Here is a 52316-nt window from a genome sequence, read left to right as displayed (position 1 = left end):
TGGCAAACCGGGCGAAGGTGGCAAACCGGGCGAAGGTGGCAAACCGGGCGAAGGTGGCAAACCGGGCGAAGGTGGCAAACCGGGCGAGGGTGGCAAACCGGGCGAGGGTGGCAAACCGGGCGAGGGTGGCAAACCGGGCGAAGGTGGCAAACCGGGCGAAGGTGGCAAACCGGGCGAAGGTGGCAAACCGGGCGAGGGTGGCAAACCGGGCGAAGGTGTTGCTGGGCAGCAAGCTTCGGAAGCTTTAAAGGAAGCTGCGCAAGCGCAGGCGGAGTCCATGCGGCAGGCGCGGGCGGCGGGGCTCACTCCGGGTGAGCGGCCGCCCAGCGAAGGCAAAAGTCAGGAGGGCGATGGCGAAGGTGCGCCAATTGTGGCGGAAGCCAAGCCATTGGGTGAGTTGCCCGATCTCAAGCGGATGAAAGCTGAGGATTGGGCGAAGCTGCCGCCGAAGGTGGCGCAGGAGCTTTTGGAAAACAGCCGCGAAAGTATGTCGCCCGAATTTCGAGAGCAGATCAGCCATTACTTCCGCATTATTGCCGAGCGCGCGCGCAGCAATAACGCCGCACCCAGAGCCCCACGCAAATGAGTTTGCCCGAATACTCTCATTTGCAACTTTCGCGACGGCAAGCCCTGCTTGGCTTGGCGGTGTTGCCGGGACTGTTGCCCGCCGCCGCCGGCAAAGCGAAGGATAAATTGGACATCGCGCTGGATCGCGGCGCGCGGTTCGTAGTGAATTCGCAGGAGGCTGACGGTTCGTTTACGGATCCAACGGCCCGCGAATCTGCCCGCAACGGCTACGCACTTACCGCGCTGGGCCTGATGGCGCTCGCTTCAATCGGGCATCAACCGGGTGATCCCAATCGAGAAGGTATCGCGATGAAGCGTGCGCTGGGCTTTATGCTGCGCAACGATCGCCGCCGTAATCGCAGTGGCGGGCCGTACGAATATTATGGCTCAGATGGCGGGCGAATGTACGGCCACGGAATTGCCACCTTGTGCCTTTCAGAAATGATGGGAATGGGAGTGGATCGTGATCAGGAACGGTTGCTGCGCAAGTACACTTCGAAGGCGGTGGATTTGATTTTGGTTTCGCAAAAAGCCAAGAAGGGGAACGCGGCTCATCGGGGTGGCTGGAGGTATGATCCTACTTCAAATGATTCGGATTTATCGGTGACGGTGTGGCAATTGATGGCCCTGCGATCGGCGAAGAATGCTGGAATTGATGTGCCCAAGGATGCGATTGATAGCGCGGTCCGTTATTTGAAACGCAGTTATTATTCTCCGCGCGATGCGCGCGGCCGACCGGTGAATTTAAACAGCGGCTGCGGTTATATGCCCAACCAGCCGCCGCGTTATTCCACCACGGCGGCGGGGCTGCTCAGCCTACAGGTGTGTGGCGAATACGAAGCGCCGGAGGTCCTTGGCTCGGTCAACTGGCTCAAGCGAAAGGCGGTGACCAAGCGAGAACAATGGTTTTATTACGGCACCTATTACTACTCGCAGGGCATGCAAAAGCGCAAGGGGGACACTGCCCGAAACGCGCGCGATATCACCGAGAAACTGCTGATGCCACTGCAAAGTGTGGACGGTTCGTGGTCGGGCAATAACGGGATGGAGAGTGGCGCGGGGCGGGTGTACTGCACCAGCTTGGCAATGTTGAGCCTTTCGGTGAAATATCATTTCCTTCCGATTTATCAGCACTAGTTTGTTTGCGGGCACAAAAAAACCGCCCGAAGTACGGGCGGTTGTGTGATTTGTGTAGTGGGCTAGTTGCCTTCGGTGCCTGTACCGGCACCTTCTCCGCCGCCGGCTCCATCAGGGCCTTCGCCCGGGGTGGGCGGTTTTTCATTAGCCATGGGATCATCCCCTTCATCGGCGTCACTGCCGCAACCCACCATGAAGGCGCACAGGGCGGCCATACAGGTGGTGTGTTTAATCAGTTGTTTTAGTTTCATAGAACGGCCGATTGATCTCATATTTTCCGGTTCGGTGCAACCATTCTATTCATCGCGTACTTTGGGATCGGGAAGAGTTGTGGGGGTCTTCCAATCTTTGTGCCAATGGAGAGTCCAGAGGTTACGCAGTTCTACGGCTTCAGTGTGCCCGTCATTAAAGGAAACGAGGCTGCGGCCATTGTGACGATCCACGCACACGCGTTGCATACCGCCGTTGCTACCTTTCCAAGACGAGGCGATGGAGTCGCTCTCGCGGGGCCAAGTGTCGACCCAAATGGAGTCTGCCAAGAGCGGGGCCATGTCGGGTTGGCCTTCGGAATCATCCTGATACAACCAGTTCCAATCGCGATGATTTTCCTGCCAAATGTCGGGGTGTTGCCAGGCGTTGTAGGCGTAGCTGCCTGAAACACGTTGGCCGTTGTTGATTTTTGGATTTTTGTTCCACGCGCACCAGCTCTTCACCGCGTTGCCCCACCAGTCGCGCTTGTTCATCAATGTGGCCGGGCTGTACAACACGTTGGCATCGTAACCGTTGTACTCGACTGCTTTGTGGTACCAGAAATTGTAGTTCCAGTCTTGACCGCGGTAGTTGGGGTTGCCGCCTTCAAAGTCGTTGTCGGACCATTGCTTGATGCCGAGGCGGACTTGTTTGATGTTGTTGGCGCTTTTCACTTGGTGAGCTTTGGCTTTGGCTTTGGCCAGCACGGGGAGGAGCATGGAGGCGAGGATGCCGATAATGGCAATCACTACCAAAAGCTCAATCAGCGTGAAACCGCTTTGAATTTTTGATGATTTGTTCATGGTATTGGGTTTTTTATTGGTTTTGGGTTATGACTTGGTAGTCAGTTGCGATTTTTCAAGCAGATTTCATGCCGTAAAAAAAATGCTCTTAATTTCCAATTTTTTGAATTTTCTCCGATTTATTCACAGTAATTGTCCGTTTTCAGGTGTGATTTTCACGCAACATGAAGTGTTTTCACGCAAAGTTTAGGTTCAAATTGGCTCAGGTATTGTTTGTCTATCATTCGCCCCCTATGCTGTCGCGCATATGGAAACTGCTGTAATTCCTGGCCTTTCGCGGCTGGATGAGGGGCGCAAGGCGGATGAACCGTGTACCATTGTGATTTTTGGCGCGAGTGGCGATCTCACGGTGCGTAAGCTGATCCCGGCGTTGTTTCACTTATACAAGGACGGGCAGATGCCCGAACCCTTCCGTGTGGTGGGCTTTGCGCGGCGGGATAAGACGGATGAAAGTTGGCGCGAGGAAATGAAGGCGGGCATCGAGCGCTTCTCGCGGTCGCCCAATGTTGATGCTAAGCAATGGGAAACTTTTGCGGCAAATTTGTTTTACCATCGCGGCGATCTCACCGACGCCAAGGCCTACGCGAGCTTGGGGACGCGCTTGGCGGATTTCGGCAACGAACAGCTCGCAAATAATTTGATTTTTTATCTGGCGATTTCACCGAGCTTGTTTGGCGATGTGGTGGACCGGCTGCACGATGCGAAGCTGCTGCATCGGTGGGAAGAGGGCGATCCGTTTTGGCAGCGCGTGGTGGTGGAGAAACCCTTCGGGCACGATCTGCAATCCGCGCGCGAACTCAACGCCCAACTGGTGAAGCACGCGCGCGAGCGGCAAATTCTCCGCATCGACCATTATCTCGGCAAGGAAACGGTGCAGAACATTATGATGTTCCGTTTCTCAAACGCCATCTTCGAGCAGCTTTGGCATCGCGAGGCCATCGAGCATGTGCAAATCACCGTGAGCGAAGACATCGGCGTGGGCAGCCGCGGCGGTTATTTTGAGGAATCGGGCACGATGCGCGATATGATGCAAAATCATCTCCTGCAAATCCTCTCGCTCGTGGCTATGGAGCCGCCCCCTTCGTTGGCCGCGGAAGATATCCGGAATGAAAAAGTAAAGGCGCTTAAATCCATTCGCCCTATGACGCCCGAGACGGTGGCGCAGCAAGTGGTACGTGGCCAGTATTTTGCCGGCACGGTGAATGGTGATAACCGCGCGGGCTATCGGCAGGAGGAGCGGGTGGATGCCGGGAGTAATGTGGAAACGTACGCCGCGCTCAAACTCTTCATCGACAACTGGCGCTGGAGCGGTGTGCCGTTTTATTTGCGTACGGGAAAAAATCTGCCGTTGCGCGCCAGCGAGGTGCGCGTGCAATTTCGCCCCACGCCGAGTGTGCTCTTCGCTGCAGAGGGCGATCTTAATTTGGATCGCAATGCACTGACTCTTCGCCTACAACCCGATGAAGGGATTTTTCTTCGCTTCAATGGCAAAGTGCCCGGCACCACCATCGCCACGCGCCCGGTGCGGATGCACTTTGGCTACGATGCGGAATTTGGAGCGTACACCCCCGAGGCGTACGAGCGCCTGTTGCTTGAGGCGATGGCGGGCGATGCCACATTGTTTATCCGACGCGATGAAGTGGAAACCGCGTGGCAATTTGTCGATACCATCCGCTCCGGTTGGGGGGGGGAGCCATTGAGCAACCGCGAATTTTATGCGGCCGGCACGTGGGGGCCCGAGGCGGCGGAAGACCTCCTCGCGCAGGACGGCCACGTGTGGCACAACCCCCAGCCTGCGAAATGAATCACACGCTTTGCCGCTTTCCCAATGCCGAGGCACTGGCCGCCGAGGCCGCCGTCCGTTGGCTCAGTGCGATGGATCTGCGCGATTCATTTACGGTGGCACTTTCCGGCGGACGCATCCCGAAATTATTGTACGCGGCAGTGGCGGCGGAAGCTTCGCCGGATGCGTTTGCGAACGCACATTTTTTTTGGGGCGATGAACGCTGTGTTTCGCCCACGGATGAGGAGAGCAATTTCAAACTCGCCGCCGTGCGTTTGTTGTTGGCAATGAAAGTGCCCGAAGCGCAGGTGCATCGCATCCTCACCGAACGCGGCGAAGCCTTTGCCGTGCAACAGGCCGAAGCAGAGATTTGCCGCATTGCGGATTTGGATGATGAGGGTCAACCGATTCTTGATTTGGTTTTTCTCGGTTTAGGCGAGGACGGCCACGTGGCTTCGCTTTTCCCCGGCGATTCGGAGGCGTTGGATTCTCCATCAGTTTATCGCGCCGTCACCGGCCCCAAACCGCCGCCGCGCCGCATCACGCTGGGCTTTCCCGCGCTGGCCGCCGCGCGCGAGGTATGGGTGCTGGCTTCAGGCGAAGGGAAAAAGAATGCCTTGCGTGCTTCACTCGCGCCGGATGGCAACACACCGCTTGCGCGGGTTTTGCAAAGCAGGACACACACGGAGATTTTCACCGACTTCAATTTGGCGTAGCCTTCGCGCATGGACGCCGACAAACTGGGAACTGATTCCACCGCCGCCACCGAAGTCATCCGCGAATCGCGCCTGCGCAGCGTGCTTAAAGGCCTTAGCTGGCGCATTTTGGCAACGCTGATCACCGCGCTCATTGCTTATTTTTGGTCGAAAGATGTTCGCTTGGCGATTATGATCGCGCTTGTCGAATTCCCCGCAAAATTCCTGATCTATTATTTGCACGAACGCGCGTGGGCCCAAATGCCGCTGGGAACGGTGCGTACGTGGGTGAGTGCGGAAAAAAGTTGATGCAAATCATCGCCCGCGGCGGCATCCTTTTTGGATGCGATGCCTGATTGCGCTGTGGCTGATGTCGTTGACGTTGTGGGCGGCGAAGCCGAACTTTTTAGTCATTGTCACTGACGATCAGCGGCCCGATACCATCGGCGCGCTGGGCAATCCGCGCATTGATACACCCCATCTTGATTGGTTGGTGAACAATGGGGCGACGTTTGAAAACTTCATTTGCTCCAATCCGCTTTGCGTGCCCAGTCGCGCGGAAATCCTCACCGGCTGCACCGGCTACCGCAATGGCGTGCGCGGTTTGGGGCGGGAGAAGATGAATCCCAAACTCACCCTCTGGCCGGCGGCGATGGCGGCGGGCGGGTATCACTCGTGGTACAGCGGCAAGTGGATGAATGACGGCCAGCCCACCACTCGCGGGTATCACGAAGCGCGCGGGCTCTTCAGTAGCGGCGGGGGCACTTGGAAAAAGGGTGAAGTGATTCGCGGGCGCAAAGGTCGGCCGATCACCGGTTATCGAAATTGGACGTTTAAAAATTCCAACGGTAAACCGGATTTGCAAAAGGGCATCGGGCTCACACCGTTGACGGACAAGTACATTGCCGATGGTGCACTGGAATTTTTGAAACGCAAAACCAAACAGCCGGAGCAGCCATTTTTTCTGCACGTGAATTTCACCGGACCGCACGATCCGTTGGTCGTTCCGCCCGGCTACGATAAAAAATATACTCGCGCAAAAATGAAACTGCCGGAGAATTTCAAACCCGAGCATCCCTTCGACCACGGCAACCTCAAGGGTCGCGATGAAGCGCTGTTGCCGTGGCCACGCACCAAGGCGGATGTGCTCGACGAGCTGGCGGTTTATTACGCGGTGGTGGATCACATTGACACACAGGTGGGCCGAATGCTCGCCCAACTTCGCGCCGATGGGCGGTTGGCGAATACGTTTATCATTTTCACCAGCGACCACGGCTTGGCACTCGGCAGTCACGGGTTGATGGGGAAACAGAATATGTACGATCACACCATCCGCGTGCCGTTCATGATCAGCGGCCCCGGCATTGCCAAAGGCCAGCGTGTGCCGGCGTTTGGTTTTTTGCGGGATATGTTTCCCACCGTGTGTGATCTGGCGGGCTTGCCCATCCCCAAAACCGTGGAGGCCCAGAGTCTTGCGCCATTATTGCGCGGCCAGCGGCAAAATGTGCATTCGGCGGGTTATGGTTATTTTCAGGATGTGCAGCGGATGATCTGGATGGAAAACTGGAAGTTGGTGTTTTATCTCCAGACCGGCCGACACCAGCTTTTCAACCTCACGGACGACCCGTATGAGTTGAATGATCTGTCCCGTTCGCCGGTGCGGCGCGCGCGTCTGCAGCACATGCGGCGTTCCCTCAATCAATGGTTTCACGATCAAGGGGACGAATTGTTTCTACGCGGATTTAAGGATTGAATTCGTGATAAAAATGTGGTTTTAATAACGGCAGATGGGCGAGGTCTTTCTCGCCCAACCTTTACCATGATTAATCGCATTCTGGTTTGTCTCGATAAATCCACCTACACCGACTCCGCCATCGACTATGCTTGCTGGCTTGCAAAGCATCACGATGCCAGTCTGGAAGGGTTGGTCGTGCTGGATGTGGAGGGCATTAATCGTTCCGTGGGCGCCGTGCCGCTGGGCGCCATGAAATTTGCCAAGACGAGCATCGCCGCCAAGGAAGCGGAGTATCACAAGTTGATGGAAGAATTGCTGGCCAACTTCAGCGCGCGTTGCGAAGCGGCGGGCGTACGGCACACGGAATTCGAAATGCAAGGTACGCCGGCCGCGGCGATTTTGGAGGAATCCAATTATTTTGACTGCGTGGTCATTGGCTTGCGCACGTTTTTCACCTACGGCAGCGGCGCGGGCGATGACGGCGAGTATGGCACCGATGACGATGAGCCGGGCGATTCACTGGAAACGATTATGGACCGCTCACTCGCGCCGGTCTTCGCCGTGCCTTTGGGCTGGAAGCCGGACGACGAATTCGACGCGCTGATCGCCCTCAACGGCAGCCTCCATTCGATGCGCGCGCTGCGGCAATTCGCGCGGCTTTACGGGCGTTCCAAAGTGCGCGTCACGCTGTTGCATTGTGCGGACAGCGGCAACGGCAGCATCGAGTTGCTCACTAAATCCGCCGGGTTCCTGCGCTCGCACGGCTTCGATCACGTGGAAGTGAAAACCGAATCGGGTGACATCCGCGAATTACTCAACTCGGATTTCAGCAAGTCCTTCGACCTCATCGCCCTCGGCGCCCACGGCAGCAGCGGCGTCGTGGAATTTTTCACCGGCAGTCTTTGCAAAGACCTCATCGAGCGCGGTGACAAGCCACTGCTCATCGCCAATGGTTAATCGGCGGACTTGGCCACGCGCGGTGGCTTTGGCTATGAATCGTCATTGCCGGTTGCCCCGCAAAGCGGATGGGCCGCACGCGTTGATGCCCCTTCAATCCATCAATGGCACGGGTATGGCTCGGGTATGGCTCGAATTTCAGGAAGAAAATCCAATTTGATTCTGTGGGTTTTGTGGACAACTTGTCATTGAAGAACAAAGTAGCAGTTACTATTCTCTTAAGAACGCGCTATAAAATGGAAACAAAATAAACGAAAGAGAAACGAAAATGCATCAAATACCTAGGTTCTGTGGAGTCATATTAGTAGTTGGTTTTTTCCTGCCATTTATATCGATGGGGCCAATTAGTTGTTCGGGGTTGGACCTTGTTAAAATGGGCAGTGGTTCAAATCCGGCTGAGGAATTGTTTGGCGATATGGGGGATATGGGCAGTGAAAATGAGGGGGGTTCCGGCGGGGCTGGAGGTGACACTCCACCCACATGGCAACTGCAAATTCTGGCTCTTATTCCATTGGCTGGATTAGTGGCTGCAATCGCCCATAAGAAACCCATTTATATTGCCTGTGGGGCTGTGCCAATATTGATATTCGCCTTTTATCTCGTTGGTGTGGGCGGCAAATTATTCAAAGGAATGGGGGTGGGCGCATACCTGAGTATTATAGCCGGAATAGCAATGCTCCGCACCGCCAGTCAGGCGGAGAGTAAGGTCATAGCCACAGAGGGTGTTGGAGCTGATGGTACATGATAGTCAGCATCCAGGAAGAGCTGAAATGAATTACACCCGGGCAGAAATGTCCGGGTTTTTTTATTAGATTATCACATCGGGTGTGGTGCACAGCTCGATGGTGTGGCCATCGGGGTCTTTCACGTAAATCTGAAACGCCCCATCCCGGCGCTGGGCCGCGTTCCCGTGGCGAAGCATCCCGGGCTGATGGCCGGGGTGTGCGATGTGGTGCCGCAATATCATCCACCAACCAAAACCATCCTCGCGATGGGGCACGTTGTTTTTTATCGGGGGCCAAAATTTGCGCGCGGCGATCAATTGGCGCGCTATCCCGTTTACACCGTGCGCCGCGCCGATGGCACCTGGACCAAGCGGCGCATCCTCGAATGGAATGATCCGCGCGGCGCGTTCATTTATTCGAACAACTGCGGCCAGCGCGTGGTGCTTCCCAACGGCGAAATTTTGCTGGCGTTCACCTTTGGCGACAAACCGACCCATCGATCGGTGGCGGGCGTGTTGTGCGCGTTCGATGGCGAAACGTTGCGCATCAAAAAAGTCGGCCCGCCGCTGAAGCTGGCGCACAAGCGCGGTTTGCTCGAGCCATCGGTCACGCAATTCGGCGGTAAATTTTACATTACCCTCCGTGCCGAGGACGATCACGGTTACCAAAGCGTCAGCCCTGATGGACTGAACTGGATGCCCAAGCAACGATGGGTTTGGGACAATGGCGACCCGATCCACATGTCCACCACGCAGCAACATTGGCTGACGCACTCCGATGGCTTGTTTTTGGTTTACACCCGCAAAGATAAATCCAACACCGGGATCATTCGTTGGCGCGCGCCGTTGTATGTGGCGCGAGTGGACGTCCGCACTCGGCGGCTCATTCGCTCCACTGAGCGCGTGGTGCTGCCGTTGGTGGGCGATGGCGTGAAGGATCCGGACAACGTGGCGTTGATGGGCAACTTCAACATCACCAACGCCGGCCCGAACGAATCTTGGGTAACCGTCGCCGAATCGATGCCGCGCAAAAATGCCCGCGGTGATTTGCTGCTGGCGCGCATCCGCTGGAGCCTCCCCAATCGGCTGGCAGAATAATTTTACCGCACGACGTTGATTTTTTTGCACGTGGGCCTGACACTCGCGCGGATGAAAACAATCCTTCTTGCCACCCTCCTGTTGATCGGCGTTGCCTGCCAATGCCCTTGGTGCAAACCGGCCGACGCGCTGTACATCGCCACACCGCTTACGGTCACCAATGCTTTCACTCCCGGCATCGAAGGGCCGGCGTGTGATCTGGCAGGGAATATTTTCGCCGTTAATTTCAAGGCACAACACACCATCGGCAAAACCACGCCGGACGGGAATTCAGAAATATTCGTCACCCTGCCGGGCGCGAGCATTGGCAACGGCATCCGGTTTGATCGTGCCGGTAAAATGTACGTGGCCGATTACACGGGCCACAACGTTCTGCGTATTGATCCGGCCACAAAAAAGATCGAAGTCTTCGCGCACGAGCCGCGGATGAATCAGCCCAACGACCTCGCCATCGCACCCGACGGCACACTCTTCGCCAGCGACCCCAATTGGGACAAGGGCACCGGCCAGCTTTGGCGCATCGGCACCGATGGGAAAGTCACCCGTCTCGCAGAAAAGATGGGCACCACCAACGGCATCGAGGTGAGCCCGGACGGTAAAAAACTGTACGTCAACGAAAGCAAACAGCGCAACGTGTGGGCATTCGATATTCAACCCGACGGCACCTTGGCGAACAAAATGTTGCTGAAAAAATTCCCCAATCACGGCTTCGATGGTATGCGCTGCGATATCGATGGTAATCTGTACATCACCCGCTATGGCAAAGGTACGGTGGTGGTGCTGTCGCCCGCCGGAGAAATCCTGCGAGAGATTGACGTGCTCGGCGCCAAGCCCAGCAACCTCTGCTTCGGCGGCCCCGATGGCCGCACGGTTTATGTCACCGAAGTGGAGCATCGGCGGTTGGTGAAATTTCGCGTGGAGAAGTCGGGGCTATCGTGGGCGCGCTGGATTGAACAATTCGAGCGAATCGAATCTTGTCATGATAGGTAGAGCGCGCTCCCCGAGCGCGCCAAGGCGGTTTCGTAGAAACTGCCCTAACTGATCTTTAGTTTGCAACCGATGCGGTGCACAGCTCGATGGTGTGGCCATCGGGGTCTTTCACGTAAATCTGAAACGCCCCGTCCGGGCGCGTGCGGCGTTCGCGATAGTCCACGCCCAGCGTTTGCAGGTGCGCTTCCCATTCGTCCATGTCGTCGATGAGCAGCGCGTAATGATTGCCGCGATTGCCGCTGTGTACGGGGTCGGTGCGATTGCCGATGAGGTGCAGTTCCTGGGTAATCCCCAGCCGATACCACGCGCCGGGGAATTGGAATGACGGCCGCGTCATCGGCTTCAATTCCAGCACGCGTTCATAAAATTCGCAGCTCGCCGCCACGTCTGCCACGTGCAGTGCCACGTGATTTAGTTCCCGATGTTTCATGCGCGGGAGGCTATGACATTCGCACCGTGCTGCCAATGCTTGTCTTTGCGCACGTTTGATTCGTATTTTTACAGCGACAACCGTCGGTCACGGGGGTAGCATTTTTTATGATCTCACGTGCCCCCGTTCTGATTTTTGTTTCACTTTCTCTATTTACTAAAACTTGGGCCGGCTGGCCGCAACTACAGGGTGATGCCCGGCGCTCGGGCAACGTGCCGGGGGAGGTTTTAAAAAATCAACTGGGACTGCTGGCGGCGGTGCCGTTGACCGACACGGTGCAGGCCGCGCCGGTGGTGGTGGAGGGGATGTTTTTTGTAATCGATGGCTCGGGGGTGGTGCATGGGATCGACATCGCCACGGCGGCGGTGCGGTGGCGTTTCAAAACCGAAGGCGGCGCGGGGAATTGCAACAATGTGGCGGCACCGGCGGTCATTGAGAACTATTTGCACGTGGGGACGACGGCAGGTTTTTACTATGTGCTTGAGCGGCGGACGGGAAAGGTCATTAACCGGTTGGATTTGGGGGAGCCGATTCTATCTGCGCCGGCGGTGGGTGATGGGCGGGTATATTGCGCGACGCTCGGGGCGCGGGTGTTCGCGCTGTCGCCGAAGGGCGTGGTGGCGTGGGAATGGGATTTCGTGCGCGAGGTCGTGGGCTTCAAGGGCAACCGTTGGCTCGGCGCGGATTGGGTGAAGTTTCGCGGCGATCGGGTGACGTGGGAGGATCACTTTGTTTGCTCGCGCGACATCGCGCTCATTGGCAAAACCGTCGTGATGCCCGCGGGCGGCCGCACGGTTTTTCTGGAGGACGCCGGTGCGAAGCCGAAGCTGCGGAAGGTGGCGGTGATTCCGAAATTTGCCGGCACGGAATTTCCGGCAACGCTGGGCCAAAGCGCCGACGCGCAAGGCAACGTGTACGTGCAATGGCACCGGCGCGACAACGCGGGTCGCGTCGAGAGCATGAGGCTGGAAGGCGATGAACTGAAAGTTGATTTCATTAAGGGCACGCAGACGGACATCCGCACGCCGGGAATGCTCAGTTTCTCCCCCGTGGCGGTGCGCGAAGAGGCCGTCTACCGCGTGCGGCCGGAGCAGGGAATGGGGCTTTGCCGGCATCGCGAAGGGAAAACAGAAGTGCTGAATGCGGCGGCGGCGATTTGTCCGCCGGTGCTGACGCGCGACCACGCGGTGTACGGCGGGCTCGATGGCAAGGTGCACATTGTGCCGTTGAAGGGCGGCAAGGCGCGGGCGTTGCCGACGGCGTTTGGCGCGCCGATTTCCGCGCCGTTGGCAGTGGCGGATGGGCGAATTTTTTGCGGGAGCGAGGATGGGCACCTATATATATACGGCGCAGGCGGCAAGGCGGCGTTGCCAAAGAAGGACTTGGGCGTGGCGAAAATTCGCAATCCGCTGGCGGGGCCGATGGCGGGCGATAAATTTAATTGGTACACCAACTACGGCGACTTCGCCGGCAGCAATTCCAATGACCAAGGGCTCAAGCCGCCGCTGCGGATGCGCTGGGCGCGTCGGCTGGAAGGCACGGTGAAGCATCTGCCGGTGTGCGGTGGCGGGCGGCTTTATACCCACACCGCGGAGGGGCAGGTCATCGCCGCCGAGCAGGACACCGGCCGCGTGCTGTGGCGCACGTATTTTCCCGACGGCTTTTTGTCGTTTACCTCGCCGCTGTACGTGAAGGGCAAATTGCTCATTCCGCAGGGCGGCATCAAGCAGTCGCACATTCTTTGCCTCGATGCCGCGACGGGCAAGCTGCTGTGGAAACAACCCTTCACCGGTTCGCCCGGCTGGAGCCGCCAGTTTCCGCCGGTGGTTCACGGCAACGTCGCCATCTATGCCTCCGGCTCGGGCGATTATGATTACCAGGGGTCGGAAAAATTTTTCACCTTCGGCGGCACGCCCAAGGAACACGGCGGCAAGGAAGTGATGAGCTGGATTTATTCCAACACCAATCCGTACTACCCCAAGAACCATCGCCCGCGCGTTTGGGCGTGGAACCTCGACACCGGCAAGCTGCTTTGGGAAAAGGATTTTTCAAAATACGGCAAGGGCGGCAACGACTGCGGCATCTGCATTCTCGACGGCAAACTTTTTTACTCCGTCTTCTTCGGCTACGCTACCAGCCAAAAAGCGCGGCGCGGATTGCCGGTTGAAAACAACGGCTTCACCGCCTGCCTCGAGCCCAAGACCGGCAAGGTCGTGTGGTCCACCACCGATTATTACGTCACCGCCAAGTGCACGCTCAGCGCGCGCGACGGCCGGATTTATATCGGCGGATTTAATCGCGCCAAGGAAGGCACCAACGACCGCTTCGTCTGGTGCCTCAACGCCAAGGACGGCAAGCTCGTGTGGAAATCCGACGCCGTCACCTCCGCGCTCAACGTCGTCACCGTTGGCGAGCGCTACATTTTCTCCAACGCCCTCCGCGGCAAGGGCAACGTGTACGATCACAAGACCGGCAAGGTCGTCGCCAGCATCGGCCACAACTATGCCTGCTGCCGCTTCACCCTGTCCGAGCCCTTCGTCCTCGGCGCCAACATGGACATGATTGACCTTTCCAACAACGGCAAGCTCGTCTCCACCGGCCCGGCCATCGACAGCCGCGAATGCCTCGGCGCCGTTGTCAGCAACGGCCGCATCTTCTACACCTCCCAAGCCAGCGGCTTCATCGTCTCGCAAACCTACGGCAAGGAGGCCGAAACAATTCCTGCCGTGTGGGAGCGGAAATGAGATCGGAGAAACAAGTGGAAAACAAAACTGTTAAAATTGAACTTGAGCACAACGAAGTACGGGTTATTTTTGACGTGGGTGAGTCTCCGGCACCGTTCCAAAAAATATTACGAACGGTGAAAAGGCCCGGGCGTCGTTAAGATATGAGTGATTTTGACGATGATAAGCGCCGCGCTTATTGGACGGAGCAGATGAATGCGGGTCATGAGTTGGTGGACGCGATCCTGCCCTTTGCCGTGGTGGAATGTGCCGAGGGCTTGGCGGATATTCGCGCCGCGGCGGTGGCGGGCGGGGTGGAGATGCTCTTTTCAGACAGCAAAATCGTCGATGACCTCGACCGCATTTTTTACATCCGCGAAGGGCTCGTCGATGACGTCATTGCCATTGGCCGCGACATGAACGAGCGTGGCTGGATTTTGAAAATCGAGGACGGCTTCCGCACGCGCGACATGCAAACGCGCCTCGGCCGCAAGCCAGAGGTGTTCGATACCATCGTGCAACAGTGCGCTTGGGAATACGGCGGCCCGCCCCCGGCCGAGATGGTTTTTCGTCGTGCCCATGTGCTGGTGGCTAACATCCCCAAAGTCGGCACGCATATGTCTGCTTCGGCCATCGATATTTCAGTGTTGAATCGCGCTGATCGCACCGAGGTTTGGCGTGGCGGGCCGTACATTGAGATGAGCGAACGCACCCCCATGCGCTCGCCATTTATCACCCCCGAGCAACTCGAAAACCGCCTCACCATCACCGCTATGATGGAGGCGCACCATTTCGTCCATTTCCCTTTCGAGTACTGGCACTTCAACCAAGGTGATGCCATGGCGCATATGCTTAGGGACCGGCCCGCGCCGGCTCGTTACGGACCGGTTGATTGGGATCCGCACACCAACGAAGTCACGCCCTACGCCGATGCGCTCGGCCCGCTCAATCCATTGTCCCAAATGGAAACTGAAATCACCGCCGCCCTTGAACGGGCCATAATTTCAACCTAAGCGATCGCCCGGACATCTTGTAACCGATGCGTTGGAGCCGACCCGCGCTCGCATGCTACTCACAAAATGAAGGTGCTTTGATAGCCGCATTTTCCAATTGCCCTGCGCGAGGCAAACATTAAAGTTGGCGCATGCCATCAATTATTATTCATCGCATCGGGGTCGCCCTATTTACCTTAAGCCTCGCACTGACCGTACAGGCTGATCCGCCCAAAGAGCCGTATTACAAGCCGATCAAAAAGAACGTCGAGGGGTGGACGATTGCGGTGGAGCCGCGGTTGTTGGCGGAGGACAACAAGGCGTTGGCTGACCAGTGTCTGGTGGCGCTGGCTAATCATTTGCAGCGGGTGAAATATATTTTGCCGGAAAAAAAATGGAAAGCGCTGCAGAAGCTACCGATCCGGTTGGAGCTGCACAATGAGCGACTGGGCTCGATGCAGTATCATCCGAGTGTGAGTTGGTTGCGCGCCAATCGGCATGACCCGGCCCTAGCCAAGCACGTGCACATTCCGCGGGCTCGCGCGTTGATTGATCGTGGTATGTGGGCCAAGCATCCCTATGTGATCCTGCACGAGCTGGCGCATGCGTATCATGATCAGGTGTTGAGTTTTGAAAACAAGGACATCATCGGCGCGTACGAGGCGGCCAAGAAGGAGGGGATCTATGAGAAGGTGCTGCTCTACACGGGACGCCGGCCGGTGAAGCATTACGGCCTGAACAATCACAAGGAGTATTTCGCCGAGAGCACGGAGGCGTATCTGGGGGTGAATGATTTTTATCCCTTCGTACGCGCAGAATTAAAGGAACACGACCCGCGCATGTTCAAAGTGATGGAACAGGTGTGGGGTCCGGTGCGTTAGGGTTAGGTTAAACACGCCTCATCCATAACGGCCTTCAATGTAGTCGGCCGTCTTTTCGTGCTGGGGATTGAGGAACAAATCCTCGGTTCGGGCCTGTTCCACGATGTCGCCCAGTAGCATGAAAATACAATCATCACTAATGCGGCGCGCCTGAGCCATGTTGTGGGTGACGATCACGATGGTGTATCGCCCGGCTAGCGTCCGCATCAGTTCCTCCACCGCAGTGGTGGCCTCGACGTCCAGGGCGGAGCACGGCTCGTCCATCAAAATCACATCGGGCTTGAGTGGCAGCAGCCGCGCGATGCACAGCTTTTGTTGCTGCTCGAGCTGCAGGTCCGTGGCCTTATCGTGCAGGCGATCCTTGAGATCCGCCCACAGCCGCACCTCGCGTAAGGCTTCTTCGACAGCTTGGTCCAGCACAGATTTGCTCAGTTCACTGCGCCGCTTGTGGATGCGCAGGCCGAACACGACGTTTTCATAAACGGAAATCGGCAGCGGATTGGGTCGCTGAAAGACCATGCCCACGGACTTGCGCAGCTCGATGAGCGATACGTCGTCGTCGTAAATATTTTTGCCGAGGATATCGATCATCCCTTCGGTGCGAACGTTGCCGTAGCGTTCGTTCACGCGATTGAGGCAGCGGAGGAACGTGGTTTTACCACAACCGCTCGGGCCGATCAGGCCGGTGATAACACCATCTCGGATGCGTGTGGAGACCCCATCGAGCGCTTGAAAATCGCCGTACCAGAGGCTCAGTTTCTCCGTCACAATGGCATGTTCGCGTTGAGCACTCATCATCGGATCATCCAAAAGCTCCACTCACAAAGGCATTGGTCTTGGGCTGCTTGGCATTGCCGGAGAACATCGGCTCCGTATCGCCGATCTCCACCACTTCGCCGTTGAGCATAAACATCGTCCGATCCGCCAACCGCCGCGCCTGTTGCACGAGGTTGGTCACGAGAATGATCGTCATTTCATTGCGCAGCTCCTTGAGCACGTCCTCAATCTTCATTGTGGTGACCGGGTCGATGGCGATTGAAAATTCATCGAGACATAAGACCTCCGGCTGATGACTTAACGCGCGCGCGATGGTCAGCCGCTGCTGTTGGCCTCCGGAGAGCTTGGTGCCCAGCGAGTCGAGTCGGTCCTTCACCTCATCCCACAAGGCCGCCTGCTCGAGACATTTCTGCACCAAGCCATCAAGCTCCTGCTTGTCCTTCATGCCAAAACTGCGCGGCGCAAAGGCGACGTTATCGTAAATGGAAAGCGGCAGCCCCACCGGCAACGGCGCCACCATGCCCACGCGGCGGCGATATCCGTATACGTCTTTGATGTGATACACATCCTGTCCATCCATCTCCACCAACCCGCCCATGCGTGAGCCGGTGGTGAATTCCAGGGTGCGGTTAATGATCTTCAGCAACGTGGTCTTGCCGGATTGCGCAGGCCCGATGATGCCGAAGATTTCATTCTTCCGCACATCAAATGAAATTCCATGAATCACCTCGTCGTCTCCGTACCAGGCACGCAGGCTATCCACATTCAACTTGGGCGTGTCGGCTACCATTTTCGATGTGTGCGCAGATAATATCGGAAGGCGATGGACACAGAGTTAAATAACAGCACGACCCCGAGTAAGACCACCGCCGTGCCGTAAGGGATGGCTTGCGCGTGTTCGATCGCTGCTTGGGTCATCGGCACCATTTCGCCGGTCTCCGGATTGGGCAATTTATCCGGCACTTTCCATCCCATGGACATGTAGTACAGGTGATATGAAAGCGCCATGAACTTCTCGCCCAATAAGTAATACACCGTTTCGCCCTGCCTAAAAGTAATGCTCGCTGCGGCGCCGGTAATCATGATGGGGGCCGTCTCTCCAGCCGCGCGGGATACCTCCAGGATCACCCCGGTTAAAATGCCGCTGATCGAATTGGGCAGCACCACGCCCCGAATGGTTTGCCAGCGGCTCACGCCCAAGTTCCACGAGGCCTCACGGAAGGACATGGGGACAGCCGAAAGCGCCTCCCGCGTACTGGTAATCACCACGGGCATCGTCATCACCGCGAGGGTCAGCGAGGCCGCGATCACCGATTCGCCCAAACCGGCGAACATGACAAAGGCCCCTAATCCAAACAAAGCGTGGACAATGCTCGGCACCCCAGCGAGGTTGATGACAGCGAGGTTGATCAGTCGCGTGAGCCAGTTGTCCTTCGCGTATTCATTAAGGTAAATGCCTGCCATCACGCCTACCGGCGCCGCCACCAGCAATGACAAGACGACCAGATAGATCGTTCCTAAAATGGCAGGCCAAATACCGCCCCCACTCATGAGGTCGCGCGGGATATCGGTAATGAAATTCAACGACAACACCGGCAGCGCCTTGTGTATCAAGAAACTGATCAGCAGAATCACGGGTAACGCCATCGAGAGCGTCACCATGAACAGCAAGACTTTCACCCACTTTTCGCGGGATTCCTTCTTTTCAGTGAAGGGCGTCTTGGTAAAGCGCTGGGAATCGTTCATTTCCGTTTAACCCCGTGAATCACCAAATGTGCGGTGAGATTGACAATAAACGTGATGGAAAAAAGCAGAACCCCTAGCAGGAACAACACCTGATAGTGATCCCCACCGTTGACGGTGTCGCCCATTTCCTTGGCAATGGTGGCCGTCATGGTTTTCACAGAAACCAAGACGTCAAGGAACGGCGCATCTGAGCTGAAGGGATTGTTATCCGCGTTCCCGGTGGCCATGAGGACGGCCATGGTTTCACCCACCACCCGGCCCATGCCCAGCAACACTGCGGCGAGCAGACCGTTTTTGGCGCCGGGCAGCAACACGCGGAAAACCATTTGCCATTTGGTCACCCCCAAGCCGATGGCCGCTTCGCGGTAGGAATCGGGGACAGCATTGAGCGCGTCCTCACTGATGGAGACGATAATCGGCATGCTCATCAAGGCCAGAATGATGGCGCCGTTTAACAGCGACACCCCCGCATCCGCCCCCAAATCTTTCATGTACACGGAGGTAATCTTGAGTCCGATAAATCCCCACACCACAGACGGAATGGCCGCCAGCAGTTCGATGACAACTTTCAGAATTTCCTTCAGCCGCGGCCCGCAGAATTCTGAAATGAACACGGCGCCGCCCAAGCTGAACGGCACCGTGATGATCATGGCCACAATCGCCACGCTAAACGTGCCCAGAATAATCCGTGCGGCCCCGTAGCTGGGCGGGGTGTGAGTCGGGTCCCACTTTTCAGAGGTCAACAGTTTACTCACACTGAAGCCATCGCTGAACAGCAGCCCTTTCCCTTCCCAGAAGACAAAGAAGAAGATGGCAAACACAAACACCACCGCGCTGATCCCGCTTACGCGGATCGTCCATTCGATCAGGCCTTCGGAGAAGGCTTTCCACTTGGAACGCTGCAGCTGCATCAGACGCGGCGGGGGATTAACACTACTTTTGCTTGTTTGGCACGTAGCCGGTGGCTGCCACAATCTTCTGCCCTTCGGGCCCCATGCACCAATCCAGGTACGCCTTCACGTGCGGCTTGGGTTCGCCCAGCGTGTACATGAACAACGGCCGTGCAATGGGGTAATTACCGCTTAACGCATTTTCATTGTTAGGAGCAAAGGCTTCGGCGCCCTCTTTTTGGGACACCAGCAGCATCTTCACCTCATCGGTGGCGTATCCCATGCCGCTGAAACCAATGGCGGCCTCTGTTTTGCCACACAGCTCAACTACCTCCTTGGAGCCATGCATCCCCAGCGCGCCGGACTTGAAGGATTTCCCCTCAGGGATCACCGTCTCTTTAAAGTACACATAGGTGCCGGAGTTTGAGGTTCGGCTCACGCGCACGATCTCGTCTTTATCCCCGGGCACTTCAATGCCTAACTGGCTCCATTTCGTGATGGTGCCATCTTCACCAAAAATTTGGCCGAGTTGTTCGATGGTGATTTCCTCCATCGGATTGTCCTTATGGACAAACACCGCCAAGCAATCGAGTCCCATGATATACTCCTTGGGCTTCACGCCGTGCTTTGCCTCGATTTCCTTTTCCTCGGTGGGCTTAATTGAGCGGCTGCAATTCGCCACATCCACCACGCCGTTAATCAGGCCGGCAATACCCGTGCCCGATCCGCCGCCGGAGACGGCCACTCGTACATCCGGATTTTTGGCCGAATACATCTCGCTCCATGCTTGCGCCAGCTGAAGCATTGTATCCGAGCCCTTGTTTTGGATGTTCGTCGATTCACCGCCTTCACCGCCGCCATCGCGTTTCCCACAGCCGAGTTGGCTCAGAAACGGGACTGCCAGTGCTACAATCAGACTTTTAGTGATGTTCTTTTTCATGTGTATTGTATTTTATTTGGATTGTTCACCGAGAATGGCCTGTGCCAAGTCACGGATTTGTTCGGATAAATATTCGTGTGTCTGCTCAAGTTCGCCGTCCTTGATGTTCCAATGGATGCCAACGGTGCGAGTCGGCGGTTGCGGAAATGCCTGCGCCCCCTTTTTACTGAGGGCCACGACGACTTGATAGTGTTCGAGGTTTGGAATGTGCTCGATGGACTTGGTGATGTTGCTGGAAATATCCAAGCCCTTGGCCTTGAGGAAATCCACCGTCCCCCCATCCAGGGATCCCGGCTCAATGCCTGCGCTGCTGAATACAAAATTCGCGTACTGACCATCGTTGCCGATGGCCTCGGCCATTTGGCTGTGGCTGCTATTGGTGTCGTCCACGAACAACACGCGAAAACTTTCCTGCCCGAGATGCTTCATGTTTTTCCCGGTGCACATGTACAGGATTTCCTCGCAGATATTCGTCGCCTGATTGGCCACGCGCTCATACCGGCGCGCCACGGTCTCCAGCGGCGCCAAGGCTTCCATCGGGATCTTGCCGCGCTCATGGAAATCCACCAGCCGCTCCATTAACAGATCGCGGTGATCCTTGGCCGGCTCGTTATCCTTCATGATCATCCAGGCCATGTCCGCGTCCTGCGCGAGAAATGCCTGCAGCGACCGTTGCATCATGGAGATCGCGGTGTCGCTCAGCTCAATGAACACGGAGTGGTCAAACTCGATCTTCAACGAATTGATCGTCAGGCATTCACGCGCAATACTCTCGGCGTAATCCCCAATGCGCTCCAGCTCTTGGTTGATCTTGATGACGGCATACACAAACCGAAGATGGCCCGCAGCTGGTTGTTGACGAATGAGAAACTCCAGACAAAGCCGGTCAATTTCCTTCTCCAGCTCATCCACCTCCTTGTCGCGCAAAATCACTGAGTACGCCATTCGGCCGTTTGCTTCAAAGAGCGCTTTGCGCCCGTCGCGCAACCCCGCCTCGGCCAGCTCCGCCATGCGTTCGACCTTGCTGCGAATCAGATCAATATCGCGTTGCAGACTTTCTTCAAGTTGAGTGGCATCATTCATCAGTCAGTTCCTTTCCGGTCGGCAGTTGCTGGGGCAGCGGCTGTTTATCCGATTTTCACCGTTCTCCAAGTGGCAATTACTCACAGTAAACCAGTTTCTCACAATTGGCTCGAAAGGGCGTGAACAAATCATGCCGCCTCCTCCGATTCCGCCGCGAGCGGCAGGTTCAGGATGAACCGAGCCCCTTGACCCATTTGACTTTCCAGCCGCACTTTGCCGCCATGCGAGTGCACAATGTGCTTCACGATAGCCAAACCGAGGCCGGTTCCCCCGGTCTCCCGGCTGCGGGCCTTGTCTACGCGGAAAAAGCGCTCAAACACCTGCTCAACCGACTCGGCCGGAATCCCTTCGCCATCATCGGCCACCGCCACCTCGGCCATGCCCTGGGTGCTGACACGCCCTTCGATGGTCACCGTGCCCCCCGTGCGCCCGTACTTGATCGCGTTGTCGACCAGGTTGAATACCGCCTGCTGTAGCCGATCGCCATCGGCGTCCAGATGTAGATCAGCCGGAATATCCGTTTTTAACTCAATCGACCGTTTCGCCGCCTTGGTTCGTAAATCATCCTCCACGCGCTCGGCCAGGGTGCGAAGGTTGGTCGGCTGCCGGTTCATCGCCAATCGGCCGGAATCCAGCTGCGCCAAGGTCAGTAAATCATCGATCAAATAGCCCAGCCGATCGGCGTGTTTGTCGATGGTTTGTAAAAATTCCCGGCTCTTCTTCGGATCATCCACCGCGCCGTCCATCAACGTTTCAGTAAAGCCTTTGATCAACGAGAGTGGGGTGCGCAGTTCATGACTCACATTGGCCACAAAATCGCGCCGAGTGTTTTCCAGCTCCTTAAGCCGCGTGACATTGTGAAACACAAGCAACGTGTGCTGTCCTGCGGCGCGCGGTAGGCAATGGGCGTTGATATGCACCAGCTTGGGATCGCCGCCATTGAGTTGCAGTTCGCCCTCGCGCAGTTCCCCCGCCTCGCGTACGGCCGCAACCAGTTCCTTTAATTCCGTTCGCACGGCCACCGGCACGGCCTCCTCCAACGCCTGTCCGTTAACGTCTTCCGCCAAACCCAACAACTGCCGCAGCGAGGCGTTGGTCAACTCGATCCGGTTTTCCGCATCCAACACCAGCACGCCCTCCACCATACTATCCAACAGCGCGTGTTGTTGCAGTAGCTGCCGTTCGGATTGCTCGCCTTGCTCGGCGCAACAACGCTGCAGTTCCGCTTCCGCCGCCGCCAACCGCCCGCGCAATTGCCATGCCCAGCCGAGAGCCGCCAGTATCAGGATGATCCAAAGGGCGTCCATGTTATCCGTCACGTTCACAGAAGCGATAGCCCACGCCGCGCACCGTCTCAAGGCAGCCGGCTGCCGCCCCCAGCTTTTCGCGTAGGCGACGCATGTGGGTGTCCACCGTGCGCGTGTCGATGTAGGTATCGTACCCCCACACGTCACGCAGCAACTGTTCGCGATCCTGCACCCGCCCGCGGCGGCTCGCCAACGTGGACAGCAGCTTAAACTCGGTGGCGGTCAAATCCACCGCCGCGCCATTCACCAACACCGCGTGCCGCGCGGTATCCACTGTGATCGGCCCCGCCACAATGTTCACCGGCACCTCAGACGCTGGGGGCGTCTGGCGGTTGAGTAAATTTTTGATGCGCAACATCAATTCGCGCGGGCTGAACGGTTTGGTGACGTAATCATCCGCGCCCAGCTCCAAACCCAACACACGGTCGATTTCCGCCGCCTTGGCGGTGAGCATAATGATGGGGATGTTCGCGGTAGCCGGATCGTTCTTCAGGATTTTGCAGCCGGCCATGCCGTCAATCTCTGGCAGCATCACGTCGAGCAGAATCAGGTCCGGCAATGCCTGGCGCGCCTTGGCAATGGCCTTCGCGCCGTCCTCCGCGGCAATCACTGAATACCCGGCGGCGCGCAGATTGAACTCCACCAGCTCCACCGCATCCGGCTCATCATCGACCACGAGGATCGTCTTCACGGGAGTCTTCATAGGGAGGTCGTATCACATGCGTGTGTCGGCAAGGTTACAATTACGTAACACCGCTGACCAGCCCGCACGCTTGGACAAGCTGCGAGGCCGGTAACCTCAAGAAAATAGTTTTTGTTCGCCGTGAAAGTCCGCTTGGATTAACGTGGCGGCGCGATTTGGATTTGCAACGTCGCCGAAACGCTAGAGATAAGTGTTTCCACAACTTTAAAGGACAACCCGATGGCGCAAACACCCAGTAAAGATTACAAGCGCAGAGAGCGCGAACTAAAGAAAGCGGACAAGCGCAGGGCTCGCGAAGAAGCGAAGGCCGAAAAACTGGCTGCCGAGAAGGCGGCTGCCGCGCTGGCGGCTGAGGAAGCGGCCAAGCAGGCCGCAGCCGAGTTGAAAGCTAAAATCGAGGCGGAGTTTGAGGCGGAGCTCCAAGCCGAAATCGAGGCAGAGAAAAAAAGCGCCTAACCTGAGCTTCCGCCCATTAATACGATGGAGAAACTCGTGTGAACGAGGGCGCAGGATTCTGGGCGGTTCGTCTCTCCAAGGTGGTTTGGGTTTATCAGATAGCCTCAGATTCCTCTTCACTGGTTTCCGTCAATAATTCGCCCGGCTTGCTTGATTCCCGCCGGTCTAATTTAGACATCGATCGATTGATAAAAGCTGAATCTCCCCCTATACTGCGATAAGTTTATGGGAACGTTACGGATTCTATCTGTGCTGCTTTTTATTGTGGCCTCTTTTGACCTGCAAGCGGCGGAGGCTGGGCGTATGGCAAAACAGTTCCTTGAAACCCATTGCATTCGCTGTCACGGGGAGGAAAAGCAAAAGGGTAAGTTGGCGCTCCACGAGGTTTCGTTTGATTTCACTCAGGCGAGCAATTCTGAATTGTGGTTGGACATTCTCGCTCAACTGACAGCCGGCGATATGCCGCCGCCGGATGAGGAGAAGCGTCCCGGTGATTCGGATCGAAACGCGATGATCGAGTGGATTGATCGCCAGTTGTTGACGGCGGGGTCTGGCGATGCGTATCGCAAAAAACTGCTCGCGCCCGAATATGGCAACTGGGTGAATCATGAAAAACTGTTTTCCGGTGAAATCAAAACGCCTTCGTTTTCGCCTGCCCGACTCTGGCGGTTTAACTCAGAAATTTTTTCGCATAAAGGGTTTGGCAATGCGAAGAGCCCCTTCAGTTACGTGACTTCGGAGCGTGGGGTTCGCGATTATGCGGCGATGTCGGTGGCGGATCAGAGCACGGTGCAAATGATGATGATCGTGGCGGATTCGTTTTTGGCCGCGCGGGAAAAACGCGGTGAGTTCAAAGCACTGACGAAGGGGAACAAAGCACTCAAGGAATCGGATCTCACGGAACTGGTTCGGCGAGAGCATATGCGGGTGATTGGGCGCTACCCGGCTCAGGCAGAACAAGAGAAGTACCTGACCTTTCTCAAACAGAATATCGAAACCGGCGGTCACTTGGATGGTTTTAAGACGACGGTCAAAGCGATGTTCCTGAGCCCGGAATCGATCTACCGAATGGAGTTTGGCTTGGGTAAGGTGGACACGCATGGGCGTCGGCATTTGTCGCCGAATGAACTGGCGCATGCGGTGGCCTACGCATTAACCGATCAAGGGCCTGACCGGAATCGGTACATCCAAGCGGCAATCCAGCAGGGGCAGCTTAAAACCCGGGAAGACGTGGCCAAGCTCGTGAGGCAATTGCTGGAGGAGCAACTGACGAGCGGGTCCTGGAATCGCAAAGACCTGCCGCGGGTGCAGCGGTTTTTTGATGAGTACTTCGGCTTCCACCGGGCGGGGGCGGTGTTCAAGGACAACGACCGGCGGCGCGCGGAGAAGATTGAGCAATGGAACACCGACATGCTGATCCATGACGCGCGCATGTTGATTGAGCATGTTTTGAAGAAAGATCAGGACGTCATTGCTGAGTTGCTGACGACGAACCAGTATTTCATCGCGCACCCGGGCGACAACGACTATGCCCGCGAACATTACGAGCAGCGTATCGCGGAGGTGTTGGATCCAGGTTATGTCGAGGCGCAGGTCGAGAAAAAGCGGGAACAGATCAAGCGCGACTTCAATTACGAAGGGATGCCTGAGAAGGCGAAGCGGGCTTTGGAAAATGCGCGCCGGGAGGCAGAGTTGATTGCATCGCTATACAAGGGGGCGCAGGACAAAGGGATGAATCGGCATCCGAATTTTCCGTGGTCACCCAGAGGGCGTGGGATTGCGGATTTACTATACATCGGGCCCTACAACTTGCCGAGCAACGGCCGGCACTCGGAACAACAGTGGGCGTGGCCCATTAAGCAGCCGTTGGAAATGCCCAAGGGACAACGGGCCGGGTTACTCACGCACCCGGCGTGGTTGGCGGCCCATTCGTTGAATGAAGACAATGATCCAATCCATCGGGGCATCTGGGTGTACAAGCGCCTGCTGGCCGGCGTGCTGGGGGATGTGCCGCCGGATGTTGATGCCGCCGTGCCGATTGATCCTCACAAAACACTCCGGGAACGCATGGAACCGTTGCGCGCTGCCCAGTGCTGGAAATGTCATCGCAAGATGAACCCGCTCGGGGAACCTTTTGAGATGTTTGATGATTGGGGCCGGTATCGTGAGGTGAGTTATTTTGATGAGGACGGGAAGATTTATATGCGGCGTGATGGCCAATTCGATCGGCTGCTTAAGGAAGGCAAGTTGACCACTCGCAAGATCAACCCCACCGGGGAGATTGCCTTCTCGGGCGATTCCAAAGTGGACGGCAACGTGAAGGATGCGGTCGAGATGATGCAGCGGTTGGGGCGTTCGGATCGTGCGCGGCAATCGTTTATCCGACATCTCTTCCGCTATTTCATGGGGCGCAACGAGATGTTAAGTGATTCACAAACCTTGATCGAAGCTGAGAAAGCTTATTTGGATCAGGGCGGCAGTTTTAAAGCGCTGGTTGTATCCCTGCTGAGTTCGGACTCCTTTTTATACAGACGATAACCACACACATTTTATGACCTACAAACGACGACAATTTCTCCGGGACCTATCACTGGGCGGCGGCTCATTGGCCATGGCGCCGTTCCTACATTCCCTGCGGGTTCACGCGGCCGGCCACGCGGCGGCCTTTCCCAAACGATTTGTCTTTGTGGTGAAATCTTCGGGCATCGATAAATTCAATCTCGTGCCGGACGGCTTAACCAATCATTTCGTGGATGAAAAATCCGGCCAGAAACTGGGCAACCGGTCGCGCCGGGATGGGGCACTGGTGGATGTGCCGCTGGCGAAACACAAGCTGCCGGCAAAACTGGCGACTCTGGAGAAATTCAAGGATCGCATGACGATCATCCAGAGTTTGTCCGGCGTGGGCTTCCGCGGGAACCACACCAAGGGGTTCGGCACTCTGTCGCTGCATGACTCCGAGAAAGTCGCCGTCGCGCCCACGCTCGATTGCCTGCTCGGCCAGCATCTCTCCACGGGACCTTATCCAATGTACGGGATGGCGATGAACGGGCAATTGCTGGAGTCCGCCGGATGGAAGCCGGAAGATTCCTATTGTTATCCAAACCTCTCCGCCTACGGCGCGGCCAAGCCGGTCGCCTATCAGGGGTCGCCACGCAAGGCGTTCCTCGAGCTGTTCAGTGCCGCGGTGGAAAGTCCGGAGCAACTGAAAAAGAAAATCGCGCTGAACGGCAACCTCATGGATTTCCTGGGCCAAGATGCCCGACGCGTGGAAAAGCAACTGTCGGGTGACGACAAGGAACGCTTCGCGCTTTACCTGGAATCGTTTGATGCGCTTCGGAAGATTGAGGAAAAGAAAGCCGCGCTGACCGATCAGGTCCGCAAGCACGCGCCGAAACTGAACGATCGTTATGATTCCACGGCACCTTCCGCACGGATCGAATCGCACTTTGAGATCGCGTCCGCCGCGTTGATTGCCGGGCTGACCAATGTGATTACCCTGCGCCCTGATACCCTCGGCGTGAAATACTCCGAGCTGAAGCTCACAAACAGCGTCCACGCCCTCGGGCATTTGCAGGAGAATAAAGCCTCCAACGGCTGGATCGGACATCAGGCGCGCATGGAGGTGGAGAAGCTGCATCTCAAGCAGATCGCCAAAATGGCTGAGAAGTTCGCCAGCATCCCCGAAGGAAACGGGACGATGCTCGACAACACAATGATCGTCTACATGTCCTGTTCTTCAGGCGACCATCATTGCGCCGGTCATGACTGGCCGTTTGTTCTTCTCGGCGGTCTGGATCAGAAGCTGAACATGGGACGTTATCTGGAATATCCGAAGTATGGAGCCGAAGGACATCGCACTGTCGGCAACCTGTACCTCGCCTTGATGCAGGCCGCCGGGATGAAGTCTCCCGAAACCTTTGGCCAACCGGACTCGAATTTGAAGCACCTCAATTTGAAGGGCCCCTTGGAAGAGTTCCTGGCGTAATATTCTTCCCTTAAAATCACCCAACGAATCGGGGAATGGACAGCGAGTCCTCCCTCTGGACCATTTTCAAAGTGACGGGGTCAACAGTCTCTTCTACCCTGTTCATGCCATGAGGCACCGTTCGCCGATTCTTTTTTTTAGCATCATTCTCTTGGGTTTGATTCCGAGTTCGTTTGTGCCAGCGGATGAAGCGAAACCGTCTGCGGTCGGCTTTGAGATTCGCCGACCTGCGGCCGCGCCGGGGCCACTCGATAATCCGCTTAAGGGGTATTGTCTCTACACCAATGCCGGTAAAATTCATCGCCCTTATTCCATGGTGTTCCAATACATTTCATGGAGGGAGCTGGAGCCGGTTGAAGGGAAATATACCTTTGAGGATTGGGAGAAAAGGGACTGGAACCACCCCAGAGCTAAGGATAAGCATCTTGTGCTTCGGGTGTATGTGGATTACCCCAGCAAACCCTCCGGATTGCCTAAGTGGTTGCGCGCTAAGGGCGTGAAGGAAAGCGCTTACCGGGAATACGGTGGCGGTAAGAGTCCGGATTATAACCATCCTCAAATGGTCGAGGCCATGGAGCGTTTCATAGCGGCTTTGGGCAAACGGTATAATACCCATCCGCGCGTCGCTTATATTCAGTTGGGTTTACTCGGCTTTTGGGGAGAGTGGCACACGTATCCCCGTTTGGAATTGTTTGCTTCCGAGGCGACCCAACATCGGATTCTAAAGGCGTATCAAAAGGCTTTTCCCGACAAGCAACTGATGGCTCGGTATGCCGATGGAGTACTGGCCAAATACAAAGGGATCGGGTTCCACGACGATATGTTTCCCGAGGATACGGATAATGGAGAGGATTGGTCATTTTTGGCGCGCATGCGTCGGGGCGGTCATGCTGACGGCTGGAAACAGAACGTGGTCGGCGGCGAAATGGTGCCGCACGCCGCGCAGAAATGGTTGGGGAATCAATGGGCTCATACTCAGGAGATGATTAGCCGTTCTCACTTTTCCTGGATTGGCCCTTATGGGCCGGCTTTGGACGAGAATGTTTCACTTAACTTACAGGCTCGCAGTGATCAGTTGGTCCGAAAGATGGGCTATCAATTTCGGTTCACTGAGGTCCGTCATTCAAAACGGTTGCTCTAGGAAAAGGTTGTGTTGTTTTGGTGCGAGGGGTTAATGAAGGCGTAGCTCCTTTCTACTATCCTTGGCCGGTGAAGCTGGCATGGTTGGATGCGAAAGGGGCTTTCGTATCCGAGATGAAACTACAGGACGACATTCGAACATGGTTGCCCGGTCAATTTCAATTTGGTGCGACTTTCAATGTTCCCGAGCAAGCCGGTGTCTACCAATTGGGTGTTGGAGTGATTGATCCTTGGAAAAAGAAACCTGCAATTCGGTTTGCTAATCAATTAACCTTAAAAAGTGGTTGGGCGATCCTGGGTCAAGTTGAGGTGGGCTCAAATTAGAATTAATCGATGACTCAAAAATTTCCATTCAAGGCGGCCTTGATAATCGGGGTGTGTGCTCACTTACTGGCCGGAGCGGCATTGCGTGAAGTGGTGGTCAGCCATACCGATGATCAGGGGATCCTGCAACTCTACCGCATGAAAGAGGATGGGACAGGCAGTCGGCAACTCACATTTTCCAAGACCGGATGTCGGATGCCGAGTTGTTCTTCAGATGGTAAAAAACTGGTTTATGTTGAACAAGTGGGCCATGCGATGGCGCTGCGCCTCGCCGATCCGAACGGAGGGAAGGTGAGGACCCTTGTGGGTGAGGGGATGAATATGTTGCCTTCTTGGTTGCCGGACTCTGAACACCTGATTTGGATGAAGGTAAAGCCCAAGCCCAAACAAGATCCCGCGCGCGATTCTCAGATTTATATTCTGAATGTCACGACGGGCGAGCATCGCAGACTCTTTACCAATCCGGAACAACTCAAGCACAGTAACGCCATGCCGGCGGCTTCGCCGAAAGGCAACCAGATCGCTTTCATTTCCAATCGAAGTGGTGAAATGAGAGTCTGGGTCAGCGATCTGAATGGGGATGGGGCCAAACTAATTTCCAAGCCGGAGCAGGAATACCACGAGACCATTAAGGCGCCAATCGAGCAAAAGGTTCCTGCTTGGTCGCCGGACGGCAAGTGGATCGCCCATTGGGAGGGAGTGGAGATGATTCATATGAGTAAGTTTACCGGCATCAATAATCCCAAGCGAGACCAGCAAATCGCTGCGACCTTTAATGTATGGGTTGTGAGCCACGATGGAAAACAGCGCCGGAAAGTTGGGCGAGGGGATGACCCTACATGGTCTCCAGATGGTTATGTGACGAGGGCTTACCCTGAGCCGAAACGTGGCGGCCCCTTGGTGATGGTTCAAACTGAATCGGGAGAAAAGGCATTACCCATCGTGCCCCCCAAAAGGAATTGGGGTCGATTTACTTGGGCGCCAAAATCTCCATAACGAATGGATTGGAATTAAGGAGAGATTGCGATGATGAAAATGTTGGTTCCCCTACGGTTGCTATCGCTCATCTTGATCTGTGGGATGGAGGTCTGCGTTCTCGCTCAAACGCCGACTCCAAACAGTCCGAAGCTGGATATCCGGCTGACTCAAAAGGATTACAAGACTGTGCCGGAAAATTTCGAGGCCGTGTGCCGTTCGGCGGCGATGGGGTTTGCACGGCATTTCCCGGAGCGAAAGTTCAAGCCGATCCGCATTGAAAAAGCCAACCACCAGTATCCGGTAAAGCTGGACCGACGCGGGCCAAAGGGTGAGACACTGGTGATGCTGAGTGTGGATGACGGCTTCGGTTGGGCGCAGATCGCCTATCAATTTTCGCATGAGTTCACACACATCGTGATCAATCACGATCGACCGCGGTCCGGAGCGAATCATTGGATCAATGAAGCATTCTGCGAGGCGATCTCCTGTTATTCGCTGAAAGTGATGGCCAAAGAATGGGAGACGCATCCGCCTTATGGTAACTGGAAGAGCTACGCCAAGCATCTCAACTCCTATGCGGATCGCGTCATCGCCAAGGGCAAGACGCCGGAGGAGGTGGAGAGCTTCGCAGTGTGGTTTGAGAAGAACGAAAAGGCGTTGCGGCTTGGGAAACGATATCCGAAGTATGACCTCTACAAATACGCGGGCCATCAGTTTTATCAGGTCATCCAAAAAAATCCGAAGCATCTGGTGGCGTTGTTGTATTTGAATGAAGGACTGAAAAGTCAGGGCCTCAACACCCGCGACTATTTGGCTCGCTGGAAATCCGTGCTGCCCAAAGAACATCAACCCTTCGCGGATCAAATCGCCGCCCAGCTTGGGTTGGTATTGCCCGACCTTTAACTTGCGTTTTTGGCGATGTGGCGGAAGGTTGATGGCCGTTATGAAACGCTTCGTTCTGTTCCTTGCCTTCTCATCCGTCCTCGGGGCGGCCCCTCAAGGTGTATGGGAAACGCATACGCCGCGCGCGGAGCTGGAGCCTTCGTGGGGTAGGGAAGGCGGGGCGTTGACCATCTTTCCCAACGGCCGATCGGGCGCGGTGGGGCAATGGCAGGCGCGGTTCGCCGTGAAGGGTGGGCAGCATTATCGGTTTAGTGCGCTCCGCAAAACCACCGACATCGTCAACGTGCAACGCCACATCGTCGAACGGTTGATCTGGCTGGATGCCAAGGGCAACAAGGTGTCGCGTGATGTCCCGACGTTTTCCTCGTATCGATCCGGCACAGCACCGCGGGCGGAGCCGGAATATCCTCGTTTGGGGGCGAAAAATTTTGGGGGCTGGACCGCCGTGCGCGATATCTATCGCGCGCCCACACAAGCCACGCAGGTGAAGGTGGAGCTGTGCCTGCGCTGGCTGAATGCCGGCAAAGTGGCGTGGCGTGATGTGAGCATGATTCCCGTGGCCGCGCCCAAGCCGCGCACGGTGCGCTTTGCCACGGTTCATTTCCAGCCGCGCGCCGGTAAAACGAATGCTGAAAAATGCCGGCTCTTCGCGCCGTTGATTGCCGATGCGGCCAAGCGCAAAGCGGATCTGGTGGTCTTGCCCGAGACGCTCACCTACTACCACAGCGGTCGCACCTTTGCCGAATGCGCGGAGTCTGTGCCGGGGCCGTCCACCGAATATTTCGGCAAGCTCGCCAAGCAGCATGACCTGTATCTCGTGGCCGGTTTGCTCGAGCGCGATGCCAATCTCATCTACAACGTTGCCGTGCTCATTGGTCCGGATGGCAAGGTGACCGGCAAATACCGCAAGGTTTGCCTGCCGCGCGGCGAGATTGAGGGCGGTATTTCGCCCGGCAACACGTATCCGGTTTTCCAAACGCGCTTTGGCAAGGTGGGCATGATGGTGTGCTACGACGGCTTCTTTCCGGAAGTCGCCCGCCGCCTCAGCCATAATGGCGCGGAGGTGATCGCCTGGCCGGTGTGGGGCTGTAATCCCATGCTTGGCGCGGCGCGCGCGTGCGAGAATCACGTGTACGTCATCAGCAGCACCTACACCGATGCGGGGAGTAACTGGATGATCTCCGCCGTGTACGGGCACGATGGTCGCCCGTTGGCGCAAGCCAAGGAATGGGGCACGATCGCCCTTGCTGAGGTGGATCTCAACCAACGCCTCCACTGGCATAGCCTCGGCGATTTCAAGGCCCAGCTCCCCTCCCATCGTCCGCCGGTTGAATGATTCCCTTGCAATCTCCCTGTATTCGGCTTCAACTGGGGGCTCATGAAAGCTTTGTCTCGAATGGTATTCATCAAACTCCTGGCTGTCTGTGGCTTGGCAATCGCAATGGATTTAATGGCGGCCCCGGCCGTAACGCATTCCTTTCTGGGAATGGGGAAAGCCAATCGCGTGGTGATTGTGGGGGAGGATGGCAAAGTGCAGTGGCGGTTCGATATGCCGGCGAGTGATGGCTGGGTGTTGCCGAATGGCAATGTGTTGCTGGCGATTTATCCCACGCGTGGATTTCCCAAAGGCGGCGTGGCGGAGGTAGATCGCAAGACGCGTAAGATTGTGTGGTCGTATCAGGGACAGCAAAAGGAAATCAGCACCGTGCAGCCGTTGGGCGAGGATCGGTATCTGGTGGCGGAACTCGGGCCTCAGCCGCGGGCGATTGTGATTAATCGGGCCGGCAAGATTCTGAAATCCACGCCATTGGCCTGTCAGAAAAAAAATGCGCACATGCAAACCCGGATGCTGCGTGCGTTGCCGAACGGAAATTACATCGCCCCGCATTTGCTGGATTTTGCCGTGAAAGAATATGATCCAGATTCCGGCAAGGTGTTGCGCAGTTTTCCGACTGATGATCGCGGGCGCGCCAAACGGGATTGGCCCTTCACCGCCATTCGGCTCGCCAATGGCAACACGCTGATCGGTTGCACCAACGGCAACCGGGTGATTGAGGTGGATGCGAAGGGGGCGATTGTGTGGAGTGTGGACAACGAGGATCTTGGTGAAAAACTGCTGGACGATGCCTGCGGCGTGCAGCGCTTGCCCAATGGCAACACGGTGATCACCAGCTACCATGCCAAGGGGCAGGCGGTGAAATTGGTGGAGGTGACGCGCGAGAAAAAAGTGGTGTGGCGTTATCAAGGTCAGCCGGCCGGTTTTCATCATTTCCAAATTCTCACCACCAACGGCAAGCCCGTGAAGGACAACACTTGGAAGTAAACCGCCGCCGGTTTCCGCGTGGCCGCACAGGGCGAGCGTGTTGATTTGTAGGTCGGGGCCACAGGATTGCCTTCACGCTTCTTTAATGGCAGATTGAGCTATGGCAAGTCGACGGCGGCGGCAAGCGTGGTCTTTGTGTCTGGTGATTTTGGCAGCGGTTTGGATGTGTCCATTTGCATTTTTGGGCCCCGGTGGAATGTTCGTTTCGCTTGGATTATTGGGCACGGCGGTTTTCATTATGTTGAAGTCGGATTGATTCTACTTTGCCTTCACAAGAGGCTGTCGCATTATTTGCGTGTCAAGCTACGTTTGGCCGGGCAGGATCGAAAACACACCTAAAGGAGAAAAGATTATGGCGAATAAAGACAAACGAAAAGAGACCAAGAAAACCCCCAAACTCACCAAGGCGGAAAAGAAGAAAAAGAAACTGGATAAAAAAGGGAAATAGCAAAAATGTTCCGGCAGTTGAAAATTGCTGCTGCGATCTTTGCCTTTTTGCTTATGGTAAAAGTCTCCGCAGCACAGAAGCCGAACATCCTTTTCATCATGGCCGACGATCTTGGCTGGATGGATCTTGCCTGCCAAGGCAACAAGCTGCTGGACACGCCGCACTTGGATCGGTTGGCGAAACAGGGGATGCGGTTTACCCGCGCGTATGCGGCGGCGCCGGTGTGTTCGCCCACGCGGTGCGCAGTATTGACCGGCCAAGCGCCTGCGCGCATTGGGCTCACGACGCATTTGCCGGGGATGTATTTCCCGAAGGACAACCGCCCGCAACCGGCCAAGCTCACCGGCAAGCTCGGCACCGAATACGTCACCATCGCTGAGCGACTGCGCGAGGCGGATTATGCCAATGCCTTCCTCGGCAAATGGCACATCGCCCCGGGCGTGGCGCGCGGTGGGCGCGTGGCCAAGGAGTTGTCGCCGACGGGGCAGGGATTTGATGTCAACATCGGCGGCACCTCGTACGGCGGCCCGCCCAGTTTCTTTTCGCCTTACCGCAACGCCGAGCTGTCCGACGGACCGAAGGGTGAGTATTTGCCGGACCGTTTGGTGGACGAATCGATCAAATTCATCCGCGCCAAAAAGGATCAACCGTGGATGACGCACCTATGGTTTTACACCGTGCACTGGCCGATGCAGGCGCCCGAGGCGTTGCTGAAAAAATACGCGGACCGCAAGGGCCCGGGCCTGAACGACACGCGGTACGGCGCGATGATTGAGGCGATGGACGCCGCCATCGGTCGGCTGCTTAAAGCGCTCGACGACTTGGGCGAGGCCAAGGAGACGTTGATTATTTTCACCAGCGACAACGGGGGGTTCGCCGGCGTGAGCGACTGTCGGCCATTGCGGGAATCGAAGGGGCACCTGTACGAAGGCGGCATTCGCGTGCCGATGATCGTGCGTTGGCCAGGCCAAGTGAGAGCGGGCACGACTTGTATTTGGCCTGTGGTGAGCATGGATTTCTTTCCGACTTTCCTCGAGGTCGCAGGTCTTAAGCCGGGCGGGAAGCCGCTTGACGGCGAAAGCATCGTCCCACTTTTGAAACAACAGGCCATCTTCACAGGCGGTGGCGGGCTGAAGCGAGACGAGATTTTTTTCCATTATCCGAACTACGCCTGGCATATGGGTAATCGCCTCGCCGGCGCGGTAGTGGCCAGCAACGGCTGGAAGCTCATCCGCAACTACGACGACAATTCGCTGGAACTCTACAACCTCGCCGCCGACCTTAGCGAAACGGAAAATCGCGCGAAAGAAAAACCGCAACTGGCAAAGTTGTTGAACGACAAGCTCACGCGTTGGCTCAAGGAAACCAGCGCGCCCATGCCCCGGCCATCATTGATCAAATAGTCGAACACTGGAAGAAGGTTGCGTGAAACCATCACCGAGGCCGGTCACCTTATGGAATACGAACCCCCCAACCAATAGAAGGTCAATTCACTTAGAAAAAGTTAAAAGAATAGAAGGAACTCCATGAAAAAGAATTTTATATTTTTCGCGATGGTTTCGGCTTTTGCAGCTGTAAGTGCTGAAGAACCATTCAATCTGCTGGTGATTCAAACCGATGAACACCATTTTAAGACGCTCGGTTGTTACGGCGGTAAAACCGTCAAGACCCCGAATATCGATTGGATTGCCAAGAACGGAGCCATCGCCACCAGTTTCTACGCCACCACACCCGTCTGCTCTCCTTCACGTGGTGCGCTAATGAGTGGCAAGTATCCGCAGCATACTCCGGTAACCAATAACAATATCAAGCTGGGTGATGACATCGTGACCTTTGCTGAGGTGCTGCGCCGCAGGGGTTACGCCACAGGTTACGCCGGCAAATGGCATTTGGATGGGATTGGCAAGCCGCAGTGGGGGCCCAAACGCAAATTCGGATGGGAAGATAACCGGTTCATGTTCAATCGCGGCCATTGGAAGATGTTTGTCGATGAGCCCAGTGGGCCGCGTGTGGGATCGACGAAAAATGGCCGGCCGGACTACGGCTTAAAAGGCGCAGATGAAAAGAGTTTCGCCACCGATTGGCTCACCGACAAGGTCATTAACTTTGTGAACGAGAAAAAGGGCAAATCCTTCTGTTACATGGTGAGCTATCCCGACCCGCACGGCCCCAACACCGTGCGCGCACCTTATGACAAAATGTATCAGAACGTGAAGGTGCCCATTCCGCGGTCGGTCAACAAAACTCGCGAACAAACGCCTGTGTGGGCGGCAAAGGCACCGAAGATCACCGCTGACACAATACGGCTGATGATGCCCAAGTATTACGGAATGGTTAAGTGTCTTGATGACAACATCGGCCGCATTCTCGATACATTGCGTAAGAATGGCCAGATCGAGCGTACGATCATTGTGTTTACCAGCGACCACGGTGATCTCTGTGGCGAGCATGGTCGTCTGAACAAGGGGGTGCCTTTTGAGGGCTCCGCGCGCATTCCTTTCCTCATCTATACACCCGGAAAAATCAAAGGCGGAACCGTGGTTGATGAATCCTTAAGTTGTGTGGATTTTCTGCCCACGGTGATGAGCCTGATGGAAGTGAACCACGGCCTCCAAGTAAACGGCCGCAACGCGGCGCATCTCTTCCGAGCCAAGGGAGGGGGCTGGCGGGACCTGACGTTTTTGCGTTCCACCAGCAATCCGCAGGCGCAATGGCTGTGCGCGGTATGTGATCGCTATAAACTCGTGTACGCCTCCTCCGGCAAACCGTGGCTCTTCGATTTGCAAAAGGACGCGGATGAATTGATCAACCGATTCACCGATCCCGCGTGCCAAGCCATCGTGCGCGAAATGACCGGGGGCCTCATCGAATATTGCAAAACCCAAAAAGATCCCTACGGCGAAGTGCCCCACATCAAAACCGCAATGGCGGCGGCGGTGAAGGAGTGAAAACAATCTTTGATTTCCCATTGACGCGCGGCGGTGGACGGTTGACCATCGCGCATGCCAAAACATTCCAATTCTTCAAAATCAAACCGTCGTAAATTCATCAAGACCACCGGCAAGCTAACGGCCGCCTCGGCGCTGGCCGGAGTAGCGTTGCCGCACGTTCACGCGGCGGTGGATGACACGGTGAAGGTAGCGCTCGTGGGCGCGGGCGGGCGCGGCACGGGCGCGGCGAACAATGCCCTGTCGGTTTCCGCCGGACACGGCCCCACAAAATTGGTGGCGGTGGCGGATATTTTTGAAAGCAATCTCAAGGGCAGCCTCAATGGCCTCAAGCGCAAGCACGGCAAGAAAGTAGATGTGCCGGTTGACCGTCAGCACATCGGATTTGATGGTTACAAGAAGGCGATCGATAATCTCGATAAAGGCGACGTGGCCATCTTTACCACGCCGCCGGCGTTTCGTTGGGTGTTTTACCAATACGCAGTGGAGAAGGGCATCAACGTGTTCATGGAAAAACCGGTGACGGCTGATGGTTATGGCACGAAGAAAATTCTGGAGATCAACAAAACCGCGAAGAAGAAAAATCTGAAAGTAGGTGTGGGCCTGATGTGCCGGCACAGTCGCGCGCGCGGCGCGATGGCGGATAAAATTCAGGAAGGCGCCATTGGCGATATCGTGCTGATGCGCAGCTATCGGATGCACGGGCCGGTGGCTTCATCGCGGACGATCCCGCAGAAGTTGCGCGCGGAGTACAATGATTTGGAGGAGATTCGTTGGCAGATAAAGCGCTTCCACAGTTTCATCTGGGCGAGTGGCGGTTGCTTCAATGATTTTTACATTCACAATATCGACGAATGCTGTTGGATGAAAGGCGCGGCAATGGGTGATCCGGAAAATGCCGGCGGCGATCCATTCGATGTCATCGGCACGCGCGACAAATGGGCGTGGCCGATCATGGCACAAGCCAGTGGCGGCAAGCACTACACGGAGAATAAACAGGGCCAGCCGTACGTGGATCAGAATCTCGACACGTATTCCGTGGAATACACTTACGCCGACGGCACGAAGCTGATGCATTACGGCCGCACAATCCAAGGCTGCCACAACGAATTCGCCAGTTACGTGCATGGTACGAAAGGCTTCGGAACCTTCTCGGCCAATGGCCATTGGCCGGCACCGAGTACGTTATATAGCGGGCTCACGCCGAACCCGAAAAATCAGATTTGGAAATTCCCCGCGCGGGAGACCAATCCGTATCAGGACGAATGGGAAGATTTGCTCGACGCCATTCGCAACAACAAACCGTATAACGAAGCCGAGCGCGGGGCATTGGCGAGTCAGGTTTGTAACATGGGCCGGATGGCCGCGCACACCGGTCAACGAACCACCTGGGATGACGCGCTCAACGCCCCGCCGCTGTCGCCGGATTTGGACAAGCTGGGCGGCTTCGACAGCAAAGCGCCGGTGACGGCCGACAAGGACGGGTTTTATCCCGTGCCGCAGCCGGGCATCACTAAAAAGAGCGAGTACTAAACCGCGAGCGTGGGCGAACCTGAATCAACCGCGCCAGCGCCGAAGCGCGAAAGTATGGTGCCTTTCGTGGCGGGTATGTTTTTCATCGCGTTGGGCGTGTATGTGCTGCTGTATTCCACCGATCAAAACATCCGCAGCAAAGATGGCGGATGGGAAGTGACTTACACCACCAACCAAACAGGCGCGCCAATGATGGTGGTGAATCTCCCCAGCGCGGGCATCACCAATCGCATGGTGATTTTCAATGGCGAAACAGTGCCGGCGGGTTTTGCGCCGTTTAGCACCAATTATGTGACGCCCACGCATCTGCCGGTGGACGTGCCCTTCGGGCGGTGGTTCCACGGCGATCTCACCTATTTGCCGGGCGTGGTGACCTTCAACCTGTTCGGCGTTGACACCAACGCCACCGGATTGCGCCACGAAGTGGAATTACAAAAACGCGGCCTGGTGGTAAATCGCAAGCGGCATTATTGGCAATCGACTGAGCCAGTGGAAGTGTCGCCTGAAGACAAACAAGATTGGCCGGTGCCGGAGTTGAAGTAGTTCTATTTCGGAAAGTTTTTGAAATCAAATTCCTTCACCGCTTCCGCGGCAAGCGTGCTGATTGTTCTGCGTAGAGGCACAACGCTTGCGCCTTTTTCGTTTGGGTGGACGCGGTTGCAGAGAAAAATGACAAAGGTCTTCGAATTCGGATCAATCCAAATGGAGGGGCCGGTGAAACCGGTGTGGCCAAATGAGCCGGAAGGAAATTGGGTGCCCTCCGTTTCGCCGCGTGGGCTGGAGTAGCCGGAGTTCATATCCCAACCGAGGGCGCGCAGGGGTGTTTGGGCGGTGGTCATCAGCTTCACGGTTTCAGGTTTGAAAATTGGCGCGCCGCCGTTGAGGAGGCAGCGGGCGTATTTGGCGAGGTCGGGCGCGGTGGTGAAGAGCCCGGCGTGGCCGGCGACGCCGGCGGTCTTGCGCGCGCGCGGATCGTGCACGATGCCGCGCAGGGCTTGGCCATCGGTGACGGTGGTGGGTGCCACGCGCAGGTGTTTTGCAGCGGGAGGGTTGTAGCCGGTGTCGGCCATTTTCAACGGGCCGAAAATTTCTTTTTCGCAAAACACATCAATGCGTTGGCGGGTGACGCGGCGGATGATTTCATCGAGCAATTGGAAATTGATGTCGCTGTATTTGAAGGTCGTGCCCGGCGGGGTGCGGAGTTTTTCGGCGACGCATTTAGCGATGCATTCGGTGTGGCCGTCCCAGCCGTTCACGGAAATATCCGGACGCAAGCCGCTGGTGTGGGTGAGCAGTTGGCGCACGGTGACGGTTTCGCGTCTATCGCCGGTGAATTCGGGGATGTATTTTTTGACGGGATCCTCGATGCTCAAGCGGCCGCGCTGGTGCAGCAGCAAAATGGCGGGTGTGGTGGCAACGACTTTGGTGAGCGAGGCGGCATCATAAATCGTATCGGGCCTCGCGAGGGCGCGTTCGGGCTGGAGCTGCGCGTGGCCGTAAGCTTCGGTAAAATGCACGCCATTGCGTTCGAGCCAAAGAACGCCGCCGGGAAGGCGTTTTTCGGCGCGTGCCTCGGTGATGGCCGCGCCGATGGCGTGAATTTTTTGGAGGTCGAAGGTGTCGGCAAGCTGTTTGGGCGGTGGGGGTGCATCGGGCCATCGCAGGCAGGACACGCCCAAAACCAGCGTTGCGACGATTATTTGAACACGCATCATCATCTGCCGTCAAAGTACCTATCCGCGCGGCGGGAGGCAAGGAGCTTGCCGTGGCAGGCGGGTTCTGGGATGATTTTTGCCAATACACTGTGAGCCTACGCGCCGTCATTTTCGTCCTGACTTGCCTGTTTTTCGGGCAGGCACAGGCGCAGCAGAAATATCTCGAACCGCCCGAGGCGGCGAAGGAACTGTTTGCCTCGCGCCCAATGCCGCGCGTCTCACTCAGCCCGGATCAGCGGCATTTGCTGGTGGCGGAGGAGTTTCGGTTTCGGCGCATTGAGGAAATGGCGCAGCGCGAAGTGGCGCTGGCGGGCGTACGGATTAATCCCTTCAACAACGGCCCGCCGCATCCGGATTATTTTTTTCAACTCACATTGAAGGAACTTTCCACGGGCAAGACAATTCCTGTTCAACTGCCCAATGCCGCTCGGCGAGTGAGTCTTCCGGTGTGGTCGCCGGATGGAAAAAAATTCGCCTTTTTGCAATACGGCCATACGACGGTTGCGCTTTGGGTGGGTGAGTTGGGGCACGCGCCGCGTGCTATCCCCGGGGTGAGGCTCAATGCCACTTTGGGCCGCTCATTCCAATGGATGCCAGACAGCCAAAATCTGCTGTGCCTCGCGGTGCCGGATGCACGCGGTCCTGCTCCCACACCGCCGCGCGCACCCGCCGGGCCGGTGGTGCAGGAAACCGGCCCACGCGAAACTCCGGTGCTGACTTATCCGGATTTGCTCCAAAATGAACACGACGAAAAGCTCTTTGATTATTATTTGACCTCGCAATTGGTGTTGGTGGATTCGCGCACCTCCCGTCTTAAATCCTTGGGGCGGCCTTCGATTTTCGCGCGGTACGATGTCTCGCCCGATGGCCGGTACGTTTTGGTGGAGCGTGTGCATCCGCCTTATTCGTATCAGGCGCCAATTCAGTTTTTCCCACGCAGCATTGAGGTGTGGGATCCACGTGGCGAGGTGAAGAAGGTGGATATCCGGCCCGCCACCGAAGATGTGAGCACCGGCGGCGTTCCCGTGCAGCCGCGCGGGCATCACTGGCGTCCCACCAGTTCGCCGGTATCCATTGTGTGGGTGGAGGCGCTTGATGGGGGTGATCCGAAACGCGAGGTGAAATTTCGTGACCGTGTAATGATGCTCGAAGCGCCATTCAATGGTCGGCCCAAAGTCGTGACGCGGCTGAGCCATCGGTTTTCAAAAATTTACTGGGGCGAAACCCGTAATGTCGCGTTGGTACGTGAGTACGAAAGCGGCCGCAATTGGCATCGCACCTGGCTGGTGGATCCGGATAACCCGGACATCCCCGACCGCCTCCTGTGGAACCACGCCGCCGCTGAGCGTTACGAGCATCCTGGCCATCCGCTCATACGGCAGTTACTCAATGGCAAGCGAGCGATGCGCGTGCATAACCGCTCGATTTTTCTTAATGGCAACGGCGCATCCCCCGAGGGGGACCGGCCGTTTCTTGACAAGCTGAATCTTAATACTTTCGACCGCACACCACTTTTTAAGTGCGCGGAGGATAGCTACGAGACGGTGGTGGCGTTGTTAAACGATGATGGCACGGAATTTGTGACACGTTTTGAGACGCCCGAAGAGCATCCGAATTATTTCCAGCGCGCGCTGGGGGAGCCCGGCCGCGCGCCGCTCACAGCCTTCAAGGATCCGGCTGAGTCACTGCGCGAAGTGAAAAAGCGGCTGCTCACATACACGCGTGAGGACGGCGTGAAACTTTCCTGTCTGCTGCATTTGCCGCCGGATTATGATTTGGAAGACCCCGAACGGCCGGTGTTGCCGACAATTCTGTGGGCGTACCCGCGAGAATACGCCGGTGGCGCGGTGGCGGGGCAAGTGGTCAACTCACCCCATCGGTTCACCAGCTTCGCCGGTGCCTCGCCGCGCTTCCTCGCGCTGGAAGGCTACGCGGTGCTTGACCAAGTAGCGATGCCGGTGGTGGGCGAGTTGGGTGTGGGCGCAGCGAATGACACTTTTGTGGAACAAATTGTCGCCAACGCCGAGGCTGCGATTGCCGCGGTGGTGGATATGGGCGTGTGCGATGAACGCCGTGTGGGCGTGGGCGGGCACAGTTACGGCGCGTTTATGGCGGTGATGTTGCTGGCCAATAGCGATCTCTTTCGCGCCGGCGTGGCGCGCAGTGGCGCATACAATCGCACGCTTACTCCGTTTGGATTTCAAAACGAACGCCGCACGTTGTGGCAGGCCCCGCAGGTTTATCTGGAAATGTCGCCGTTGCTTGCTGTTCCGAAAATCCGCGATCCGTTGCTGTTAATTCACGGTGAAAAAGACAACAACCCCGCTACCACACCGGAGCAAAGCAAACGGTTGTACCACGCCATCAAAGGCAATGGCGGCAAGGCACGCATCGTGATGCTGCCGCACGAATCACACACCTATCGCGCCCGGAAAAGCGTGGGCCACACGCTGGCCGAAATGGTTGCGTGGTACGACAAACACGTGAAGGGCGAAAGCTCCGAAGTGGGTGGGAAATAATTCTCGGTGGCATCAGCCCGCCATTCCCGACAGTTTTTTCAATAGCGGAGGGATGGCTTCGTAAGGGTTTTCGGCGGCCTCATATTCCAGCGCGATGTAGCCTTGGTACCTGGCTTGGTTAAGGAGTTCGATGAAGCGCGGGAGGTCGGCGGGTGTTTTTTTGCCGGCGACTTTTAATTCCACCTTGAGTTGCACGTTCACCGCGTAAGGCGCGGCGGTGGCAAAATCTTCATAGGGATTGGCGGTGCGGAAGTTGCCGCTGTCGAGGTTCACGCCAAACCACGGGTGATCCACGGCTTTCACAAAATCGATGAGGCTTTTGGCGTCGCCGATGCTGTCGTGGTTTTCGATGCCCAAAAAGATTCCGTGTTTGGCCGCGTAATCGCAACATTCGCGCAGGCATTCGATAGCCCATTGATCGGCCTGGGCGCGGGTGATGCCTTTGGTTTCGCGTCCGGCGAACACACGAATGTGTGGCGCACCGAGCACGGCGGCGTGGTCAATCCACTGTTTTACGTAAGCAAGTTGCGCGGTGCGCGCGTCGCCTTTGGGCAGGGAAAAATTATTGCCGACGGCGGTGCCGCTGATTTCCAAGCCGCGCAGAAACGCGCGCCGTCGCAGTGCCACGAGATCATCGCGCGTGACGGGTTTTTTGAAAAAGTAGCTGGTCAACTCCGTGCCATCACAACCGTGGTCTGCACAGAAATCGATGAAGCGCGGCATATCCATCGCGTTCTTTTCCACTTTGCGCGTGCCGGTTTTTTGGTCGCGGAAAAAGGTGCGGAAGGAATACGCGGCAAGACTCAGTCGGAGATTGGCCGCGCCGTGGCGCTTGAACGGATCCGCCGCGAAGGCGGTGCCGGCGAGGGCGGTGGTGGCTAGAAAACTGCGGCGCGAGAAATCCATCGGATTATTCGCAGCCACAATTGCCGAATCCGTCGCTGCAGAAATCGAAATCTTCGGACTGCGGCACGTGGCCAACTTCGAAGGTTTTGGCGATTACTTGATGGATGCGATCCTGCACTTGTTGCACTTCTTCCTGCGCTTCGAGGAACTGGGTGGCCACGGGGTTGGCCATGAATTCGTCGCGTAGTTTTTCAAATTCGGCGATTTCGTTTTCTGGAATCTCAACTCCCGCTTGTTGCTTTTGCTGCAGCAACGCGCCGCGCTCGTTGAGCGTGCTGTACTCGTACTTGAGTTTCTCGTCGTTGATGAAGCCGTCGATTTTTTTGTATAATTCGGAGAAGCCTTCCTGCCCCACGATGGCTTCGCAAAGTTGATTGGTGCCCTTCGCGATGGGCTTGAGATCAAGGCAGGTTTGCGGCTCAGCGTCTTGGGCGGCTTCGGGGGTGGGTGTTTCAGTTTCCATAATTCAGACCTTCATGATTTCTTCTTCTTTGTGGACGAGGTGGGCGTCGATTTTTTTGATGTAATCGTCGGTGAGCTTTTGCACTTCCTTTTCGGCAAACGACAAATCGTCTTCGGTGATGTCGCCATTTTTCCGCTCATCCTTCAGCCCTTGAAGCGTGTCGCGCCGAACGTGACGAACGGCGACGCGGGCGTCCTCGGTCATTTTTTTGACGGTCTTCACAAATTCCTGCCGACGTTCGGTGCTCAACTCGGGCAGAGTGATGCGAATGATTTTTCCGTCGATGGATGGATTGAAACCAAGGTTAGCGGCTTGGATGGCTTTGTCGATGGGATGCACGGTGGAGGCATCCCATGGCTGGATGACAAGCATCCGCGTCTCCGGCGTGGTGATGGCGGCCAGTTCGCGCAGTCGCATTTGGCTGCCTTCGTAGGCTTCTACGAGAATATTTTCCACAAGCGCGGGCGAAGCTTTGCCGGTGCGCACGCCAGAAAATTCGTGTTGCACCACTTCTTCTGTCTTCTGCATTTTTTCCTCCGCAGTGAGGAGAGCGTCATCAACTGGCATGGGCAAAGCCTACGCCCGCACGCGGCGCGGGGAAAGGATAAATGCTGGCGTGATTAGGCGTGGACGAGGGTGCCGATTTTTTTGCCGAGGACGACGTTGCGGATGTTGTGGGGTTTGAAGAGGTCGAAGACGATGATGGGCATAGAGTTGTCAAGGCACAGGGAGAAGGCGGCAGAATCCATAATGCGCAGTTGTTTTTGAAGGGCTTCGAGGTAGGTGATTTCTTTGTAGCGTTTGGCTTTGGGATTTTTCTCGGGGTCGCTGTCGTAAATGCCGTCGACTTGAGTGGCTTTGAGGATGATGTCGGCGCCGATCTCGTTGGCGCGCAGGGCGGCGGCGGTGTCGGTGGAAAAATAGGGGTTACCGGTGCCGCCGCCGAAGATGACGACGCGGCCTTTCTCGAGGTGGCGGATGGCGCGGCGGCTGATGAAGGGCTCGGCCACTTCGCTCATTTCAATGGCAGTTTGCACGCGGGTTTCTACTTTGTGATGTTCGAGTGAATTTTGCAGGGCGAGGGCGTTGATGATGGTGGCGAGCATGCCCATATAATCGCCGGTGGCGCGGTCGATGCCGTGGTCGGCGCCTTCGAGACCGCGGAAGATGTTGCCGCCGCCGACGACGATGACGACTTGGACGCCCAACTCACGCAGTTCGGCGATTTGGCGGGCCATGCTGGCGACGGTTTCGGGGCAAATGCCGTAGCCCTGATCTCCGCCGAGGGCTTCGCCGGAAAGTTTGAGGAGGATGCGTTTGTATTTCGGCTTGGGTTTGGCTGTTTTTGTCACCGGAGATGGTTTACTCGCCCACGCCTCGCGCGTCAATGGAATGCACAAAAAAAACACCCGGCGTGAGCCGGGCGTTTTGTAAATCAACGATCGATTGAGGGGTTATTCCTGCGTCTCGCCGACTTGATAGCGGAGGAATGCGTCTACGGAGATGGTGTCGTCCAGCGCCTTGGCGGTGGCGGCGATGTGATCTTTCACGGCGAGGTCGCCTTGTTTCACAAATGCCTGATCCACGAGGCAGACTGTGGCGAAATGTTTCTCCAGCTTGCCTTCCACGATTTTTTCAATCGCTTGCGCGGGCTTGTCCTTGAATTGCTCGGCGGCGATTTCTTTTTCTTTCGCGATGAGGGCGGGGTCAATGCTGGACCGATCGACTGCTTCAGGGCTGGCGGCAGCGATTTGCAGTGTGATGTCGCGCAGCAATGATTTGAACTCTTCGCTCTCGGCAGAGGCTTCTTTTCCGGTGCTGACTTGGACGAGTACACCGACTTTTGCGCCGTGGTGAATGTACGCGGCGACTGCGCCGTGACCTTCCACTTCGAGGCGGGCGTGGCGTTGGATGACGATGTTTTCGCCCACCTCAGCCACGGCGGTGGTGCGGCGTGCTTCGAGGTCGGTATGGGGATCTTCCAGCAAGGATTGCGCAAAGTCGGCGCAGAGCGTTTGGAAGGATTCATTTTTGCCAACAAAATCTGTTTCGCAATTTACTTCCACCAAAATGCCGGCTTTGGCGCCGGGCAATATTTGATGGGAAATGATGCCTTCGGACGTGGCGCGGCTGGATTTTTTCTCGGCGGTGGCGGTGCCTTTTTTGCGGAGCCAATCGACGGCACCCTCGTGGTCGCCGCCACTTTCGGTGAGCGCTTTTTTGCAATCCATCATGCCGGCGCTGGTTTGTTGTCGGAGTTTACTAATTTGGGCTACGGTAATATCAGCCATTTTTTTTTATTTCTTGGGTACTTACTGGTTAATTAATGCAGTTCGATTGCGATTGGAGTCGCTGCCAAAATTGGGATGGCAGTGGGGTTAAGCCTCGGCAGTGGCAGCTTCGGCTTCGGCCTTGGGTTCAGCCACGGGCTCGGCGGCCTCGGCTTCGGCGGGTGTTTCAGCAGGAGTTTCGGCAGTGTCATTGGCCGGTGATTCTGCTTCGGCAACGGGTGCAGCCTTGGCGGCTTCTTCTTCGTTGGTTTTGGCGAGGCGTTCGGCACGGGCTGCGGCAATCACTTCCGTGGCGGTATCGAGGAAGATTTTCACAGAACGAATGGCATCGTCGTTGCCGGGGATGGGGTAATCGACGATGTCCGGATCGCAGTTGGTATCTACGATGGCCACGATTGGGATTTTCAATTTGCGGGCTTCGGCCACAGCGTTATGTTCGCGCTTGAGATCGATAATGAAAATCGCGTCCGGCAAGCCTTCCATATCGCGGATGCCGCCGAGGTTTTTGAGCAGACGCATTTTTTGCCGGCGGAAACGGGCTTGTTCCTGCTTTACATAGCCGGTGATGCTGCCGTCGGCCTCCATGGCCTCGATGTGCTGGAGTTTCTTGAGGGATTGCTTGACGGTTTTGAGATTGGTGAGCGTGCCGCCGAGCCAACGCTCGGTGATGCACGGCTGGCCGGTGGCTTCGGCGACGTCCCGGATGGCTGATTGTGCCTGTTTTTTGGTGCCGACAAACAGCACCTTGCCGCCGCTGCGCACTTGGGTGGCCATAAAATCGCAGGCGGCGTTGAGTAGTTCGAGCGTTTTATCGAGGTTGATGACGTGGATGCCGTTTTGCGCCCGGAAAATATAGGGCTTCATTTTGGGGTTCCAACGCCGTGTTTGGTGTCCGAAATGGACGCCTGCCTCGAGCAATTCCTTGATGCCAATGCTAATCATGTTTATTCCTTTGTTAAAGACCCTGTGGGCCATCCCGCGGAAAACGGGATTTCGTTTAGTGTTATTGTGGCCGCCAAATCCACTCGGATCCGGACATTTCAGGCCGTGGTTTTTCTGCGGTCAACCAAAGGCAAACCCACGGAAAAGGGCGGGCAAACTAGCAGACGCCCCGCCAAAGGCAATAGTTTTTTGAAGAAAAAATCAGTAATGAAAATGGAGTGCGTCATTCTCGCCGGCGGCGGCAGCACCCGAATGGGCCGCGCCAAAGCAGGGATGCGGCTGGGGCGGAGCACGTTGCTCGGCCACGCCCGCACGCTGGCGGCGGAGCTGGGCTTGCCGTGCCGCGTTCAATCCCGCGACGACACCCCGGGCCAAGGCCCGCTGGGCGGCGTGGTCACGGCGTTGTGCCGGGCACGGGCGAAGGGTACAGAAAGGATTTTGTTTCTCGGCTGCGATATGCCTTTTCTAACCGCTGAATTTACGAGGCGTATTTTGGCCGTGGAAGCGGAGGCGGTGTTTGCGTCGGTGAAGGGCACGGTGGGATTTCCATTTATGCTGTCGCCCGGCGTGCTGCCGAAGGTGGAGGCGCAATTGGCGGCGGGGCGGCGCTCGTTGCAACGGCTGGCCACCCGGCTGCGGGCGCGGCGCATTCGGGTGCTTGCAGCCGAGGCGGCGCAGTTGCAAAATCTTAATACGCCCGCGGACCTCATTGCTGCTCGTAAAACTGTGACTTGCCTTGGGCGGCACGTTTGATACGGTTTTGCGGATGCCACGTTTTTTTCAATGTTCACTGATATTGTGCTGTGCCGCAATGTTGGCGCACGCCGATAAATTGCACCTCAAAGGCGGCGCGGTGATTGAAGGGAAATTGCTGGCCGAGAAAGAAGAAGTGCTGGTGGTGGATATCGGGTACACGGTACTCACGCTTAATCGCGCCCAGGTGCAGCGCATCGAGCGCACCGGCGCGCCGGTGGCACAAACCGTGGCTAAGGCCAAGGGGCTTTACACCGTGGCCGCCAAGCCACCGCCGCTGCGTCCGGTGAAGCAGCTTGTTGAGGCGCTCGGCAAATCGGTGGTGCAGGTGAAAACGCCGGGTGGATTGGGCTCGGGGTTTATCATTCGCGAGGATGGCCATTTGATCACGAATTTTCACGTCATCGAAGGCGAGACGCGGATCTCGGTGGAGGTGTATCATCAGCGCGACGGCCAGCTCGAGCGCAAAACGTATCGCAAGGTGCGCATCGTGGCGATGAACAAGTTTGCCGATCTCGCGCTGCTGCATATCACGGATCAAGACGCACCGAAATTCAACGCCGTGCCACTCGCGGCCGATCCCGCGCAACTGGAAGTGGGCGAGCGCGTGTTCGCCATCGGCAGCCCATTGGGGCTCGAGCGCACGGTCACCGAAGGCATCGTGAGCACCCGTAAACGCCAAATGGAAGGGGCGCTTTATCTCCAAACCTCCACGCCCATCAACCCGGGCAATAGCGGCGGGCCGCTTTTTAATCTGCGGGGCGAAGTGGTGGGCGTTACCAATATGAAAATCTCCAGCGGCGAAAATCTTGGTTTTGCCATCCCGGTGGATCGGGTGATGCATTTCCTGCAAAATCGTGATGCCTACGCCTATGATAATGATAACCCCAGCAACGCCTATCGCTATTTGCCGCCTCCGCGCAAGCCGCACAAAACCCCGACGGCACCTTAATCAGCCTCAACCGGTAACTTTTTTTTCAAAATAACGTAAACAATCCACATCATGAAAAACCGAATACTATTCCTCCCCGTGTTGCTGCTATTGGCTGTTTTTGGACGCGCCGCCGCTCCTGAAGCAATCCTGCCGCCCACCACTTTCGCCATGGCCAGCGTGCCAGATATGAATGCCGCGCGCGCTGCATGGGACCGGACACCTTTGGTTCGTTTGTGGAAAGACAAAGAAATGGCCGCCTTCGCCGCCAAGTTGGAAAAGGCGTTTCACGAGAAAGTGATCGCGGAAGTGGAGGAAAAATCGGGCATTAAGCTCGCCGAATATTGGAATCTTGCACAGGGCCAAGCGACGATGGGCTTCACGCTCATCCCCGGCGAAAAGGATGCCGGAATGTATCTGATCGTTGATAGCGGTAGACAATCTGACGCCCTCGCTGAGAAGATTGGCAAGCTCCGTGAAACGCTTGTGGAAAAAGAAGTACCCCACAAACGCCACCGCATTCGCGGCACGGATGTAATCTCCATCGAGGCGCCGGGAGAAGCGAAAGAGTTTGCCGGCCAATCCATTTACATCGGCCAAGCCGGTTCGTTGTTTATCGTGACCAACAAAGAGCAATTGACCGAGCAAATCATGGCGTTGCATCAGGGCGCCGGCGCCAAGTCGCTCGCCAAAGTGCCCGGCTTCGCCGAGCGTCACGGGAAACAATTCAAGACCGCGCTGGCTTATGGTTGGCTGGATTTTGCGGTAGTGGTCGAGAAAGGCCTTGAGATGGCCCAATCATTGGAAGACCCCGATGCCGAGCCTGAATTTGGCGTCCCCACCGCGGAGGGGGTGATCACCGCGCTCGGCCTCAAGGGCTTGCGCGCCATTAGCCTCTCCCTGCATCAGGATGAAGATGGCGAGTTGATGGACCTCTTCATCGATGTGCCCGAGGCCGGACGTCGCGGCTTGCTCGCGCTCTTCGCGCCGGACGCCGAAGACGCCGGTCCGCTGCCATTCGTGAGCGAGGATGTCACCAGCTTCGCGCGCATCCGCCGCAATAGTCAGGCTGCATGGAAAACCTTTACCGGAATGCTCGCCGAAATTAGTCCCGCCGCTCCGATGGCGCTCGGTGCTCTGGATGGGTTTGCTAAACAATCCGACCCGAATTTCAGCTTCAAAGGGCAAATCATCGATACCCTTGGCGATGATTTCATTATGATGGAAATGGCCCGCCCAGCTGGCGGCGAAAAGCTGGAGGGTCTCCTCAGTTCATCAACTCTGTTTATGATCAAATCGCAGAAACCCGCCGTCACGCTCGGCGCGCTGCAAACGATCATCAAGCTCGCTGTGCCGGTGCCCGCTGAGTCACGCGAATTCCTCGGCCGCACTATTCATTCCTATGACGTTGTCGGCGGCGGCGGCGACTCTGGGCTGCATCTTTCCATCGCTGGCGGATACCTCATCCTTTCCTCCTCCGGCAAAGCCATTGAGGATCATCTTCGCGGTTCCGGTAAAGATGCCAAACTACTTTCCAAAATGACCGCCCTCAAACTAGCCGCCGCTAAAATTGGTGGAATGAAAGGCGCTTTCGCTTACGAAAACCAACAACACATGCTCGGGCCCCTTTTCAAGATGTTGAAAAATAACCCGAACATTATTGAGCAAACTCTGGACAACCTCCCCGTCGGACCCGGTCAGGAAATCGATCCGGACACCGGGTTGCCCGTGGCCCCGGATTTCAGCGAGTGGCTCGACTTCAAGCTGTTGCCGGACTTCGCTAAAATTAAGAGGTACCTGCACATCACCGTCAGCGGCGTCGAAGTCAACGAAGCAGGCATCCGCCTCCGCACCTTCGCCCCGAAACCGCCGAAGTTGAAGTAGGCATAGCCAGAAGAATTCACAAACCGCTCTGCAAACGCAGGGCGGTTTTTTGGTTAACGTCCAAGCCGCAAAACAACCCCCTTAATTCTCCTGCGTATAAAGCAGCACCCGATCGTGCACCAACACCGCGAGGTCATTGCGCCCGTCGCCGTCAAAATCGGCGATCACTGCTTCGCGCGGTTCCACCCCACCGCCGAGGCCGCGGAATGAGCGTTGCTCAAACACCCGCCAGCGAATCGCCGGCAGCACTTTGCCCGGCGCATCCCACGCCGCGAGGTCCAAATGATTTTTGGCGGTTTCCAAAAACACAAAATCCTTCCGGCCATTACCCGTGAGATCGCCGCATACCACATCGCGTAGCTCCGCGTCCTTTAGCGGTGTTTCGTAATGGGCGCGTTCCTCCAGCTTCCAAGTGCTGCCGGTGAAGGCCAGCCACGCCGCCTGATTCACTCCGGTGAACGCCAGTGCATTGGCGGTTTTGCTGCCGATCGAAATGGGTTGGGCATCGGCGAAATCCACCGTGGGCAGCGGCAAATGCTGCGTCGGCTGCCACACACCCGTGCGGTCACGCTCGCACACGGTCAGCTCCTTGCGCGCGGTGTCCAGTAACAGCAGCGCGGTCTTGCCTCCGCCTGCGGGTAGCGCCACGGCCGTGCGCAGGCGCGAGTCCGTGCCCGCGCCGTTGATTTGATCGTTCACGCGCAGCCGCCATGTGTCGTTTTGTTTTTCCAGCTTCACCGCCCGCAAAAAATTCCGCTGCGCCAACAGCAATTCCGCTTTGCCGTCGCCGTCCACATCTGCTGTATTTAAAATGGGTTTATCCAGCGTGCCTCCCGGCGGGGCCACATCCACCTCTTCAAAATCGTTGTCCGCGCGATTCACCAGAACCTTGATTTTTTCAAACGGCGCCAGCAGTAACAAATCATTCCGGCCATCCTGATCCATATCGTGAAACGCCACGATGGACGGATTGGCTTTGTAATCTTTGTTTAATCTCTGGGTCGCCATGGGCACGCCCGGTTGGTGCATTTGCAGTTGGCGCGCGCCGTCTTTTTCCACCACCAACGCCAGCACCGGTTTGTTGCCGGGCGCGAGCTGCCCCACCGCGAGTGCCAGCGGGCGATGCTCATCGGTATCGATCGGCTCGGGGAAAGGCATGCGGCCATTCTTTTCCAGACGCGTCATGCCCGCCTGTTTTTCATCTGCACTGAGCACAAAAATTTCCGGACGGCCGTCGCCATTCCAATCCGCCACCGCAATCTGCGTGATGCCGCTGAGGCAGGGGAATCGGCGTGGACTGGCAAATGTGCCGCGTTCGGTTTGCGTCTGCAGCACGAGCTGGCTGCCCTCTGGATCGGCATAAATCAAATCCGTGCGGCCATCGCCATTCACATCCGCCCACGTGCGGCCGCGCTTGCTCTTGGCGGTTTTGGGCAGGGAAAGCAGTTCGAGCTGGCCACGCTTGAGTTCGCCCGCGAGTGCTTCGGGCGCGTGCGTGGCGAGATGATGCACCGTCACGCGTCCGGATTGTTGAGCAATGGAAATCAACTCCGCGCGGCCATCGGCGTCCAAATCTTCCGCGTGGAAGCTGCGCAGCTTGGGCATCCGAAACTGCAGCTCCGGCCCGAGTTGCCCGTCTTTGCCCTGCAATCGAAACCGAA

Annotated in this window: 49 protein-coding genes; 30 read left to right on the top strand and 19 right to left on the bottom strand. The window is 56.7% G+C overall.

Annotated features, from left to right (window positions below):
• Positions 1-586: hypothetical protein (locus tag H8E27_12595; GenBank protein ID MBC8326454.1), on the top strand; the 586-nt coding region annotated here is incomplete at its 5' end.
• Positions 583-1704, top strand: coding sequence for a terpene cyclase/mutase family protein (locus H8E27_12590; protein ID MBC8326453.1), 1122 nt, complete (start codon positions 583-585; stop codon positions 1702-1704). The genes H8E27_12595 and H8E27_12590, both read left to right, overlap by 4 nt.
• Positions 1705-1766: 62 nt before the next feature.
• On the opposite strand, the gene H8E27_12585 is transcribed toward H8E27_12590, so the two are convergent.
• Both H8E27_12585 and H8E27_12580 read right to left on the bottom strand, forming a co-directional pair.
• Positions 1767-1955 (bottom strand): hypothetical protein, encoded by a 189-nt coding sequence (locus H8E27_12585; protein ID MBC8326452.1) that lies wholly within the window; start codon positions 1953-1955, stop codon positions 1767-1769.
• A gap of 45 nt (positions 1956-2000) precedes the next feature.
• Positions 2001-2756, bottom strand: coding sequence for a type II secretion system protein (locus H8E27_12580; GenBank protein ID MBC8326451.1), 756 nt, complete (start codon positions 2754-2756; stop codon positions 2001-2003).
• 247 nt (positions 2757-3003) lie between these two features.
• On the opposite strand from H8E27_12580, the gene zwf reads away from it, so the two are divergent.
• The 8 genes from zwf (at position 3004) to H8E27_12540 (ending at position 10738) form a co-directional block, all read left to right on the top strand.
• A complete protein-coding gene (gene zwf, locus H8E27_12575; protein ID MBC8326450.1) occupies positions 3004-4560 on the top strand; it encodes a glucose-6-phosphate dehydrogenase in 1557 nt (518 codons plus the stop codon).
• On the top strand, positions 4557-5255 hold the full coding sequence (gene pgl / locus H8E27_12570; protein MBC8326449.1) for a 6-phosphogluconolactonase: 699 nt from the start codon (positions 4557-4559) through the stop codon (positions 5253-5255). Before zwf ends, pgl begins: the two co-directional genes overlap by 4 nt.
• 9 nt (positions 5256-5264) lie before the next feature.
• Positions 5265-5543 (top strand): DUF2061 domain-containing protein, encoded by a 279-nt coding sequence (locus tag H8E27_12565; protein ID MBC8326448.1) that lies wholly within the window; start codon positions 5265-5267, stop codon positions 5541-5543.
• Between the two features lie 34 nt (positions 5544-5577).
• The gene (locus H8E27_12560; GenBank protein MBC8326447.1) at positions 5578-6987 is read left to right on the top strand and encodes a sulfatase-like hydrolase/transferase; all 1410 of its coding nucleotides are present in this window, start codon (positions 5578-5580) and stop codon (positions 6985-6987) included.
• 66 nt (positions 6988-7053) lie between these two features.
• Positions 7054-7926 carry a universal stress protein gene (locus H8E27_12555; GenBank protein MBC8326446.1) on the top strand — a complete coding sequence of 291 codons (873 nt, stop codon included), beginning with the start codon at positions 7054-7056 and terminating at the stop codon, positions 7924-7926.
• 268 nt (positions 7927-8194) lie between these two features.
• On the top strand, positions 8195-8671 hold the full coding sequence (locus H8E27_12550) for a hypothetical protein (GenBank protein MBC8326445.1): 477 nt from the start codon (positions 8195-8197) through the stop codon (positions 8669-8671).
• A 102-nt stretch (positions 8672-8773) separates the two neighbouring features.
• Positions 8774-9748 carry an exo-alpha-sialidase gene (locus H8E27_12545; GenBank protein ID MBC8326444.1) on the top strand — a complete coding sequence of 325 codons (975 nt, stop codon included), beginning with the start codon at positions 8774-8776 and terminating at the stop codon, positions 9746-9748.
• Positions 9749-9799: 51 nt separating this feature from the next.
• Positions 9800-10738 carry an SMP-30/gluconolactonase/LRE family protein gene (locus tag H8E27_12540; protein ID MBC8326443.1) on the top strand — a complete coding sequence of 313 codons (939 nt, stop codon included), beginning with the start codon at positions 9800-9802 and terminating at the stop codon, positions 10736-10738.
• Positions 10739-10793: 55 nt separating this feature from the next.
• On the opposite strand, the gene H8E27_12535 is transcribed toward H8E27_12540, so the two are convergent.
• Positions 10794-11168 (bottom strand): VOC family protein, encoded by a 375-nt coding sequence (locus H8E27_12535; protein MBC8326442.1) that lies wholly within the window; start codon positions 11166-11168, stop codon positions 10794-10796.
• Between the two features lie 107 nt (positions 11169-11275).
• Between H8E27_12535 and H8E27_12530 the strand changes: the two genes are divergently transcribed.
• The 3 genes from H8E27_12530 (at position 11276) to H8E27_12520 (ending at position 15764) form a co-directional block, all read left to right on the top strand.
• Positions 11276-13912: a PQQ-binding-like beta-propeller repeat protein gene (locus H8E27_12530; GenBank protein MBC8326441.1), complete on the top strand. Its 2637-nt coding sequence runs from the start codon at positions 11276-11278 to the stop codon at positions 13910-13912.
• Between the two features lie 143 nt (positions 13913-14055).
• Positions 14056-14904, top strand: a complete 849-nt coding sequence (locus H8E27_12525; protein ID MBC8326440.1) for a hypothetical protein — start codon at positions 14056-14058, stop codon at positions 14902-14904.
• A gap of 131 nt (positions 14905-15035) precedes the next feature.
• Positions 15036-15764 carry a metallopeptidase gene (locus H8E27_12520; protein ID MBC8326439.1) on the top strand — a complete coding sequence of 243 codons (729 nt, stop codon included), beginning with the start codon at positions 15036-15038 and terminating at the stop codon, positions 15762-15764.
• 18 nt (positions 15765-15782) lie between these two features.
• On the opposite strand, the gene H8E27_12515 is transcribed toward H8E27_12520, so the two are convergent.
• The 8 genes from H8E27_12515 to H8E27_12480 form a co-directional block, all read right to left on the bottom strand.
• Positions 15783-16559, bottom strand: a complete 777-nt coding sequence (locus H8E27_12515) for a phosphate ABC transporter ATP-binding protein (GenBank protein MBC8326438.1) — start codon at positions 16557-16559, stop codon at positions 15783-15785.
• Positions 16560-16566: 7 nt separating this feature from the next.
• A complete protein-coding gene (locus H8E27_12510; protein ID MBC8326437.1) occupies positions 16567-17331 on the bottom strand; it encodes a phosphate ABC transporter ATP-binding protein in 765 nt (254 codons plus the stop codon).
• Entirely contained in the window at positions 17325-18287 is a 963-nt protein-coding gene (gene pstA / locus H8E27_12505) for a phosphate ABC transporter permease PstA (protein ID MBC8326436.1), read from the bottom strand. The genes H8E27_12510 and pstA overlap by 7 nt, the downstream gene beginning before the upstream one ends.
• Positions 18284-19198: a phosphate ABC transporter permease subunit PstC gene (pstC, locus tag H8E27_12500; protein MBC8326435.1), complete on the bottom strand. Its 915-nt coding sequence runs from the start codon at positions 19196-19198 to the stop codon at positions 18284-18286. The genes pstA and pstC overlap by 4 nt, the downstream gene beginning before the upstream one ends.
• 22 nt (positions 19199-19220) lie before the next feature.
• Positions 19221-20117, bottom strand: a complete 897-nt coding sequence (locus H8E27_12495) for a phosphate ABC transporter substrate-binding protein (protein ID MBC8326434.1) — start codon at positions 20115-20117, stop codon at positions 19221-19223.
• 12 nt (positions 20118-20129) lie between these two features.
• Complete coding sequence (gene phoU / locus H8E27_12490) at positions 20130-21200, bottom strand: phosphate signaling complex protein PhoU (GenBank protein MBC8326433.1); 1071 nt, start codon at positions 21198-21200, stop codon at positions 20130-20132.
• Between the two features lie 128 nt (positions 21201-21328).
• Complete coding sequence (locus tag H8E27_12485; protein ID MBC8326432.1) at positions 21329-22519, bottom strand: PAS domain-containing protein; 1191 nt, start codon at positions 22517-22519, stop codon at positions 21329-21331.
• On the bottom strand, positions 22509-23210 hold the full coding sequence (locus tag H8E27_12480; GenBank protein ID MBC8326431.1) for a response regulator transcription factor: 702 nt from the start codon (positions 23208-23210) through the stop codon (positions 22509-22511). The genes H8E27_12485 and H8E27_12480 overlap by 11 nt, the downstream gene beginning before the upstream one ends.
• Before the next feature lie 219 nt (positions 23211-23429).
• Here H8E27_12480 and H8E27_12475 point away from each other — a divergent pair, with 219 nt between their 5' ends.
• From H8E27_12475 to H8E27_12415, 13 genes are all read left to right on the top strand, one after another.
• On the top strand, positions 23430-23666 hold the full coding sequence (locus tag H8E27_12475) for a hypothetical protein (GenBank protein ID MBC8326430.1): 237 nt from the start codon (positions 23430-23432) through the stop codon (positions 23664-23666).
• Positions 23667-23969: 303 nt separating this feature from the next.
• Entirely contained in the window at positions 23970-26204 is a 2235-nt protein-coding gene (locus H8E27_12470) for a DUF1588 domain-containing protein (protein MBC8326429.1), read from the top strand.
• A 13-nt stretch (positions 26205-26217) separates the two neighbouring features.
• On the top strand, positions 26218-27654 hold the full coding sequence (locus tag H8E27_12465; protein ID MBC8326428.1) for a DUF1552 domain-containing protein: 1437 nt from the start codon (positions 26218-26220) through the stop codon (positions 27652-27654).
• 109 nt (positions 27655-27763) lie between these two features.
• The gene (locus H8E27_12460; protein ID MBC8326427.1) at positions 27764-28795 is read left to right on the top strand and encodes a beta-galactosidase; all 1032 of its coding nucleotides are present in this window, start codon (positions 27764-27766) and stop codon (positions 28793-28795) included.
• A 20-nt stretch (positions 28796-28815) separates the two neighbouring features.
• Entirely contained in the window at positions 28816-29118 is a 303-nt protein-coding gene (locus tag H8E27_12455) for a DUF4832 domain-containing protein (GenBank protein ID MBC8326426.1), read from the top strand.
• A 9-nt stretch (positions 29119-29127) separates the two neighbouring features.
• Positions 29128-30114: a PD40 domain-containing protein gene (locus tag H8E27_12450; protein MBC8326425.1), complete on the top strand. Its 987-nt coding sequence runs from the start codon at positions 29128-29130 to the stop codon at positions 30112-30114.
• A gap of 84 nt (positions 30115-30198) precedes the next feature.
• On the top strand, positions 30199-30999 hold the full coding sequence (locus H8E27_12445) for a hypothetical protein (protein MBC8326424.1): 801 nt from the start codon (positions 30199-30201) through the stop codon (positions 30997-30999).
• Between the two features lie 31 nt (positions 31000-31030).
• Positions 31031-32335: a carbon-nitrogen hydrolase family protein gene (locus tag H8E27_12440; protein ID MBC8326423.1), complete on the top strand. Its 1305-nt coding sequence runs from the start codon at positions 31031-31033 to the stop codon at positions 32333-32335.
• A 42-nt stretch (positions 32336-32377) separates the two neighbouring features.
• Positions 32378-33322, top strand: a complete 945-nt coding sequence (locus H8E27_12435; protein ID MBC8326422.1) for a hypothetical protein — start codon at positions 32378-32380, stop codon at positions 33320-33322.
• A 501-nt stretch (positions 33323-33823) separates the two neighbouring features.
• A complete protein-coding gene (locus tag H8E27_12430) occupies positions 33824-35173 on the top strand; it encodes a sulfatase (GenBank protein ID MBC8326421.1) in 1350 nt (449 codons plus the stop codon).
• 150 nt (positions 35174-35323) lie between these two features.
• Positions 35324-36718, top strand: a complete 1395-nt coding sequence (locus H8E27_12425) for a sulfatase (GenBank protein MBC8326420.1) — start codon at positions 35324-35326, stop codon at positions 36716-36718.
• A 54-nt stretch (positions 36719-36772) separates the two neighbouring features.
• Positions 36773-38251: a Gfo/Idh/MocA family oxidoreductase gene (locus H8E27_12420; protein MBC8326419.1), complete on the top strand. Its 1479-nt coding sequence runs from the start codon at positions 36773-36775 to the stop codon at positions 38249-38251.
• Positions 38252-38260: 9 nt separating this feature from the next.
• Entirely contained in the window at positions 38261-38794 is a 534-nt protein-coding gene (locus tag H8E27_12415) for a hypothetical protein (GenBank protein MBC8326418.1), read from the top strand.
• A 2-nt stretch (positions 38795-38796) separates the two neighbouring features.
• On the opposite strand, the gene H8E27_12410 is transcribed toward H8E27_12415, so the two are convergent.
• On the bottom strand, positions 38797-39969 hold the full coding sequence (locus tag H8E27_12410; protein MBC8326417.1) for a beta-lactamase family protein: 1173 nt from the start codon (positions 39967-39969) through the stop codon (positions 38797-38799).
• Between the two features lie 86 nt (positions 39970-40055).
• On the opposite strand from H8E27_12410, the gene H8E27_12405 reads away from it, so the two are divergent.
• Positions 40056-42485 carry a S9 family peptidase gene (locus H8E27_12405; GenBank protein MBC8326416.1) on the top strand — a complete coding sequence of 810 codons (2430 nt, stop codon included), beginning with the start codon at positions 40056-40058 and terminating at the stop codon, positions 42483-42485.
• A 12-nt stretch (positions 42486-42497) separates the two neighbouring features.
• On the opposite strand, the gene H8E27_12400 is transcribed toward H8E27_12405, so the two are convergent.
• From H8E27_12400 to rpsB, 6 genes are all read right to left on the bottom strand, one after another.
• Positions 42498-43391: a sugar phosphate isomerase/epimerase gene (locus H8E27_12400; protein ID MBC8326415.1), complete on the bottom strand. Its 894-nt coding sequence runs from the start codon at positions 43389-43391 to the stop codon at positions 42498-42500.
• A 4-nt stretch (positions 43392-43395) separates the two neighbouring features.
• A complete protein-coding gene (locus H8E27_12395) occupies positions 43396-43854 on the bottom strand; it encodes a YlbF family regulator (GenBank protein ID MBC8326414.1) in 459 nt (152 codons plus the stop codon).
• 3 nt (positions 43855-43857) lie between these two features.
• Complete coding sequence (frr, locus tag H8E27_12390) at positions 43858-44421, bottom strand: ribosome recycling factor (protein MBC8326413.1); 564 nt, start codon at positions 44419-44421, stop codon at positions 43858-43860.
• 53 nt (positions 44422-44474) lie between these two features.
• Positions 44475-45206, bottom strand: a complete 732-nt coding sequence (locus tag H8E27_12385) for a UMP kinase (GenBank protein MBC8326412.1) — start codon at positions 45204-45206, stop codon at positions 44475-44477.
• Positions 45207-45308: 102 nt separating this feature from the next.
• A complete protein-coding gene (gene tsf, locus H8E27_12380; protein MBC8326411.1) occupies positions 45309-46145 on the bottom strand; it encodes a translation elongation factor Ts in 837 nt (278 codons plus the stop codon).
• An 87-nt stretch (positions 46146-46232) separates the two neighbouring features.
• The gene (gene rpsB, locus H8E27_12375) at positions 46233-47087 is read right to left on the bottom strand and encodes a 30S ribosomal protein S2 (GenBank protein ID MBC8326410.1); all 855 of its coding nucleotides are present in this window, start codon (positions 47085-47087) and stop codon (positions 46233-46235) included.
• A 207-nt stretch (positions 47088-47294) separates the two neighbouring features.
• On the opposite strand from rpsB, the gene H8E27_12370 reads away from it, so the two are divergent.
• From H8E27_12370 to H8E27_12360, 3 genes are all read left to right on the top strand, one after another.
• Positions 47295-47840, top strand: coding sequence for a molybdenum cofactor guanylyltransferase (locus H8E27_12370; GenBank protein ID MBC8326409.1), 546 nt, complete (start codon positions 47295-47297; stop codon positions 47838-47840).
• 145 nt (positions 47841-47985) lie between these two features.
• Positions 47986-48792, top strand: coding sequence for a trypsin-like peptidase domain-containing protein (locus H8E27_12365; protein ID MBC8326408.1), 807 nt, complete (start codon positions 47986-47988; stop codon positions 48790-48792).
• A 51-nt stretch (positions 48793-48843) separates the two neighbouring features.
• Positions 48844-50655, top strand: a complete 1812-nt coding sequence (locus tag H8E27_12360) for a hypothetical protein (protein MBC8326407.1) — start codon at positions 48844-48846, stop codon at positions 50653-50655.
• Positions 50656-50736: 81 nt separating this feature from the next.
• On the opposite strand, the gene H8E27_12355 is transcribed toward H8E27_12360, so the two are convergent.
• Positions 50737-52316 (bottom strand): VCBS repeat-containing protein (locus H8E27_12355; GenBank protein MBC8326406.1); only part of this gene is annotated, 1580 nt, incomplete at its 5' end.

It is taken from the genome of Limisphaerales bacterium, assembly GCA_014382585.1.
GTDB lineage: Bacteria > Verrucomicrobiota > Verrucomicrobiia > Limisphaerales > UBA1100 > JACNJL01.
The sequence above is the reverse complement of the archived record's forward strand: the minus strand, read 5'-3'. Positions and strand labels throughout refer to the sequence as shown.

Coding starts and splice junctions, on each gene's coding strand:
- H8E27_12590 (MBC8326453.1), top strand. CDS start 583: ATGAGTTTGCCCGAATACTCTCATTTGCAACTTTCGCGACGGCAAGCC.
- H8E27_12585 (MBC8326452.1), bottom strand. CDS start 1,955: ATGAAACTAAAACAACTGATTAAACACACCACCTGTATGGCCGCCCTG.
- H8E27_12580 (MBC8326451.1), bottom strand. CDS start 2,756: ATGAACAAATCATCAAAAATTCAAAGCGGTTTCACGCTGATTGAGCTT.
- zwf (MBC8326450.1), top strand. CDS start 3,004: ATGGAAACTGCTGTAATTCCTGGCCTTTCGCGGCTGGATGAGGGGCGC.
- pgl (MBC8326449.1), top strand. CDS start 4,557: ATGAATCACACGCTTTGCCGCTTTCCCAATGCCGAGGCACTGGCCGCC.
- H8E27_12565 (MBC8326448.1), top strand. CDS start 5,265: ATGGACGCCGACAAACTGGGAACTGATTCCACCGCCGCCACCGAAGTC.
- H8E27_12560 (MBC8326447.1), top strand. CDS start 5,578: ATGCGATGCCTGATTGCGCTGTGGCTGATGTCGTTGACGTTGTGGGCG.
- H8E27_12555 (MBC8326446.1), top strand. CDS start 7,054: ATGATTAATCGCATTCTGGTTTGTCTCGATAAATCCACCTACACCGAC.
- H8E27_12550 (MBC8326445.1), top strand. CDS start 8,195: ATGCATCAAATACCTAGGTTCTGTGGAGTCATATTAGTAGTTGGTTTT.
- H8E27_12540 (MBC8326443.1), top strand. CDS start 9,800: ATGAAAACAATCCTTCTTGCCACCCTCCTGTTGATCGGCGTTGCCTGC.
- H8E27_12535 (MBC8326442.1), bottom strand. CDS start 11,168: ATGAAACATCGGGAACTAAATCACGTGGCACTGCACGTGGCAGACGTG.
- H8E27_12530 (MBC8326441.1), top strand. CDS start 11,276: ATGATCTCACGTGCCCCCGTTCTGATTTTTGTTTCACTTTCTCTATTT.
- H8E27_12525 (MBC8326440.1), top strand. CDS start 14,056: ATGAGTGATTTTGACGATGATAAGCGCCGCGCTTATTGGACGGAGCAG.
- H8E27_12520 (MBC8326439.1), top strand. CDS start 15,036: ATGCCATCAATTATTATTCATCGCATCGGGGTCGCCCTATTTACCTTA.
- H8E27_12515 (MBC8326438.1), bottom strand. CDS start 16,559: ATGAGTGCTCAACGCGAACATGCCATTGTGACGGAGAAACTGAGCCTC.
- H8E27_12510 (MBC8326437.1), bottom strand. CDS start 17,331: ATGGTAGCCGACACGCCCAAGTTGAATGTGGATAGCCTGCGTGCCTGG.
- pstA (MBC8326436.1), bottom strand. CDS start 18,287: ATGAACGATTCCCAGCGCTTTACCAAGACGCCCTTCACTGAAAAGAAG.
- pstC (MBC8326435.1), bottom strand. CDS start 19,198: ATGCAGCTGCAGCGTTCCAAGTGGAAAGCCTTCTCCGAAGGCCTGATC.
- H8E27_12495 (MBC8326434.1), bottom strand. CDS start 20,117: ATGAAAAAGAACATCACTAAAAGTCTGATTGTAGCACTGGCAGTCCCG.
- phoU (MBC8326433.1), bottom strand. CDS start 21,200: ATGAATGATGCCACTCAACTTGAAGAAAGTCTGCAACGCGATATTGAT.
- H8E27_12480 (MBC8326431.1), bottom strand. CDS start 23,210: ATGAAGACTCCCGTGAAGACGATCCTCGTGGTCGATGATGAGCCGGAT.
- H8E27_12475 (MBC8326430.1), top strand. CDS start 23,430: ATGGCGCAAACACCCAGTAAAGATTACAAGCGCAGAGAGCGCGAACTA.
- H8E27_12470 (MBC8326429.1), top strand. CDS start 23,970: ATGGCAAAACAGTTCCTTGAAACCCATTGCATTCGCTGTCACGGGGAG.
- H8E27_12465 (MBC8326428.1), top strand. CDS start 26,218: ATGACCTACAAACGACGACAATTTCTCCGGGACCTATCACTGGGCGGC.
- H8E27_12460 (MBC8326427.1), top strand. CDS start 27,764: ATGAGGCACCGTTCGCCGATTCTTTTTTTTAGCATCATTCTCTTGGGT.
- H8E27_12450 (MBC8326425.1), top strand. CDS start 29,128: ATGACTCAAAAATTTCCATTCAAGGCGGCCTTGATAATCGGGGTGTGT.
- H8E27_12445 (MBC8326424.1), top strand. CDS start 30,199: ATGGAGGTCTGCGTTCTCGCTCAAACGCCGACTCCAAACAGTCCGAAG.
- H8E27_12440 (MBC8326423.1), top strand. CDS start 31,031: ATGGCCGTTATGAAACGCTTCGTTCTGTTCCTTGCCTTCTCATCCGTC.
- H8E27_12435 (MBC8326422.1), top strand. CDS start 32,378: ATGAAAGCTTTGTCTCGAATGGTATTCATCAAACTCCTGGCTGTCTGT.
- H8E27_12430 (MBC8326421.1), top strand. CDS start 33,824: ATGGTAAAAGTCTCCGCAGCACAGAAGCCGAACATCCTTTTCATCATG.
- H8E27_12425 (MBC8326420.1), top strand. CDS start 35,324: ATGGTTTCGGCTTTTGCAGCTGTAAGTGCTGAAGAACCATTCAATCTG.
- H8E27_12420 (MBC8326419.1), top strand. CDS start 36,773: ATGCCAAAACATTCCAATTCTTCAAAATCAAACCGTCGTAAATTCATC.
- H8E27_12410 (MBC8326417.1), bottom strand. CDS start 39,969: ATGATGATGCGTGTTCAAATAATCGTCGCAACGCTGGTTTTGGGCGTG.
- H8E27_12400 (MBC8326415.1), bottom strand. CDS start 43,391: ATGGATTTCTCGCGCCGCAGTTTTCTAGCCACCACCGCCCTCGCCGGC.
- H8E27_12395 (MBC8326414.1), bottom strand. CDS start 43,854: ATGGAAACTGAAACACCCACCCCCGAAGCCGCCCAAGACGCTGAGCCG.
- frr (MBC8326413.1), bottom strand. CDS start 44,421: ATGCCAGTTGATGACGCTCTCCTCACTGCGGAGGAAAAAATGCAGAAG.
- tsf (MBC8326411.1), bottom strand. CDS start 46,145: ATGGCTGATATTACCGTAGCCCAAATTAGTAAACTCCGACAACAAACC.
- rpsB (MBC8326410.1), bottom strand. CDS start 47,087: ATGATTAGCATTGGCATCAAGGAATTGCTCGAGGCAGGCGTCCATTTC.
- H8E27_12370 (MBC8326409.1), top strand. CDS start 47,295: ATGAAAATGGAGTGCGTCATTCTCGCCGGCGGCGGCAGCACCCGAATG.
- H8E27_12360 (MBC8326407.1), top strand. CDS start 48,844: ATGAAAAACCGAATACTATTCCTCCCCGTGTTGCTGCTATTGGCTGTT.